This is a genomic window from uncultured Pseudomonas sp. (assembly GCF_913777995.1).
Classification (GTDB): domain Bacteria; phylum Pseudomonadota; class Gammaproteobacteria; order Pseudomonadales; family Pseudomonadaceae; genus Aquipseudomonas.
On the sequence record NZ_CAJYVE010000025.1, the window covers coordinates 1 to 57,410 of the forward strand.

At 64.4% G+C, this 57,410-nt stretch carries 53 protein-coding genes, 3 tRNA genes and 1 pseudogene (1 of these 57 running past the window's edge); 8 read left to right on the forward strand and 49 right to left on the reverse strand.

Features of this window, described 5'->3' with window-relative positions; genetic code table 11:
• Positions 1–548 (forward strand): annotated as a pseudogene (locus QZ497_RS11000) (threonine ammonia-lyase, biosynthetic); the annotation flags it as partial.
• Positions 549–658: 110 nt separating this feature from the next.
• On the forward strand, positions 659–1,702 hold the full coding sequence (locus QZ497_RS11005) for a DNA topoisomerase IB (protein ID WP_295474349.1): 1,044 nt from the start codon (positions 659–661) through the stop codon (positions 1,700–1,702).
• A 15-nt stretch (positions 1,703–1,717) separates the two neighbouring features.
• Here the strand turns inward: QZ497_RS11005 and QZ497_RS11010 are convergent, their stop codons facing one another.
• The 32 genes from QZ497_RS11010 to QZ497_RS11165 all read right to left on the reverse strand — a co-directional run bounded on the left by QZ497_RS11010 (position 1,718) and on the right by QZ497_RS11165 (position 29,706).
• Complete coding sequence (locus QZ497_RS11010) at positions 1,718–2,569, reverse strand: DUF2242 domain-containing protein (protein WP_295474352.1); 852 nt, start codon at positions 2,567–2,569, stop codon at positions 1,718–1,720.
• Positions 2,570–2,796: 227 nt separating this feature from the next.
• Positions 2,797–2,873 (reverse strand) — tRNA-Asp (locus tag QZ497_RS11015).
• Positions 2,874–2,980: 107 nt separating this feature from the next.
• Positions 2,981–3,057: transfer RNA gene (locus tag QZ497_RS11020), tRNA-Asp, on the reverse strand.
• Positions 3,058–3,100: 43 nt separating this feature from the next.
• Positions 3,101–3,176 (reverse strand) — tRNA-Val (locus tag QZ497_RS11025).
• Between the two features lie 193 nt (positions 3,177–3,369).
• The gene (locus tag QZ497_RS11030) at positions 3,370–4,134 is read right to left on the reverse strand and encodes an SDR family oxidoreductase (RefSeq protein WP_295474658.1); all 765 of its coding nucleotides are present in this window, start codon (positions 4,132–4,134) and stop codon (positions 3,370–3,372) included.
• An 11-nt stretch (positions 4,135–4,145) separates the two neighbouring features.
• Entirely contained in the window at positions 4,146–5,357 is a 1,212-nt protein-coding gene (locus tag QZ497_RS11035) for an O-succinylhomoserine sulfhydrylase (protein ID WP_295474355.1), read from the reverse strand.
• 20 nt (positions 5,358–5,377) lie between these two features.
• Complete coding sequence (purF, locus tag QZ497_RS11040) at positions 5,378–6,886, reverse strand: amidophosphoribosyltransferase (RefSeq protein WP_295474358.1); 1,509 nt, start codon at positions 6,884–6,886, stop codon at positions 5,378–5,380.
• A gap of 12 nt (positions 6,887–6,898) precedes the next feature.
• Positions 6,899–7,486, reverse strand: coding sequence for a CvpA family protein (locus QZ497_RS11045; RefSeq protein ID WP_295474361.1), 588 nt, complete (start codon positions 7,484–7,486; stop codon positions 6,899–6,901).
• Positions 7,487–7,624: 138 nt separating this feature from the next.
• On the reverse strand, positions 7,625–8,344 hold the full coding sequence (locus QZ497_RS11050) for an SPOR domain-containing protein (RefSeq protein ID WP_295474364.1): 720 nt from the start codon (positions 8,342–8,344) through the stop codon (positions 7,625–7,627).
• A 17-nt stretch (positions 8,345–8,361) separates the two neighbouring features.
• A complete protein-coding gene (gene folC / locus QZ497_RS11055; protein WP_295474367.1) occupies positions 8,362–9,642 on the reverse strand; it encodes a bifunctional tetrahydrofolate synthase/dihydrofolate synthase in 1,281 nt (426 codons plus the stop codon).
• Positions 9,639–10,556: an acetyl-CoA carboxylase, carboxyltransferase subunit beta gene (accD, locus tag QZ497_RS11060; protein ID WP_295474370.1), complete on the reverse strand. Its 918-nt coding sequence runs from the start codon at positions 10,554–10,556 to the stop codon at positions 9,639–9,641. Before accD ends, folC begins: the two co-directional genes overlap by 4 nt.
• Before the next feature lie 251 nt (positions 10,557–10,807).
• Positions 10,808–11,428 carry a phosphoribosylanthranilate isomerase gene (locus QZ497_RS11065; protein ID WP_295474373.1) on the reverse strand — a complete coding sequence of 207 codons (621 nt, stop codon included), beginning with the start codon at positions 11,426–11,428 and terminating at the stop codon, positions 10,808–10,810.
• A gap of 59 nt (positions 11,429–11,487) precedes the next feature.
• Positions 11,488–12,339 (reverse strand): tRNA pseudouridine(38-40) synthase TruA, encoded by an 852-nt coding sequence (truA, locus tag QZ497_RS11070; protein ID WP_295474376.1) that lies wholly within the window; start codon positions 12,337–12,339, stop codon positions 11,488–11,490.
• Between the two features lie 123 nt (positions 12,340–12,462).
• A complete protein-coding gene (locus QZ497_RS11075) occupies positions 12,463–15,354 on the reverse strand; it encodes a FimV/HubP family polar landmark protein (protein ID WP_295474379.1) in 2,892 nt (963 codons plus the stop codon).
• Between the two features lie 88 nt (positions 15,355–15,442).
• Positions 15,443–16,453: an aspartate-semialdehyde dehydrogenase gene (locus QZ497_RS11080; protein ID WP_295474382.1), complete on the reverse strand. Its 1,011-nt coding sequence runs from the start codon at positions 16,451–16,453 to the stop codon at positions 15,443–15,445.
• Between the two features lie 86 nt (positions 16,454–16,539).
• Positions 16,540–17,100, reverse strand: coding sequence for a DUF1285 domain-containing protein (locus tag QZ497_RS11085; RefSeq protein WP_295474385.1), 561 nt, complete (start codon positions 17,098–17,100; stop codon positions 16,540–16,542).
• 9 nt (positions 17,101–17,109) lie between these two features.
• Entirely contained in the window at positions 17,110–17,712 is a 603-nt protein-coding gene (locus QZ497_RS11090; RefSeq protein ID WP_295474388.1) for a DUF4823 domain-containing protein, read from the reverse strand.
• A 109-nt stretch (positions 17,713–17,821) separates the two neighbouring features.
• Positions 17,822–18,484, reverse strand: coding sequence for a TetR/AcrR family transcriptional regulator (locus QZ497_RS11095; RefSeq protein ID WP_295474391.1), 663 nt, complete (start codon positions 18,482–18,484; stop codon positions 17,822–17,824).
• A 164-nt stretch (positions 18,485–18,648) separates the two neighbouring features.
• On the reverse strand, positions 18,649–19,302 hold the full coding sequence (locus tag QZ497_RS11100; protein ID WP_295474394.1) for a LysE family transporter: 654 nt from the start codon (positions 19,300–19,302) through the stop codon (positions 18,649–18,651).
• 289 nt (positions 19,303–19,591) lie between these two features.
• Entirely contained in the window at positions 19,592–20,386 is a 795-nt protein-coding gene (locus QZ497_RS11105; RefSeq protein ID WP_295474397.1) for a TatD family hydrolase, read from the reverse strand.
• A gap of 14 nt (positions 20,387–20,400) precedes the next feature.
• Positions 20,401–20,757, reverse strand: coding sequence for a PilZ domain-containing protein (locus tag QZ497_RS11110; protein ID WP_295474400.1), 357 nt, complete (start codon positions 20,755–20,757; stop codon positions 20,401–20,403).
• 33 nt (positions 20,758–20,790) lie between these two features.
• Positions 20,791–21,777 (reverse strand): DNA polymerase III subunit delta', encoded by a 987-nt coding sequence (locus tag QZ497_RS11115; RefSeq protein WP_295474402.1) that lies wholly within the window; start codon positions 21,775–21,777, stop codon positions 20,791–20,793.
• Entirely contained in the window at positions 21,770–22,402 is a 633-nt protein-coding gene (gene tmk / locus QZ497_RS11120; protein WP_295474405.1) for a dTMP kinase, read from the reverse strand. The genes QZ497_RS11115 and tmk overlap by 8 nt, the downstream gene beginning before the upstream one ends.
• Positions 22,403–22,418: 16 nt before the next feature.
• Positions 22,419–23,537, reverse strand: coding sequence for an endolytic transglycosylase MltG (mltG, locus tag QZ497_RS11125; protein WP_295474408.1), 1,119 nt, complete (start codon positions 23,535–23,537; stop codon positions 22,419–22,421).
• A gap of 3 nt (positions 23,538–23,540) precedes the next feature.
• Positions 23,541–24,356 carry an aminodeoxychorismate lyase gene (pabC, locus tag QZ497_RS11130; protein ID WP_295474411.1) on the reverse strand — a complete coding sequence of 272 codons (816 nt, stop codon included), beginning with the start codon at positions 24,354–24,356 and terminating at the stop codon, positions 23,541–23,543.
• Positions 24,356–25,600 (reverse strand): beta-ketoacyl-ACP synthase II, encoded by a 1,245-nt coding sequence (gene fabF / locus QZ497_RS11135; RefSeq protein WP_295474414.1) that lies wholly within the window; start codon positions 25,598–25,600, stop codon positions 24,356–24,358. Before fabF ends, pabC begins: the two co-directional genes overlap by 1 nt.
• Before the next feature lie 111 nt (positions 25,601–25,711).
• The gene (gene acpP, locus QZ497_RS11140) at positions 25,712–25,948 is read right to left on the reverse strand and encodes an acyl carrier protein (RefSeq protein WP_295474417.1); all 237 of its coding nucleotides are present in this window, start codon (positions 25,946–25,948) and stop codon (positions 25,712–25,714) included.
• A gap of 199 nt (positions 25,949–26,147) precedes the next feature.
• Positions 26,148–26,888, reverse strand: coding sequence for a 3-oxoacyl-ACP reductase FabG (fabG, locus tag QZ497_RS11145; RefSeq protein ID WP_295474420.1), 741 nt, complete (start codon positions 26,886–26,888; stop codon positions 26,148–26,150).
• Positions 26,889–26,905: 17 nt separating this feature from the next.
• Positions 26,906–27,850, reverse strand: coding sequence for an ACP S-malonyltransferase (fabD, locus tag QZ497_RS11150; RefSeq protein WP_295474423.1), 945 nt, complete (start codon positions 27,848–27,850; stop codon positions 26,906–26,908).
• A gap of 106 nt (positions 27,851–27,956) precedes the next feature.
• Positions 27,957–28,982 carry a phosphate acyltransferase PlsX gene (gene plsX, locus QZ497_RS11155; protein ID WP_295474426.1) on the reverse strand — a complete coding sequence of 342 codons (1,026 nt, stop codon included), beginning with the start codon at positions 28,980–28,982 and terminating at the stop codon, positions 27,957–27,959.
• Between the two features lie 4 nt (positions 28,983–28,986).
• Positions 28,987–29,169: a 50S ribosomal protein L32 gene (gene rpmF, locus QZ497_RS11160; protein WP_009406838.1), complete on the reverse strand. Its 183-nt coding sequence runs from the start codon at positions 29,167–29,169 to the stop codon at positions 28,987–28,989.
• A gap of 9 nt (positions 29,170–29,178) precedes the next feature.
• Positions 29,179–29,706 carry a YceD family protein gene (locus tag QZ497_RS11165; protein WP_295474432.1) on the reverse strand — a complete coding sequence of 176 codons (528 nt, stop codon included), beginning with the start codon at positions 29,704–29,706 and terminating at the stop codon, positions 29,179–29,181.
• 106 nt (positions 29,707–29,812) lie between these two features.
• Between QZ497_RS11165 and QZ497_RS11170 the strand changes: the two genes are divergently transcribed.
• Positions 29,813–30,391: a nucleoside triphosphate pyrophosphatase gene (locus QZ497_RS11170; protein WP_295474435.1), complete on the forward strand. Its 579-nt coding sequence runs from the start codon at positions 29,813–29,815 to the stop codon at positions 30,389–30,391.
• A gap of 50 nt (positions 30,392–30,441) precedes the next feature.
• Here QZ497_RS11170 and QZ497_RS11175 read toward each other — a convergent pair whose 3' ends face one another.
• From QZ497_RS11175 to rluC, 3 genes are read right to left on the reverse strand one after another with little or no spacing between them, the layout of a single operon-like run.
• Positions 30,442–31,431 carry a S49 family peptidase gene (locus QZ497_RS11175; RefSeq protein ID WP_295474438.1) on the reverse strand — a complete coding sequence of 330 codons (990 nt, stop codon included), beginning with the start codon at positions 31,429–31,431 and terminating at the stop codon, positions 30,442–30,444.
• 27 nt (positions 31,432–31,458) lie between these two features.
• On the reverse strand, positions 31,459–32,115 hold the full coding sequence (locus tag QZ497_RS11180; RefSeq protein ID WP_295474441.1) for an HAD-IA family hydrolase: 657 nt from the start codon (positions 32,113–32,115) through the stop codon (positions 31,459–31,461).
• Positions 32,105–33,061, reverse strand: coding sequence for a 23S rRNA pseudouridine(955/2504/2580) synthase RluC (rluC, locus tag QZ497_RS11185; protein ID WP_295474444.1), 957 nt, complete (start codon positions 33,059–33,061; stop codon positions 32,105–32,107). Before rluC ends, QZ497_RS11180 begins: the two co-directional genes overlap by 11 nt.
• Before the next feature lie 726 nt (positions 33,062–33,787).
• Between rluC and rne the strand changes: the two genes are divergently transcribed.
• Positions 33,788–37,192: a ribonuclease E gene (rne, locus tag QZ497_RS11190; RefSeq protein WP_295474447.1), complete on the forward strand. Its 3,405-nt coding sequence runs from the start codon at positions 33,788–33,790 to the stop codon at positions 37,190–37,192.
• A 94-nt stretch (positions 37,193–37,286) separates the two neighbouring features.
• Here the strand turns inward: rne and murB are convergent, their stop codons facing one another.
• From murB to QZ497_RS11240, 10 genes are all read right to left on the reverse strand, one after another.
• The gene (gene murB, locus QZ497_RS11195; RefSeq protein ID WP_295474450.1) at positions 37,287–38,306 is read right to left on the reverse strand and encodes a UDP-N-acetylmuramate dehydrogenase; all 1,020 of its coding nucleotides are present in this window, start codon (positions 38,304–38,306) and stop codon (positions 37,287–37,289) included.
• Positions 38,306–39,070: a 3-deoxy-manno-octulosonate cytidylyltransferase gene (gene kdsB / locus QZ497_RS11200; protein WP_295474453.1), complete on the reverse strand. Its 765-nt coding sequence runs from the start codon at positions 39,068–39,070 to the stop codon at positions 38,306–38,308. The genes murB and kdsB overlap by 1 nt, the downstream gene beginning before the upstream one ends.
• Positions 39,067–39,252, reverse strand: a complete 186-nt coding sequence (locus QZ497_RS11205) for a Trm112 family protein (RefSeq protein ID WP_295474456.1) — start codon at positions 39,250–39,252, stop codon at positions 39,067–39,069. The genes kdsB and QZ497_RS11205 overlap by 4 nt, the downstream gene beginning before the upstream one ends.
• Positions 39,253–39,263: 11 nt before the next feature.
• Positions 39,264–40,259, reverse strand: coding sequence for a tetraacyldisaccharide 4'-kinase (lpxK, locus tag QZ497_RS11210; RefSeq protein ID WP_295474460.1), 996 nt, complete (start codon positions 40,257–40,259; stop codon positions 39,264–39,266).
• A complete protein-coding gene (locus QZ497_RS11215; RefSeq protein WP_295474463.1) occupies positions 40,259–40,690 on the reverse strand; it encodes a biopolymer transporter ExbD in 432 nt (143 codons plus the stop codon). The genes lpxK and QZ497_RS11215 overlap by 1 nt, the downstream gene beginning before the upstream one ends.
• On the reverse strand, positions 40,687–41,361 hold the full coding sequence (locus QZ497_RS11220; RefSeq protein ID WP_295474466.1) for a MotA/TolQ/ExbB proton channel family protein: 675 nt from the start codon (positions 41,359–41,361) through the stop codon (positions 40,687–40,689). Before QZ497_RS11220 ends, QZ497_RS11215 begins: the two co-directional genes overlap by 4 nt.
• A 71-nt stretch (positions 41,362–41,432) precedes the next feature.
• Positions 41,433–43,640 carry a DNA internalization-related competence protein ComEC/Rec2 gene (locus tag QZ497_RS11225; RefSeq protein WP_295474469.1) on the reverse strand — a complete coding sequence of 736 codons (2,208 nt, stop codon included), beginning with the start codon at positions 43,638–43,640 and terminating at the stop codon, positions 41,433–41,435.
• Positions 43,641–43,780: 140 nt separating this feature from the next.
• Positions 43,781–44,569, reverse strand: coding sequence for an ABC transporter permease (locus QZ497_RS11230; RefSeq protein WP_295474472.1), 789 nt, complete (start codon positions 44,567–44,569; stop codon positions 43,781–43,783).
• Complete coding sequence (locus QZ497_RS11235; protein WP_295474474.1) at positions 44,566–45,498, reverse strand: ABC transporter ATP-binding protein; 933 nt, start codon at positions 45,496–45,498, stop codon at positions 44,566–44,568. Before QZ497_RS11235 ends, QZ497_RS11230 begins: the two co-directional genes overlap by 4 nt.
• Positions 45,499–45,661: 163 nt before the next feature.
• Positions 45,662–46,285 (reverse strand): glutathione S-transferase, encoded by a 624-nt coding sequence (locus QZ497_RS11240; protein ID WP_295474477.1) that lies wholly within the window; start codon positions 46,283–46,285, stop codon positions 45,662–45,664.
• 142 nt (positions 46,286–46,427) lie between these two features.
• On the opposite strand from QZ497_RS11240, the gene QZ497_RS11245 reads away from it, so the two are divergent.
• Complete coding sequence (locus QZ497_RS11245; RefSeq protein ID WP_295474480.1) at positions 46,428–48,875, forward strand: acyl-CoA dehydrogenase; 2,448 nt, start codon at positions 46,428–46,430, stop codon at positions 48,873–48,875.
• A gap of 73 nt (positions 48,876–48,948) precedes the next feature.
• Entirely contained in the window at positions 48,949–49,359 is a 411-nt protein-coding gene (locus QZ497_RS11250) for a PA2817 family protein (RefSeq protein ID WP_295474483.1), read from the forward strand.
• A 294-nt stretch (positions 49,360–49,653) separates the two neighbouring features.
• Here the strand turns inward: QZ497_RS11250 and QZ497_RS11255 are convergent, their stop codons facing one another.
• The 3 genes from QZ497_RS11255 to recQ form a co-directional block, all read right to left on the reverse strand.
• On the reverse strand, positions 49,654–52,020 hold the full coding sequence (locus QZ497_RS11255; protein ID WP_295474486.1) for a FimV/HubP family polar landmark protein: 2,367 nt from the start codon (positions 52,018–52,020) through the stop codon (positions 49,654–49,656).
• Positions 52,021–52,101: 81 nt separating this feature from the next.
• Entirely contained in the window at positions 52,102–52,539 is a 438-nt protein-coding gene (locus QZ497_RS11260; RefSeq protein ID WP_295474489.1) for a MarR family transcriptional regulator, read from the reverse strand.
• An 81-nt stretch (positions 52,540–52,620) separates the two neighbouring features.
• Positions 52,621–54,750: a DNA helicase RecQ gene (gene recQ / locus QZ497_RS11265; protein WP_295474492.1), complete on the reverse strand. Its 2,130-nt coding sequence runs from the start codon at positions 54,748–54,750 to the stop codon at positions 52,621–52,623.
• A gap of 203 nt (positions 54,751–54,953) precedes the next feature.
• Between recQ and QZ497_RS11270 the strand changes: the two genes are divergently transcribed.
• Positions 54,954–55,541: a YecA family protein gene (locus tag QZ497_RS11270; protein WP_295474495.1), complete on the forward strand. Its 588-nt coding sequence runs from the start codon at positions 54,954–54,956 to the stop codon at positions 55,539–55,541.
• A gap of 1 nt (position 55,542) precedes the next feature.
• Positions 55,543–55,947 carry a YbaN family protein gene (locus QZ497_RS11275; protein WP_295474497.1) on the forward strand — a complete coding sequence of 135 codons (405 nt, stop codon included), beginning with the start codon at positions 55,543–55,545 and terminating at the stop codon, positions 55,945–55,947.
• 13 nt (positions 55,948–55,960) lie between these two features.
• Here QZ497_RS11275 and QZ497_RS11280 read toward each other — a convergent pair whose 3' ends face one another.
• Positions 55,961–57,410, reverse strand: the 3' portion of a protein-coding gene (locus QZ497_RS11280) for a L,D-transpeptidase family protein (RefSeq protein ID WP_295474499.1). It continues 170 nt past the right edge of the window; only the last 1,450 of its 1,620 coding nucleotides appear in the window; the start codon falls outside the window, past its right edge; the stop codon is at positions 55,961–55,963.

The window sequence follows — 57,410 nt, forward strand, 5'->3', positions numbered from 1 at the left end:
TGGGCGAAGGCCGCGAGGCGATCATCGCGGTGACCATCCCCGAGCGGCCCGGCAGCTTCAAGGCCTTCTGCGAAGCGGTGGGCAAGCGGCAGATCACCGAGTTCAACTACCGCTACCACACCGACCGTGAGGCGCACATATTCGTCGGCGTGCAGACCCACCCCGAGCGCGACCCGCGCAGCGCGCTGATCGCCAGCCTCACCGAGCAGGGCTTCCCGGTCGTGGACCTGACCGACAACGAGCTGGCCAAGCTGCACATCCGGCACATGGTCGGCGGCCATTCGGAACGGGTCAGCGACGAAGTGGTGCTGCGCTTCGAGTTCCCCGAGCGGCCGGGCGCGCTGTTCAACTTTCTCAACAAACTGGGGGGTCGCTGGACCATTTCGATGTTCCACTACCGCAACCATGGCGCTGCCGACGGGCGCGTGGTGGCCGGGCTGGTGGTGCCGGAGGACGAACACGACCTGGTCAAGGACACCCTGGCAGAGATCGGCTACCCCTACTGGGACGAGACCAACAACCCCGCGTATCGGTTTTTCCTCGGTTGAGAGGCCTCTGGGCAACCCCACGCGAGGTTGCTCAGGCCGGGTTGCAGATTTATCGCACCTGTAAAAGCGGCGACGGTCAATGAAGGTACATCCACACGGACGTTACGCTCATGCCAGATGCCATCGCCGCCGAACAGCTACCTCCCGACCTGCACTATGTCGACGACAGCGAACCGGGCCTGAGCCGCAAACGGCTGCGCGGCAAGTTCGCCTATTTCGACCGTAACGACCAGCGCATTCGCGACCCGGCCGAGATCCAGCGCATCAACGCCCTGGCCATACCGCCGGCCTATACCGATGTGTGGATCTGCGCCGACCCGCAGGGCCACCTGCAGGCCACCGGTCGCGACGCGCGCGGGCGCAAGCAATACCGCTACCACCCGCGCTGGCGTGAGATCCGTGACGAGAACAAGTACGCGCGCATGATCGCCTTCGGCGGCGCACTGCCCAAGGTGCGCAAGCAACTGGAAGCGCAGATGAGCCAGCCCGGCATGGGCCGCGACAAGGTCATCGCCGCCGTGGTCAGCCTGCTGGACGCCACACTGATTCGCATCGGCAATTCACGTTACGCCCGCGACAACCGCTCCTTCGGCCTGACCACCCTGCGCAACAAGCACGTGGACATCAAGGGCAGCGAGATCCTTTTCCAGTTTCGCGGCAAGAGCGGCGTCGAGCACCAGATCAGCATCAAGGACCGGCGCATGGCGAAGATCATCAAGCGCTGCATGGAGTTGCCAGGGCAGAACCTGTTCCAGTACCTGGATGACGACGGCCAGCGCCATGGCATCAGCTCTAGCGACGTCAACGCCTACCTGCACTCCCTGACCGGCGCAGACTTCACCGCCAAGGACTATCGAACCTGGGCTGGCAGCGTGCTGGCCCTGGCGACCCTGCGCAAGCTGCAGTGGGAGCCGGAGGCCGACGCCAAGAAGCATATCGTGGAGATGGTCAAGAATGTGGCCCGCCAGTTGGGCAACACGCCGACGGTGTGCCGCAAGTGTTACATCCACCCGGCGGTCCTGGAGGGCTTTCTGCTGGGCGAGCTGGCCAAGCTGCCACGCGCCAGGAAGCGCAAGGGCCTGAGCGCCGAGGAAGTCGCCCTGGCAGCCTTCCTGCAGCAACTGCATGCGCAGAGCGCCAGGACTGCACCCTGAGCAAGCGGGCTGGACTTATTGGGCGGGTGGGGACGGCTCGACCGCTGGTGTCGGCTCGGCCGGGGCCTGTTGGGCTGCTGGCTCGGGGGCTGGTTGCGTTACAGCAGGCTGGCTCTCGGTGCTCTCGACCTTGAAACCGTCAGACTCGACAGGCGCTGCCACAGGTTGGCTGCCGTTGTCCGTAGCGGCGGCCGGAGCCGGTGCGGCAACTGGGGCGGGCGCTTCGACCGCGGGATGCGTCGGTGCTGCCGGAGCTGCAGCGGCAGGAGCCACGGGGGTGGTGGCTTCTGGAACGCCCAAGTCGGCCTTGGGCTTCTCGACGATATGCGCGGCCTGCTTCACTTCCGCTGGCAGGAAGCTTTCGACCAGGGCAAAGAAGCGCTCGTAGAATTTGTCTGAAGCCACGGTCTCGCTGGCGACCTTGACCATCGAGTCGTCGGTGGAGCCGATGGGCATCGACACCGAACCGAGCACACCCACGCCAAGACTGGCGGAGGTGTTGGATTTCTTCAGCGCGTAACGGTCCTGCAAGGCGTTGGCGAACATGCTGGAGGTGCCGGGCTTGACGTCGTCGGCACAGACCACGTTGAAACTGATCTCGATGTGGGTGTCACCGGTCTGCTGGAAGCTCTTGCGACCGCTGATCATCTTCGGGTCGTTGCTGGTGATGATGTAGCCCTGGCTGAGCAACGCCCGGCGTGCCGCCTCGCAGGAGGCGGTGTCGCTGGCCGGGTAGGTGCGCGAGAAGGTCCCTGCATCGTCGAAATGCTCATGATCATAGATCGCCTGCTTGGGCGAGGAACAGCCTGCGGCCATCAGCAGGACGGCGGCCCAGCAGGCGGTGCGAACATTCAGAACATTGAACATCGGTAATCCCGGAGAAAAATGCGCGACGGAAAAAGGCGATAAGTCTGCAACAAGGTCGGCGGAGGATCAACGCAGACTTGGTATCGGCTTGTTGACACAACGCCGACCGCTCGCTGGCTACCCGGGCAAAGGCGCCAAGACCATCGGCAAGCGCAGAAAGCAAAAAAGCGACCCTAAGGTCGCTTTCTTGTTTGTTCCAGAGAGTTCATGGGCTCTGGAACCGAATATGGCGCAGCGGACGGGACTCGAACCCGCGACCCCCGGCGTGACAGGCCGGTATTCTAACCGACTGAACTACCGCTGCGTATCGCTTGTAAACCTGACTGAAACAAACTTCGAGTAAGTTGCTTCAGTAACACGGTTGAAGAGCCTTGGCTTTTCAACCCCAGACCAGAAACACTGATCTGAAAGTGGCGCAGCGGACGGGACTCGAACCCGCGACCCCCGGCGTGACAGGCCGGTATTCTAACCGACTGAACTACCGCTGCGCATATTTGAAAACTGAGTTCAACAGCCTTTCAAACTCAACGATGGTGGGTGATGACGGGATCGAACCGCCGACCCTCTGCTTGTAAGGCAGATGCTCTCCCGGCTGAGCTAATCACCCTTTGCTTCGCTGAGGCCGCGAACTTTACGCACCCCCCTTACCTAAGTCAACACCTTGAGTGAAATATTTTTCAAATCAGGGAGATACGGGTTTATTCAGGCTTTTTTGGCACCTCTGAAAACGCGCCTGACGGCGGCGCTCAAATCGCCTGCGCCGAGTAGCAGCACTTACAAAACGAGATGTAGCGAACGGGTTATTGCGCGTAAATCATCTTGCGCGTCATGCCGCCATCGACGACGAACTCCTGTCCGGTCACGAAGCCGGCATTACGTGACAACAGCCAGCTGACCATCGCTGCCACGTCCTCGACCGTCCCTACCCTGCCCGCCGGGTGTTGGGCATGGTCGGTTTCCGAGAGCGGTTCGGCACGTCGCACAGAAGGGTCACGGGCATCGATCCAGCCAGGGCTGACTGCATTGACGCGGATTTGCGGGCCCAGGCTCACCGCCAGCGCATGGGTCAGCGCCAGCAACCCGCCCTTGCTCGCCGCGTAGGCCTCGGTGTCGGCCTCGGACTGATGGGCCCGCGTGGAGGCCAGGTTGACGATGCTGCCACCATGGGCGCGCAGGTAAGGTGCACAGTGCTTGGCCAGCAGCATCGGCCCGGTCAGGTTGACCGCCAGCACCCGGTTCCAGCGCTCCACGCCCAGGCTTTCCAGGGTGCCATTATGCGGATCGGCAACCCCGGCGTTGCACACCAGAGCATCCAGGCGACCGAACTGGCGCAGCAACTGGGCCACACCGCCGACCACCTGATCCTCGCTGGCCACGTCCATGGCGATGAACAAGGCGTTCTCGCCCAGGCTTTCAGCGACCGTGGCACCTCGAATGCGGTCCACATCCGCCAGCACCACCTGCCAACCTTCGCTGATCAGCCAGGCGGCGATGCCCAGGCCGATGCCGCGGGCGGCACCGGTGACCAGCGCCACCCGGCCATTGCTCGGCCCGGTGACCTGCATGGCCCAATCGGTCACAGCGCTGCCAGGCCGCGAGCCAGGTCGTTCTGCAGGTCGGTGACGTCTTCCAGGCCCACCGCGAGGCGGATCAGGCTATCACTGATGCCCGCCGAAGCGCGCTCCTGGGGCGTCAGACGACCGTGCGAGGTGGTCGCCGGATGGGTGATGGTGGTCTTGCTGTCACCCAGGTTGGCGGTGATCGACACCAGGCGCGTGGCGTCGATGAAGCGCCAGGCGCCCTCCTTGCCCCCCTTGACCTCAAAGCTCACCACCGCGCCGAAGCCCTTCTGCTGACGTTGAGCCAGCTCGTGCTGCGGGTGGCTCTTCAGGCCGGCGTAATGAACCTTCTCCACGCCATCCTGCTGCTCCAGCCACTCGGCCAGGGCCTGGGCATTGGCACAATGCGCGCGCATGCGCAGGTTGAGGGTTTCCAGGCCCTTGAGGAACACCCAGGCGTTGAACGGGCTCAGGGTTGGACCGGCCGTGCGCAGGAAGCCGACCACTTCTTTCATCAGCTCGGCGCGGCCAGCGACTACACCACCCATGCAGCGCCCCTGGCCGTCGATGAACTTGGTGGCCGAATGCACCACGACATCGGCACCCAGCTTCAGCGGCTGCTGCAGTGCAGGCGTGCAGAAGCAGTTATCGACCACCAGCATGGCGCCCTTGGCATGCGCGATTTCCGCCAGCGCGGCGATATCGACCAGCTCGGCCAGCGGGTTGGATGGTGACTCGACGAACAGCAGGCGGGTATTGGGCTTGATTGCCGCATCCCAACCGGCCAGTTCGGCCAGCGGCACGTAGTCGACCTCGACGCCAAAGCGCTTGAGGTACTTCTCGAACAGGCTGATGGTCGAACCGAACACACTGCGCGACACCAGCACATGGTCGCCGGCGCTGCACAGACTCATGACCACCGAGAGGATGGCCGACATGCCAGTGGAGGTTGCGACTGCCTGCTCGGCGCCTTCAAGCGCGGCGATGCGCTCTTCGAAGGTGCGCACGGTCGGGTTGGTGTAGCGCGAGTAGACGTTACCCGGCACATCGCCGGCGAAGCGCGCGGCGGCATCGGCCGCCGTGCGGAACACGTAGCTGGAAGTGAAGAACAGCGGATCGCTGTGCTCGCTTTCCGGTGTGCGGTGCTGGCCCGCGCGAACGGCCAGGGTGTCGAACCCCACGCCGTCCAGGTCACTGTCCAGCCGGCCTGAATCCCATTGCTCAGACATGCACGTTTTCCTTGTCCGAATCAGTTGTTGTACAGATCGATGATCGCGCTGACGGCCTGGTTCTTGACCTTCGCCGCGTCGTTACGAGCGTCCTCGATCCGGTTCAGGTAGTGCTCGTCGACATCACCGGTGACGTACTTGCCGTCGAAGACCGAGCAATCGAAGTTGTCGATCTTGATCTTCTTGCTGCCGCTGACCGCTTCGATGAGATCGTTGAGGTCCTGGTAGACCAGCCAGTCGGCACCGATCAGATCGGCCACTTCCTGGGTGGTGCGGTTGTGCGCGATGAGTTCGTGAGCACTCGGCATGTCGATGCCGTAGACGTTCGGGTAGCGCACGGCCGGGGCGGCCGAGCAGAAATAGACATTCTTGGCGCCGGCTTCGCGGGCCATCTGGATGATCTGCTTGCAGGTGGTGCCGCGCACGATGGAGTCGTCGACCAGCATCACGTTCTTGCCGCGGAATTCCAGCTCGATGGCGTTGAGTTTCTGGCGTACGGATTTCTTGCGCGCCGCCTGGCCGGGCATGATGAAGGTACGGCCGATGTAGCGGTTCTTCACGAAGCCTTCGCGGAACTTGACGCCCAAGTGGTTCGCCAGCTCCAGGGCGGCGGTGCGGCTGGTGTCCGGAATTGGGATGACCACGTCGATGTCATGGTCGGGGCGCTCGCGGCGGATCTTCTCGGCCAGACGCTCGCCCATGCGCAGGCGCGCCTTGTACACCGAGATGCCGTCGATGATCGAGTCGGGGCGGGCCAGGTAGACGTGTTCGAAAATGCACGGTGCATAGCGCGGGTTCGGCGCGCACTGGCGGGTGAACAGGCGGCCATCTTCGGTGATGTACACCGCTTCGCCCGGCGCCAGGTCACGGATCAGGGTGAAGCCCAGCACGTCCAGCGCGACGCTCTCGGAGGCGATCATGTACTCCACGCCTTCGTCGGTGTGGCGCTGGCCGAAGACGATCGGACGGATCGCGTCCGGGTCACGGAAGCCGACGATGCCATAACCGGTGACCATCGCCACCACGGCATAGCCGCCACGGCAGCGTTTGTGCACGTCGGCCACCGCCGCGAAGATGTCCTCTTCGGTCGGCTGCAGCTTGCCACGCACGGCCAGCTCGTGGGCGAACACGTTGAGCAGCACTTCCGAATCGGAATTGGTGTTCACGTGGCGCAGGTCGGACTCGTAGATTTCCTTGGCCAACTGCTCGACGTTGGTCAGGTTGCCGTTGTGTGCCAGGGTGATGCCATAGGGCGAGTTGACATAGAACGGCTGGGCTTCGGCCGAAGTGGAGCTGCCCGCCGTGGGATAACGCACATGACCGATGCCCATGTGCCCGACCAGCCGCTGCATATGGCGCTGCTGGAACACATCGCGCACCAACCCGTTGTCCTTGCGCAGGAACAACCGGCCATCATGGCTGGTCACGATACCGGCAGCATCCTGGCCGCGGTGCTGGAGGACGGTGAGCGCGTCATACAGCGCCTGGTTGACGTTCGACTTACCGACGATTCCGACGATGCCACACATGCGACACAACCCCTACTTAGTGGAACTGGATTTACCGAGCACGTCCTGCGCCATCTGCGGCGACAGTACCTGCTCCTTGAACGGTAGTTCAGCGGGAACGCTGATACCGCTGGCGAACCACTGGCTGGACATCCCGAGAATCAGGTTTTTCGACCAGTCAGCGACCATGAGAAATTGCGGCAGCAGGCGTGAGTCCTGCCACCATTGATCCTGTTGCACCGGCCCCAGGCTCAACAGCCCGACCGCGACGACGACTAGCAAGGCACCACGCGCGGCACCGAAGACCATGCCGAGAAACCGGTCAGTGCCCGACAGCCCGGTGACCCGAATCAGTTCACCGATGAGAAAATTGACCATGGCGCCGACCAGCAGGGTGGCCACGAACAGAATGATGCAACTGGCGATGATCCGCGCCGAGGGCGTGGCGATGTAATCGGCCAGGTAATAGGACAGTCCGGCACCGAACATCCAGGCGACCACACCTGCGACGATCCAGATCACCAGCGACAGGGCTTCCTTGACGAAGCCGCGCTTGATGCTGATCAGAGCGGAGATGGCGATGACCGCGAGGATCGCCCAGTCAACCGGAGTAAGTGCCACGTTGCAGCCTGCAGACGGATAAGGCGGCGCATTTTAACAGAGCGGCCGCCGGTCGGTAAGCTGCGATTATCGGCAGGTTGAAATTTCTTGAAACCTGCGCGCCAGACGGTTGTCTGGCGCGCAGGCCGTGGCGCGGGATCAGCCCCGCTCGGGCTGGAAGCGCACCACGATACCCTTGAGCTTCTGCTGCTTGTCGAGCTGGTCACGCAGCCGATCGGCTTCAGCACGCTCGATCAGCGGCCCGACGAATACGCGGTTCACACCCTCGGAGGTGCGAATGTAGGCATTGTAGCCCTGGGCACGCAGCGTCTTCTGCAGGTTGTCGGCATTGGCGCGGTTGGACATGCTGGCCAGTTGCACGGACCAGCTCACCGAAAGCCCGTTGGCATCGACACCGGCCGGCGTTGCCGCCTTGGCTTGCGTAGAGGACTGGGTGGGCGCCTGGTTGCTGGCAGCATTGGCCGGCGGGGTCGGCGCAGGCTTTGCCGCTGGTTTCGCGGCAGGCGCTGGCGTTGCAGCCGTTGCAGCCGCTGCCGGCTTGGTGACGGGCGCGGGCGTCGCAGCGGCGTTGCTGGTCGCAGGTTGGGCAGGCGCAGGCGGTATGGCCTGGGTCGGCGCAGGTCCGATGGGCTGTGTCGGCGGGGTCGACTCGGTCTGCGGCAGCGGCTGCTGCTCGGGCACGGCAACCGGTTCGATCTGCACCGGCTGCATGGCCGGTGCCTCGGGCGCTGCCGGCGCGTCGACCCGTACGCTACGAGTCTCGTCCTGGCGGGTAAACAGCATGGGCAGGAAGATCACCGCAATCGCGATCAGCACCAGGGCCCCTACCATCCGCTGTTTGTAAGCCTTGTCCAGCATCGCAGCCACCTCAATCCTCAATCAGCGTGCCGATCCAGCCATTCCAGAGCCTCGGCCACACAATAGAAAGACCCGAACACCAGGATCTCATCGTCGTCCGTCGCCCGCTCGCACTGCGCCTGCAGCGCCTGAACGACGTCCTGATAGGACGTCACGCTGGCAGCAAGGTTCTGCAACGCGGCGTGCAACTCGCCAACCGGACGGGTACGCGGCGTTGGCAAAGGCGCTACCGCCCAGTGCGCCAGCACTGGCACCAACTCGGCCGTCACGCCAGCCAGGTCCTTGTCTGCCAACAAGCCGAAGACCGCCAGGCGCCGCCCCGCCAAGGGCCGCTGGGCGAGACGCCGGGCCAGGAAAGCGGCGGCGTGCGGATTATGCCCCACATCCAACAGCAGCTTGAGGGTTTTGCCCTGCCAGCGCAGCACCCGCCGGTCCAGACGCCCGACGATACGGGTACCGTTCAGCGCCTCGGCCAGCACCTCGGGCTGCCAGGGCAGGTCCAGCCAGGCATAGGCTTGCAGCGCCAGCGCGGCGTTTTCCATGGGCAGGTCGAGCAACGGCAGATCGCGCAGCGCCAACGGCTGGCCTGTGCGGTCATGCCCCTGCCAATGCCAGGCCGTCGCCTCGATCTGCAGGTCGAAGTCCCGACCACGCAGCGACAGTGGGCAGCCGAGTTCGGCAGCCTGTTCGAGCAATGGCGCCGGCGGGTCGAGATCGCCACACAGTGCTGGCTTGCCAGCACGGAAGATCCCGGCCTTTTCGAAGGCCACCGATTCGCGGGTATCGCCCAGCCAGTCGGCGTGGTCCAGGCCGATGCTGGTGACCAGGGCCAGGTCTGCGTCTACCAGGTTGACCGCATCCAGACGGCCACCCAGACCGACTTCAAGCACCACAGCATCCAGCCCGGCACGCTGGAACAGCCAGAACGCCGCCAGGGTGCCCATCTCGAAATAGGTCAGGGTGATATCGCCACGCGCCGCCTCGACGGCGGCGAAGGCTTCGCAGAGTTCGGCATCGCTGGCCTGTACGCCCTGTACCTGGACGCGCTCGTTGTAGCGCACCAGGTGCGGCGAACTATAGACCCCGACCTTGAGCCCCTGGGCCTGCAGCAGCGCGTCCAGGAAGGCACAGGTCGAGCCCTTGCCGTTGGTGCCGGTCACGGTAATGACCCGCGCCGCCGGGCGGCTCAGGCCCAACTGCCGGGCGACTTGCCGCGAGCGGTCGAGCCCCATATCGATGGCCGACGGATGCAACTGCTCCAGATAGGCGAGCCAGTCGCCCAGCGACCTGGCGGTCATACGGCGGCCGGCGCAGGGACCTCTACCGCCTCGAAGACCGGCTTGACGGTCTTGGGCGTCGGCAGATTCATCATCTGCGCCAGCAGGCGGCCCAGACGTTCGCGCATTTCGCTGCGCGGGATGATCATGTCGATGGCGCCGTGCTCGACGAGGAATTCACTGCGCTGGAAGCCTTCAGGCAGTTTTTCGCGCACGGTCTGCTCGATCACGCGAGGACCGGCAAAGCCGACCAGCGCCTTGGGTTCGGCGACGATCACGTCACCCAGCATCGCCAGACTGGCCGATACACCACCGTAGACCGGGTCGGTCAGTACCGAAATGAACGGAATGCCTTCTTCACGCAGGCGTGCAAGCACTGCGGAGGTCTTGGCCATCTGCATCAGGGAGATCAGCGCTTCCTGCATGCGCGCACCACCGGAAGCCGAGAAGCAGATCATCGGGCAACGGTGCTCCAGCGCGTAGTTGGCAGCGCGCACGAAACGCTCGCCGACGATGGCGCCCATCGACCCTCCCATGAAGGAAAACTCGAAGGCCGAAGCCACCACCGGCATACCCAGCAGGGTACCGCTCATGGAGATCAGCGCGTCTTTCTCGCCGATCTGCTTCTGCGCCGCCACCAGGCGGTCCTTGTACTTCTTGCTGTCGCGGAACTTGAGGCGGTCGACCGGCTCCAGCTCGGCGCCCAGCTCGTTACGGCCTTCGGCATCGAGGAAGATGTTCAGGCGGCTACGCGCACCAATGCGCATGTGATGGTCGCACTTGGGGCAGACGTCCAGGGTCTTTTCCAGTTCAGGGCGATACAGCACTGCTTCGCAGGATGGGCACTTGTGCCACAGACCCTCAGGGACCGAGCTTTTCTTGACCTCGGAACGCATGATCGAAGGGATCAGTTTGTCTACCAACCAGTTGCTCATGCTTTCTTTCTCCAGTACCGGTGCGGCTCCCGTGCCTGGCGCCACAGCGCCGGGCACATGCCCTCAGCTAATTTCGTAAATGGTGGCTGGCCGTGCAGCCTGCGGTCGGCGCCTGGCCAGACCTGCACGGGCTCAACCGTACTCTGCAAAATCCCGCCAGGCGCATCGAAGCCTGGCCCGTTCAATTCAAACCGCGAACACAATATGCCGGGAACAGGCTAATGGACGGCGGCAGTTTCCCAGCCGTCACATCAGGCCCCGCGCACGGCGTCGACGAACGCACGCACCTTGTCGTGGTCCTTGATGCCCTTGCTACGCTCTACCCCGCCGCTGACATCCACGGCATAGGGCCTGACCCGGGCGATGGCCTGCGCCACGTTGTCCGGGTCGAGGCCGCCGGCCAGGATCACCGGCTTGGGCAGATCCGCAGGAATCAGCGACCAGTCGAAACGCTCGCCAGTGCCCCCCGGTACGCCCGGCACATAGGCATCCAGCAGGATGCCACGGGCCCGTGCGTAGGCTCGGCAGGCCGCCATCAGGTCATCGCCTGGCTTGACCCGCAGCGCCTTGATGTAGGGCCGGTGGTAGCCTTCGCAAGCCTGCGGCGATTCATTGCCGTGAAACTGCAGCAAATCCAGCGGCAGTGCCTCGAGGGTTTCGTGCAGCTCGCAGGGGCTGGCATCGACGAACAGCCCGACCGTCGTAACGAAAGGCGGCAAGGCGGCCATGATCACCTTGGCCTGCGCCACGCTGACAGCCCGCGGACTGGGCGCATAGAACACGAAGCCTATCGCGTCGGCACCCGCCTCGACGGCGGCCAATGCATCTTCAATGCGGGTAATCCCGCAGATTTTGCTGCGAACGGCAGACATGTCGCCGAACCTCCGTCATGGCGGAAAGCCCCGGATGTTAACAAAAGCTTTTCCGGACGTCAGCCGAGGCCGGCGAAACCCGTGAGGAAATGTGGCCCCACGTAGCGCTGCGGCAGGGCGAACTCCTCCGGATACTCGACCTGCACCAGATACAGGCCATAAGGATGGGCCGTGACCCCGCCGTTACGCCGCTGGCGACTTTCCAGCACCTCGGCGGCCCACTCCACCGGGCGCTCTCCCGCACCGATGGTCATCAGCACGCCGGCAATGTTGCGCACCATGTGATGCAGGAAGGCATTGGCCCGCACGTCGAGGACGATCATCTGGCCGTGGCGAGTGACGCGCAGGTGGTGCATCTGCTTGATTGGCGACTTGGCCTGGCACTGCCCAGCGCGAAAGGCGCTGAAGTCATGAGTACCCAGCAGCGCCTGCGCAGCCTCGGCCATGCGCTCGGCGTCCAGCGGGCGATGGTTCCAGGTCACTTCCTGGCCCATGTGCGCCGGGCGGATCTGGTCGTTGTAGATGACGTAGCGGTAGCGCCGGGCGACCGCCTTGAAGCGCGCGTGGAAGTGCGCTGGCATGGCACGCGCCCAGGTAACACTGACATCGTGCGGCAGGCTGGCGTTGGCACCCATGACCCAGGCTTTCTCCGAACGCTCCACCGGCGTGTCGAAATGCACCACCTGCCCACAGGCATGCACACCGGCGTCGGTACGCCCGGCACACATCAAGCCGATGGGAGAGGCCGCGACCTTGCCAAGGGCATTTTCCAGGGTTTCCTGAACGGTGAGCACACCACCGGCCTGGCGCTGCCAGCCGTTGTAGCGCGAGCCTTTGTACTCGACGCCCAGTGCAATACGGTGAAAGCCCTCGGCAGCCATTTCGGCAGCCGGGTTGTCTATGTTGGCCAAGGTGTTACAGCCCATTGGGTTGCGAAAAAGGGCGGCCATTATACGGGGCGCGCGGCAGGACGCCAGCGGCGGGAGACCCCTGGCGGTCGCGTGATGCCGACCACCAGACGGGCAGGACAGGAATCAGGCCAGGCGCGCGAGCATTTCGCGAGCTTCGCTCTTCTGGGCGTCGTCGCCTTCGCTGACCACCTCACCGAGGATGTCACGCGCGCCGTCGGCATCGCCCATGTCGATGTAGGCCCGCGCCAGGTCCAACTTGGTCGCGGCTTCATCGGTACCGGACAGGTAGTCGAATTCCAGGTCATCATCCAGCGTCGCCGCATCTTCGGCAGTGAAGCTTGGCTCCTCGAGCGGCGGGCTTTCCAACTCCTGGGACAGACGATCGAGTTCGGCGTTGACATCGTCGATCTCGGAAGCGAAGGCCTGGGTGGCCGAGTCGGTCTCGATCTCGTCGGCCAGCGACAGGTCGAAATCTTCCGGCAGCTCCAGGTCGTGCTCCGCCACCGGCGGCTCGGACGCGCCCAGGTCCAGCGGGTCTTCACCCAGACTCAGGAGCAGATCGTCCTCGGAATTCAGTTGCGGATCATCCTCGGCCAGGCCCAGATCGAAGTCTTCGAGGCTCTGCGGCTCGTCGACCGCAACGGACACAGGCTCAGACAGCACTTCATCCAGGTCGACCGGCTCGGCCAGCGCCGGCTCCGACAGCGAAGGCTCCGACAGCCCCGGCTCGGAGCGCTCGGACTCGGTATCGAGCAGCAGATCGTCCAGATTATCGAGGGTGACCACCTCATCGCTGGCCGGCGCCTCAAAGTCATCCAGGCTCAGGTCGAAGTCATCTTCCGGCGCTTCGGCGACCAGCGGCTGTTCAGCCTCGACCGAAGCGGCTTCAGGCTCGTCTGTCGCCGGTTCGTCGTCGGCGAGCAACTGCTCAAGGTACTTTTCATCCAGTTCGGCGGCCATGGCCGCGGCCGAGGTGGCCGCCACTGCCGCCGCGGCGGCTGCCACGGGTGCTACGGATTCCGACTTGTTCTCGGGCGTTTCAACGACCGGTGCTGCTGCGACAGCAGCGGCCTTGACGGGCTCAGGCGCAGGCGCCGGAGCGACGACAGGTTCCACCACCCTGGCAGGGCCGATCATGGTCGGGTATTTGTCTTTTAGCTGCTCGACCTCAGCTTGATGCTTTCCCGCAGCCACCAACTTGCGCTCGTGGGCCGCGAATGCCTTGTTATTGCCCTGCTCGGCGTAGATTTCCATCAACTTCAGGCGGATGTCGTCACGCGCCGGATCTTCCTTGACCGACTCTTCGAGCAGTTCGACAGCCTGGTTCATGCGGCCGTAGGCGATGTGGATCTCGGCTTGTACCAACGGATCGGTCGGTCGCTCGCGGGAGGCGTTGGCCGCCGCGGCGGCGACGGCTGCAGGTGCCATGGTGTAGCTCGGCGAGCCGCTGTCCAGACCGCCGAAGCTGTCGGCCGGTGCATTGAGGTCCATGTCGGAAACGAACTGCGACTCTTCGGCCAGAGCCCGGGCCATGCGCTTGTGTTTTTCTTCCTCAGCCTTGGCGGCACGCCGACGCGCCAGGAACAGCAGAAGCAGCGCCAGCACCAGCAAGGTGGAGCCACCGATCAGCCCCAGCATTACCGGGTTGGCAAGAATGGCCTTGAACGGGTCGCTCTGCTCCGGCGCCGGCACCGGCTCGACGGCCAACGGCTGTTCGGCCGGCGGCGTGGCGGGCTGGGCGGCACCAGCCTGCAGGGCATCTTCGGGGGCGACTTCGCCAGCCGGCTTGATCGGTGCACCACTGGCATCCACGGCGGTGGCCGGAAGCGGGGCAGTGCCTGCCGGGGCGGCAGGCGCGGCGCCGGCAGCACCTGCGGCACCCGCAGCGCCGGCGGCCTGCATCTTCGCCAACTGGTCGTTTTTCAGCTCCATCAGGCGCTGCAGCTTGTCCAGCTGGCTCTGCAGGTCGTTCAGGCGGCTCTTGAGTTCGGCATTGTCACGCCGTGAGGTATCCAGCGCTTCCTGGGTGACCGCCAGCTTGTTGGCCAGGTCGTTGTCGCTGGCAGCGCCGGGGCGACCGGTCGACTTGCCGGCCGACACCAGGCTGAGGTTATCGCCGGTAGTCACTTGTGCCGGCGCGGCACCGGCCTGGGCACGACGCGTGGCATCGACCTGACGCACACCGGCGGCACCACGCCGCCCTTCACGCCAGGACTGGTATTGGCGGGCGACTTCGGCAATGGCCTGGCTCTGCGGCAGTGCCGTGGCCTGTTGCGGGGTCGGCAGGCGCAGTACCTCGCCTTTCTTCAGACGGTTGATATTGCCGCCGACGAAGGCGCCGGGATTCAAGGCCTGGATCGCCAGCATGGTTTGCTGCACGGAACCGCCGTTGCGGACCTTTTCGGCGATTTCCCAAAGGGTGTCGTTATTGACGGTGACGTACTGGGCAGGCTTGTCTGCTGCCGGCGGTGGCAGCGCAGGCTGGGCGGGCGCGGCGGCCGGCGGGTTGCTTCCAGGTGCCTGCACGGTGGTGGGCGGCGCCACCGAAGGCAGCTGTGCCGGTGCGGCAGCGGGCGCCTGGGCGGGCGCGGCCGCTGCGGCGGCTTCCGGGGAGTGACGCGGCGGGTCGAGCAACACGCTGTATTCGCGCTGGGCACGTCCGTTGGGCGACAGGACCTGGACCAGGAACTTCACGTAAGGGTCCTGCACCGGCTTGCTGGAAGTGACGCGCAGCACGCTCTTGCCATCCGGGTTGACCACGGGAGTGAAGGTCAGATCGCTGAGCAGGGCCTGGCGAGTCACGCCGGCCTGTGCGGAATCGGCGGTCGTACCCAGGCTGGGCACGATCTGCGAGGCATTGATGCCACGCGCATCGGTCAGTTCGATTTCGGCCAGCAGAGGCTGGTTCAGGGTCGACTTGACCGACAACTCGCCGAGCCCCAGCGCATGGGCCATTCCCGATGACAACGCCGAAGCCGCAGCCATCGCTACTACCAGTTTACGAACCTGAACCATAGCCCATCCCTTGTTTGAAGACTCTCCGAACCCGGAGTAAGGCGTGTTGCCGCTAGAATCATTTTGACAAATCGTTGCCAAGTATCTTTTACACATGGCCTTTTATCAACAATTCCGCCACCTGCACTGCATTCAGCGCGGCACCTTTGCGCACGTTGTCCGCCGTCAGCCAGAGGCTGAGCTGGTGAGGATCGTCGATACCGCCGCGCACACGCCCCACGTAAACCACGTCCTGACCCACCGCGTCACCGACCGGAGTCGGGTAGTCGCCCTCTTCCACCAGCTCCAGGCCGGTCGCGGCTTCCAGGCAATCGCGAACCTGCTGCAGGTCAATGGCTTCAGCACTCTGCAGCGAAACAGTGAAACTGTCGCCGAAGAACACCGGCACTTGGATGCAACTGGCCGAGACCTTGAGTAAAGGCAGCCCGAGCAATTCGCGCAACTCGCGCACCAGACGCCGCTCCACGGCAGCATGTCCCTCTTGGTCCGGTGTGCCGACCTGAGCCAGCAGGTTGAAGGCCACCTGACGATCGTAGAAACGCGGCTCGAGCGGGCGCATGTTGAGCAGTTCGGCGGTCTGCCGCGCCAGTTCGCTGACACCCTCACGGCCCAGGGTGGACACCGCCATGCAGCCAGTGACATCGACCCGTTGCAGGGTCAGCAGCTCGCGCAGCGGCGCCAGCGCCAGCGCTACCGCCGTGGCACTCGGCCCGGGGGTGGACAACAGCAGCGGACCGTTTGCGCCAGCCAGCCCTTGCGCGTCGATTTCCGGCACCACCAGCGGCGCCTCTTGCTGGTCGAAGGTGCCGGTCAGGTCGATCACCGAGCAACCCGCCTTGACGGCGCGCAATGCGAAGCTGCGGCTCACCGCCGGGCCAGCAGCGAAGAACGCCAGGCCCACTTTGGAAAAATCGAACGCATCGACCTCTCGTACACGCAGGTTCCGGCCCTTGAACGCTACCGAACTGCCAGCAGACTCGGCACTGGCCAGCAGGTGCAATTCAGTGAGGGGAAAATCGCGCTCTTCGAGAATCTGGACAAGGGTTTCGCCGACCGTGCCAGTGGCTCCGATCACGGCAATAGCAAAGGGCTGGCTCATGGGTAGACCTCAGGCGGGAAAACGGGGGGAGCGGCACTTTACCCGCGCCATGAACGCCAGGCAATCGACAGCGCGATGCGCCTGGCTCAAGACTCCAGGCCGATGGGGAAGAATTCGCCAGCGCTCCACACACCCAGCCAGCGCTGCCCATCGAGTTCGCGCGGCACGGCCAGATCGACCAGCTGATAGAACACATTGCGATGAATCAGCGCATCCAGATTGCTGCGCACCCGCACGTAGGGAGAAGGCTCGCCAGTATGCGGGTCGCTGTGTACGCGTAGCGGGTGCTCGGGCCCCAGGTCGAATTCGTCGTCGACTTGGGTAGTCAGGCGCAGCACCTGGCTTTCGCCCGCGCCCTGCACCTGCATGGAGATTGCCACGAACGGCGCGTCGTCGACGCGGATGCCGACCTTCTCGACCGGCGTGACCAGGAACCAGTCATCCCCGTCGCGGCGCAGGATATTGGAAAACAGTTTCACCATGGCCTTGCGCCCGATCGGGGTGCCCAGGTAGTACCAGGTCCCGTCGCGGGCGATGCGCATGTCGATATCACCGCAGAATGCCGGGTTCCACAGGTGCACCGGCGCCGGCCCCCGGCCTTTGGGAAGCTGTGCCAGCAGCTCGGAAGTCTTGTCGGCGTCACTCATCCTCGACCCTTAGCGTGAAAAACCCATCAGGCTGCGAGCATATTGCTCCATGGGCGGGCCAAGCAAATCTTCGGGACGGGTGTCGTACAGCGTCAGCAAACCGCCACGACTGCGAATCCGCGCACTGTCGATCAGGTAGCGGGTACTGGTCTCGATCAGCATCATCTGAATGACACCGCTGTCGATGCCGAAGCGGTCCAGCGCCTCTTCGTCAGCCCACTGGTCCCAGGTGCCGATCCGGTCGTCGGCGCGGGCAAAACGGGTGTACAGCAGGTAATGGGCGCCGGCGCTGCGCGCCTCGGTGAGCGCTTCGTCGAGGCCCACCGGAGCACGGGCACGGCGGACCAGCGGAAAGAACTCGACGAAGTTGTTGAACGCCTCTTCAGCCACCACGTTCGGACGCGGGTAGGCCTTGCCGGGCGGCACGAACGCACCTTGGGCGATATAGATGAACGAGTCGGGCTGCAGGCGGAAGTTGGCGGTGCGTCGGGTTTCACTGTGGTCCAGCAGACCCGCATCGCTGAACTGCTCGCGCACGCCCTCCCCCATGTCGCTGACTTTCATGCAGCCACTCAGCGCGACGAACGCCAGTAGCATAACCAGGCTACGCATCATTACCCTCTTCCTCCCGTGAGCCGGTGACGAAAAACCGGCGAATGGCCGTCGGATGCAGCTTCCGCGCCATTTTTCACAAGAATGGCTTCAGACGACGGCGAAAGCCTTACTCGGCAGCCGGGTCGCGCCTGGATTCGCCGGAAACATCGCTGTCGCGCTTGCGCTTGTTGCCCATGCGCACACCGATGTCCATGAGGAAGTGGAAGAAGCCTTCCTGGTCTTCCAGCACGTTGCTCCAGAACGGCGAGTGATATAGCGCCACAGCGCCATGCACCAAGGCCCAGGCCGCGCAGTAATGGAAATAAGGCGGCACGTCTTCGAGCTTGCCTTCGTTGATACGCCCCTTGATCAGCAGGGTCAGGTGTTCGAAATTCGACGCGCGGATACGGTGCAGCTCTTCGACCATCTCCGGCACCTGGCTGCCCTTGACCACCTTTTCTTCCAGGCGGTCGAACAGCCGGTAGCGCTGTGGGTCGCGCATGCGAAATTCGAAGTAGGCGCGCGACAGGGCCTCCTTGTCCTTGTCGACATCGGCCGAGTGCAGCAGCTCGTTCAGGTCGCGCTCGTAATCGAGCATCAGCCGCAGATAGATCTCGGCCTTGGACTTGAAGTGTTTGTAGATGGTCCCTTTGCCGATGCCAACGGCATCCGCGATCATCTCGACAGTGACGCTGTCTTCACCCTGTTCCAGGAACAGTTTCAGCGCAGTATCGAGAATTTCCTGTTCACGACGGCGAAATTCACGGACCTTTCGAGGTTCTTTTTGCATGGTGAGAGGATCTGCAAGGGCCTGGATCGAAGCGACACATTATGCCTAACTGATACAAAAATGCACGAAACATCCTTTTCCAGTCATTTGGCGACGCCAGCCCTGGCTTCGCCCACGCCCGGCAAGGCTAGCGCCCGCCGCCGGCGCAGGCAACCCACACGCGATCAGTGCTCGAAAGACGGCGTCGGCGCCAGGATGAACTCCTGGTAGCCGCTGACCACCACGTAGAGGGCGAAGTAGGCAAAGATCGCAGCCGAAGCGACATAGGACCACTTCAGCATCCGCTCACCCAGCAGGCGACCACCCTGGTGGGCCACGGCGCACAGGCCGACGGACCAGACCAGCCCGGCAACGAAAAAGCCGCTCAGGAAGGCCGAGGCGCCAGCCAGGTCGGCGCCCTGTCGAGCGATGATCGCGCCACCGACTGCCGCGAACCACAGAATCGCGGTCGGCGATGACATCGCCAGGAATACCCCGCGCAGGAACAGGCTGCGATTGCTGTCGGCGCTTCGTTGCTCCTGAACCTGCAAGGCCGGCGTGGCCGACAGGGCACTGAGAATCATCTTGATGCAGAACCAGGTGAGCACCGCAGTACCCCCCAGCCACAGTACATAGCGCACCGTCTCGTACTGCAGCAGCACCGCCATGCCGGTCATGGCCAACAGCGCATAGGCCAGGTCGCCGAAGCAGGTGCCGACACCCAGCCACAAGCCCTTGGAAAAACCGCGCTGCATGGCCAGGGTCATCATCGCGATGTTGGCCAGACCGATGTCCAGGCATAACGAAAGGCTCAATAGAAAGCCGTTGGAAAACTCCATGCCACACCCTCTTGACGACCTGCAGGATCGCGAAGCGCTCGTAGCCGCCCAGACGGGCATGCTTTCATCGAGCACTGACTGTTCGTTTTAGTATTCCAAAACTGTTTAAAAAATAACCAACAGCGACTGGACGACTGACCATCCTCGGCAATACTTGAAGTGTTGGCACGCACTCCCCCCAAGTGCTGCGCCAATAAGGGCAGTCATGGATGGCGCGCCTTTGTTTTTACTCCTAATGGTCTTGGCCCGGATTCACCCCCCAGAACCCGGGTTTCTTTTTGCCCGCGATTCAGGCCTGGGGCAGGCCTACGTGGGCCAGCGGGAACAGCCGGGCGAAATTGGCCGTGGTCTGCTCGGCGAAGCGTTCGTACGATTCGCCGCGCAGCATGGCGAGGAACTCGGCGACCTCCCGCACGTACTGCGGCAGGTTGGGCTTGCCACGGTAAGGTATCGGCGCCAGATACGGCGAGTCGGTCTCTACCAACAGGCGGTCGGCCGGCACCTGGCGCGCAACGTCGCGCAGCGCATCGGCGTTGCGGAAAGTCACGATGCCCGACAGGGAAATATAGAAACCCAGGTCCAGGGCGGCCTTGGCCATCTCCCAGTCTTCGGTGAAACAGTGCAGCACACCCGCCTGTGGCAAGGCCGCCTCGCGCAGCAGCGCCAGGGTGTCGGCCCGCGCCGCACGGGTGTGCACGATGACCGGCTTGCCCGTCACGCCAGCGGCCTGCAGGTGCAGACGGAACGACGCCTGCTGCAATTCGGCGGCCTCGGGCTCGTAGTGATAATCCAGACCGGTCTCGCCAATCGCCACCACGCGGGGGTGATCCAGCTCGCGCAGCAGCCAGTCCAGGGCTGGCTCTTCGCCCGGCTTGAGGTCCAGCGGGTGGATACCCACCGAGCAATCGACATCATCGTAGCGCTCGGCCAGGCCTTTTACGGCTGCGGCGTTGTCGGCACTTACGCCGATGCACAGGAAATGGCCGACACCGCGCTCGCGCGCGGCCTGCAGTGCAGCATCCAGAGAACCCTGGTGCTGGGCCAGGTCGAGACGATCAAGGTGGCAATGGGAATCTACAAGCATGGGAAAACGCACAATCACATCGTATGGGTGGGACGGTCGGCCTTCAGGGCGCCAGCCAGGTGGGTTTCGATCAGGTTGCGGGCGGTGTTGTCACCGTCATTGAACTGCACGCCGACGCCTGCGGTACGGTTGCCCTGGGCGCCTTTGGGGGTGATCCAGATGACTCGCCCGGCCACCGGCACCTTCTCCGGCTCATCCATCAGGTTGAGCAGCATGAACACTTCATCGCCCAGCTTGTAGCTCTTGCCGGTGGGAATGAACAGGCCGCCATGCTTGATGAACGGCATGTAGGCGGCATAGAGCACCGACTTGTCCTTGATGGTCAGAGATAGAATGCCGTTACGCGGGCCGGGGTTGATCGGCAGGCTCATTGCAGCTCCTCGGAATGAAGTTCACGGCTGAGTCTACGCCTGTCCGGGCAGCGCTGCCCACTGCACCAGCAAGGCTTCGAGCAACAGCACACGGTTGAGGTTGGCCTTGGCCATGACCTTCTGACGCTGGGTCAGCACCCAGTCCTGAATGGCCAGCACCTTGTCGCGCGATGACTTCTGCGCCAGGTACTGCACCACCTTGTGCATGTCGGCCAGGCCCAGGCCACTTTCGTCCTCGGTGAGCTGATAACGCAGAATCAGGTGCGCCCAGTCACAAAACCAGTCGAACAACAGCAACAACGGAATGTCCTTCCAGCCCTCGGCGAGCTGGGTGGGCGATTGCTGCTGCTTGAGCAGCTTCTTCACACCCTCGACCACCATTGCCCGCTGCTCACTGACGCCCTGCCCGTGCAGCTTGACCGCCAGCAGCGGCGAGCCGGCCGCCAGCACCAGCAGGTCACGGCGGGCGGCTTCGTCGCAATCGGGCAGCGCGGCCTGCAACCACTCCAGGCTCATGGCTTCGCCGGGCAGGGGGCAGGCCTGCTGCACGCAACGGCTCTTGATGGTCGGCAACAGACGGCTGGGCTGGTGGCTGACCAACAGCAGCACGGTGTTGCCCGAGGGCTCTTCGAGGCTCTTCAGCAGGGCGTTGGCAGCATTGATGTTCATGGCCTCCACCGGCTCGATCAACACCACCTTGCGCCCGCCCATCTGCGCGGTCTGCACCACGAAATTGACCAGGTCGCGGACCTGGTCGACCTTGATCGGCTTGTCGTCTTCCTCGGGTTCGAGGATGAAGTTGTCCGGGTGGCTGCCAGCGGCCAGCAACTGGCAGGCCTTGCACTGCCCGCAGGCGCCCGCTGCCCCCGGCTGCTGGCATAACAGGTGAGCCATGAGGCGCTCGGCCAGGGCACGCTTGCCGATACCCGCCGGCCCATGCAACAGGTAGGCATGCGCATGCCGGGCACGTCCGGCCAACTGCTGCCAGAGCGCTGCCTGCCACGGATAGGCTTCAGCCACGAACGCGCTCCAGCATCTCGGGCAGCAAGGCGCGCAGGGCCGTCTGCACCTGTTCCAGCGACTGGGCAGCGTCGACCAGGCGATAGCGCGCCGGCTCAGCGTGCGCGCGCGCCAGGTAGGTGTTGCGTACCGCTTCGAAGAAACCGCGACCCTCCTGCTCGAAGCGGTCCAATCGACCGCGAGCTGCAGCGCGCGACAGGCCGACCTCGACCGGCAGGTCGAACACCAGGGTCAGGTCAGGACGCAGCGCGCCCTGCACGAAGTCTTCGAGAATGGCGATGCGCTCGGGAGACAGACCACGGCCACCGCCCTGATAGGCATAGGTGGCATCGGTAAAGCGGTCGCACAGCACCACCGCACCACGCGCCAGGGCCGGGCGGATGACCTCGGCCAGGTGCTGGGCACGGGCCGCAAAAACCAGTAGCAGCTCAGCGTCGGCACTCATGCTTTCTTCACTGGGCGCCAGCAGGATCTCGCGGATCCGCTCGGCCAGCGGCGTACCACCGGGCTCGCGGGTCAGCAGCACATCAACGCCCTGCTCGCGCAGCTGCGCGGCCAGGTAGTCGCGGTTGGTACTCTTGCCGGCGCCTTCCGGGCCTTCCAGGGTAATAAACAGGCCAGTCACGGGCATTCCTTGAAATTCATTGCTCGGCCGGCTCTTCGCCAGGCGCAACGGGCGCCTCGGCGGGCTCGGACAGGGTGGAAGACGATGCAGCTGGCGGCGCCTGTGGCGCCGGGCTGGAACGATAGTCGGCGCGACGTTTGAGCTGGTATTCGCGCACCGCCGCATTGTGTTCATCCAGATCGACGGAAAACACATGGCTGCCGTCGCCCTTGGCGACGAAATACAGGCTGTTGCCCTCTACCGGATGCAATGCGGCATGAATCGCCTCGCGACCGGCCATGGCGATCGGGGTCGGCGGCAGGCCAGCAATCACGTAGGTGTTGTAAGGCGTGGCTTCCTTGAGGTGGGCACGGGTGATCTTGCCGTTGTAGCGCTCACCCATGCCGTAGATCACCGTGGGGTCGGTCTGCAGCAGCATGCCGCGCTGCAGGCGCCGCACGAACACCCCGGCGATCTGCCCGCGCTCTTGCGGCACACCGGTTTCCTTCTCCACCAGCGAGGCCATGATCAGCGCCTGATAAGGGTCCTTGTAAGGCAGGTCTGGCGCACGATCACGCCATTCGTCTTCGAGCACGTCATCCAGGCGCTTGTAGGCCTGCTTGAGCAGCTCGGCATCGGTCATGCCGCGCACGTAGCGATAAGTGTCGGGGAAAAAACGCCCCTCGGGAAAGACGTCGGGGTAGCCCAGGCGCGCCATCAGCTCGCTGTCGCTGAGGCCTGCCAGAGTCTGCTCCAGCTTGGGCTGGCGTTCCAGTGCGGCGCGCACCTGACGGAAATTCCAGCCTTCGACCAGGGTCAGGCTGTACTGCACCACTTCCTTGCGCTTCCAGACCCCGAACAGGTCCTGCATGGTCATGCCCGGCGTCATGCGGTACTCGCCGCTGTGCAGCGGCTGGCCAGCCAGGTTGAAGCGCCAGTAAAGGCGCAGCAGGAAGGCGTCCTGAATCACCCCGTCGGCTTCCAGGCGGTTGAGCACGCCCGACGGCGTCGAGCCGGTGGGTACGTCGAGCAGACGCTCTTCGGTCACCTTGAGCGGCTGGTGCAGGGCCTGATTCTGCTTCCACAGCGCAAGACCTGCGCCCAGGACGGTCACGACCACTGCGACTTGCAGCAATACCAATAATTTTCGAATCACGAATCAGCCACCCAGTAGTGAGTGCGCAACAGCCTGCAGTGTACGGGTGAGCGGCCCTACCGGCCAGTTCAGGCCGGCATAGCCGCGAACGGGCCAGACACCATATACGCTGTTGCATACGAAGAGTTCGTCCGCCTGCTGCAGGTCAGACATCGACAGGTCGCGGATTTCGACCACGATCCCCAGGGTTCGTGCCTGATCGAGCAGTTCGGCACGCATCACCCCGGCCACGCCACAGCGCGCCAGGTCGGCGCTGAGCAGTTTGCCATCTCGCACCAGAAACAGGTTGCTGTACACCCCTTCGATGGGCCGCCCCGACATGTCGCGCATCAGCCCTTCGGCAAACCCGGGGTCCTGCCATTCGGCACGAGCCATGACCTGCTCCAGGCGGTTGAGGTGCTTGATACCCGCCAGCAGCGGTTGCTCGGCCAGGCGGGTCTGGCATTCGAAAAGCTGAATACCCTCCCGGGCGTGGCCGGGCGGATAGGACGCCGCTGGCGACATCTGGAGAATGCGCCTGGGCATGGCGCCGGCCAGCGGTGCATAGCCGCGCTGGCTGTCGCCGCGGGTGATGATCAGCTTCATGACGCCGTCGCCTGCCTGTGCGGCAAAGCGGGTCATCTCGTCGCGAATCAGCGCCAGGTCCAGATCGATGGCCAGGCGTTCGCAGGAGGATTGCAAGCGCTGCAGGTGCCGCTCGAACAGCAACGGCACGCCGGCCTTTACGGCGAGGGTTTCGAATACCCCGTCGCCATAGGCCAGGCCCCGGTTACCCAGGGCCAGGCTGTCAGCAGCCAGGCCGTCGACCCACGCGGGCATCACTCGCTGAACCGACGGAACACCAGGGAGCCGTTGGTGCCGCCAAATCCGAAGGAGTTGGACAGCACGACATCGATCGGCATCTGCCGGGCTTCGTGCGGCACGAAGTCCAGGTCGCAGCCTTCGCCAGGCTCGTCGAGGTTGATGGTCGGCGGTGCAACCTGGTCGAGCAGGGCCAGCACGCTGAAAATCGCCTCGACCGCACCGGCGGCACCCAGCAGGTGACCGGTCATCGACTTGGTAGAGCTGACCGCCAGCTTCAGCGCATGATCGCCGAACACGCTCTTGATCGCCTGGGCTTCGGCCAGGTCACCGGCCGGGGTCGAGGTGCCATGGGCGTTGATGTACTGCACCTGCTGTGGGTCGATGCGTGCGTCACGCAGCGCATTGACGATGCAGCGCGCAGCACCGGCACCGTTGTCCGGCGGCGAAGTCATGTGGAAGGCGTCGCCGCTCATACCGAAGCCCACCAGTTCGGCGAGGATGGTCGCACCACGCGCCTTGGCGTGTTCGAGTTCTTCCAGAACCATGGCGCCGGAGCCGTCGGACAGCACGAAGCCATCACGGTCCTTGTCCCACGGACGGCTGGCGCGAGCCGGCTCATCATTGCGGGTCGACAAGGCGCGCGCTGCGCCGAAACCGCCCATGCCCAGCCCGCAGGCGGCCATCTCGGCGCCACCGGCGATCATCACGTCGGCCTCGCCATAGGCGATGTTGCGCGCGGCCATGCCGATGCAGTGGGTACCGGTGGTGCAGGCGGTGGAAATGGCGTAGTTAGGCCCCTGTGCACCCAGGTGGATGGACAGGAAACCGGAAATCATGTTGATGATCGAGCCTGGCACGAAGAACGGCGAAATCCGCCCCGGCCCCTGCTCGTGCAGCAGACGGCTGCTGGCCTCGATGTTGGTCAGGCCACCAATGCCCGACCCCATGGCGACACCTACACGCTCACGATTGGCGTCGGTGACTTCCAGTCCGGCATTGCGCACCGCCTGGAAACTGGCCGCCAGGCCGTATTGAATGAACAGGTCGAGCCGCCGCGCCTCCTTGGGCGCCAGGTACGGGCTGACATCGAACCCTTTGATGGAACCACCGAAACGAGTGGTGAAAGCCGACAGGTCGGTGTGCTCGATCAGACCGATGCCACTCTGCCCTGCCAGAATGCCTTGCCAACTGCTGGGCACATCATTGCCCAGTGGCGATATCATTCCCATCCCGGTGACCACGACGCGTCTACGCGACACAGGACTCTCCTTCTCTCTCGTTGGCGAAACATCTTCATCTTTTTAAAGAAAAAACCGCACGCCGGTAAGCAGTGCGGTTTTCCCATGACAGCAATCAGCGATTACGAAAAATCAGGCCTGGTGGCTGTTCACGTAGTCGATGGCAGCCTGAACGGTGGTGATCTTCTCGGCTTCTTCGTCAGGGATTTCGGTCTCGAATTCCTCTTCCAGAGCCATCACCAGCTCAACGGTGTCCAGGGAGTCAGCGCCCAGGTCTTCAACAAAAGAAGATTCAGGTTTTACTTCTTCTTCTTTGACGCCAAGTTGCTCGGCAACGATTTTCTTGACGCGTTCTTCGATGGTGCTCATACCTAGTTTTAACTCCTAGTGGAAATGTTCAGGCATCTGGCCGGTGGGTAAGTGTATAGAAGAGGTTTTGCGCTTTTCAAGCTCAAAGCTCCCCTCCGGCTCCCCAGCGACCACAGGCCTATGAAAAGATTGCAGCTTTATAACGGATTTTAGTCAGCCCGTATGACATTTTTCTGAAACGAACCGACAAAAAGCCGTTTTACATGTACATACCGCCGTTGACCGGAATGGTGGCCCCGGTCACGTAACCTGCACCTTCGGACGCCAGGAAAGCCACCACATTGGCGATTTCCTGTGCCTGGCCCAGACGCCCCAGGGGAATCTGGGTCAGCAGGGCTTCGCGCTGGGTTTCAGGCAGCTCGCGAGTCATATCGGTGTCGATGAAGCCTGGCGCCACCGCATTCACGGTCACTGCACGCGAACCCAGCTCACGCGCCAGGGCACGACTGAAACCTTCCAGCCCTGCCTTCGCGGAAGCGTAGTTTACTTGACCGACGTTGCCCATGGCACCGACAACCGAACCGATATTGATGATCCGGCCCCAACGCGCCTTGGTCATGCCGCGCAGTACACCCTTGGACAGGCGGTACAGGCTGTTGAGGTTGGTGTCGATGACGTCGTTCCACTCGTCGTCTTTCATGCGCATCATCAGGTTATCCCGGGTGATGCCGGCATTGTTGACCAGGATCAACGGGGCGCCGACGCGCTCGGCGATGGTCGCCAGCACGGCGTCCACGGACTCGGCTTTGCAAACGTCCAGCGCCAGGCCAAAGCCCTCGACGCCGTTTTCCTTGAGGGTCGCGGTGATGCGCTCTGCACCGGCCTCAGACGTGGCGGTGCCAACGACTACGGCACCGTTGCGGCCCAGCTCCAGGGCGATGGCCTGGCCGATACCACGGCTGGCACCGGTCACCAGTGCAACTTTACCTTGCAGACTCATGCAGGTTTCTCCTTTGTTCAGGCCAGTGCCGCACGGATGGCGGCAAAGGCGTCAGGGTCAGGGGTATCCAGGTTATAGGTCACCACGCCATCGGCGCAGCGCTTGTTCAGACCGGCAAGCACCTTGCCGGGACCACATTCCACCAGTTGGGTCGCACCCAGGCCGGCCAGGCACTGAATGGACTCCACCCAACGAACAGGCTTGTACAGCTGCTCGAGCAGATCACGCTTGAGGGTCGCCAGATCGCTTACGGCGGCGGCACTGACATTCTGCACCAGGGCGATCTGCGGCTCTTGCCAGTCGATGGCCTCGACCGATGCAGCGAAGCGCTCGGCAGCCGGGCGCATCAGCTCGCAGTGCGACGGCACGCTGACCGGCAGCGGCAGGGCACGCTTGGCGCCACGCGCCTTGCACAGTTCGATGGCTCGCGCCACCGCATCGGCGGCACCGGCGATGACCACCTGGCCCGGCGAGTTGAAATTCACCGCGCTGACCACCTGACCCTGAGCCGCTTCGGCGCAGGCGGCACGCACGTCGTCGTCACTCAGGCCGAGAATCGCTGCCATGCCACCCTGCCCGGCCGGCACGGCTTCCTGCATCAGCTGACCACGACGCTCGACCAGCTTGACGGCGTCTTCCAGTGCCAGGCTGCCAGCGGCCACCAGGGCGCTGTACTCACCCAGGCTGTGGCCGGCGACATAGGCCGGCACCGCACCGCCTTCGGCGAGCCACACATGCCACAACGCGATGGATGCAGTGAGGATCGCCGGTTGGGTCTTGTCGGTCTGGTTGAGCTGTTCGGCAGGCCCCTGCTGGGTCAAGGCCCACAGGTCGTAACCCAGGGCGTCGGACGCCTGCTCGAAGGTATCGAGGATCAACGGATGCTGCACCGCTTGATCGGCGAGCATGCCGAGCGATTGCGATCCTTGACCCGGGAAGACGAATGCGAGGGATGCAGACATGTTACAGGCCCCTGATTGGTTTTCTTGAAATGCGCCTCCGGCCTTGCCGGCGGCAGTGATTCGATTGCTTATGACTGACGTTTGGATGACGCTCTGGCAGGCAGCGTCACATTTTAGACGGTCCCGGCAATAACGCCTCCAGTCGCCCGCGCAAGCGTTGCGGCAGGTTTTCCCGCACCTGGGTCACGGTACGCTGGATCGCACTCTGCAAGCCGTCGACGCCCGCCGCCCCGTGACTCTTCACCACGATGCCCTGCAGGCCCAGCAGGCTGGCGCCATTGTGCCTTGCCGGTGCCAGCTCGCCGCGCAGGCGGCGCAGCACCGGCAAGGCCAGCAGCCCGGCGGCACGCCCCAGCAGGCCCTGGGTGAACAGGGTTTCGATACGCTCGGTAATCATGGTCGCCAGGCCCTCGCTGGACTTGAGCAGCACGTTACCGACGAAACCGTCGCACACCACCACGTCCGCTTCGCCCCGATACAGGCCGTCACCTTCGACGAAACCAATGTAGTTGAGCCCCTGGGCCTGCTGCAGCAGCGCTGCCGCCTGCCTGACCTGCTGATTGCCCTTGATGTCCTCGGTACCGACATTGAGCAGCGCGACCCGGGGCCGGTCCACCCCCGCCGCCTCGGCAGTCACCGCCCCCATCACCGCGAACTGATAGAGATTCTCCGCCGTACAATCGACGTTCGCCCCAAGGTCCAGCAGATGGCAATGTCCGGCTCGGGTCGGAATGGCGGCCACCATGGCCGGGCGGTCGATGCCCGGCAGGGTCTTGAGCACGAAGCGCGACAGGGCCATCAGCGCCCCCGTGTTGCCGGCACTGACGCAGGCCTGTGCCTGACCGTCAGCCACCAGGCCGAGCGCCACGCGCATCGAGGAGTCGGGCTTGCCACGCAGCGCCTGGGAGGGCTTTTCGTCCATCGTGACGACCTCGCTGGCATGCACGACGTGCAGGCGCGCGCGATCCACGCCAGGATGACGGGATATCAGGTCTTCGATCAGGGGAGCTTGGCCGACAAGGGCCAGGTGAAGCGAGGGGGTAGAAGCGAGACAGGCAAGACTAGCCTGGACAATGCTGCGGGGACCGAAGTCCCCGCCCATTGCGTCGATCGCGATGATCGGAGCGGACAAGAAATTACTCGTCAGCGCCCTTGTCGATCACTTTGCGGCCACGGTATACGCCTTCTGGCGAAACGTGGTGGCGCAGGTGAACTTCGCCAGTGGTTTTTTCCACGGACAGAGCGTTCGCTTCGAGAGCGTCGTGCGAACGACGCATGTCACGAGCAGAGCGGGATTTTTTGTTCTGTTGAACAGCCATAGTTAACTCCTAAACGTTTGGGTCACGCTTTAATTGCGCCAATACACTGAACGGGTTGGACCGTGCTACCTCGTCCACGCTCGGTTCGGGCTCATCGAGACCCGCCGGTTGCTGGCATTCTTCAGGATGATGAGCAGGCACAATCGGCAAGGCGAGCAGCAGCTCATCCTCGATCAATGCCAGCAGATCCAAAGGATCCTCGCCCAGTTCCAACACGTCATAGCCTTTCGGCAACGATTGGGTGTTCGCACCCTCCTTCACCACCACGTAAGTACATTCACTGTGGATCGGCAGGGTAACCTGCTCGAGACAACGCTGGCAGACCATCTTCACGGTAACGTCGAGGTGGCTGTGGAAAACCACGGCCCGGCGCTCGTCCCGTTCGAAGGCGAACCTGGCCTGCACCACACCGGCGTCATCGGCCAGCGGGTCACAGAGTCTCTGCAAGCCGGCCAGCTGCACTTCACCCTCTAGGGTCGTGCCGCGATCAGCCAGTTTGCGCGGGTCAATATGAGATGGAATCGGGTCATTCAACATAGGCGCAGCATTCTAGGGATGCCCCCTTGGCATGTCAAAGGAAATTCGGGCCTGTTCGCCTGCGTGCACGCTCATTAGAATCATCGCTCAGCCCAAGGAGATCCGCATGCCTTCCCTGCTTCTCGCCTCCAGCTCGCCCTACCGCCGCGAACTGCTCGCCCGCCTGCGCCTGCCATTCACCTGCAGCTCGCCCGACATCGACGAAAGCCGCCAGCCGGGCGAAGACGCTACGGCTCTGGTACAGCGTCTGGCACGGCAGAAGGCCCAGGCCCTGGCGGACCGCCACCCCGACCACCTGATCATCGGCTCGGATCAGGTCGCCGTGCTGGACGGCGAAATACTCGGCAAACCCCACGATTTCGAGCGCGCCCTGGCGCAGCTGTCTGCTGCCAGCGGCAAGAGCGTGAGCTTCCTCACGGGCCTGGCACTGCTCAATACCCGCACCGGCCAGTGTCAGGTCGACTGCGTGCCCTTTACCGTGCACATGCGGCAATTGGACGCTGCCACCCTTGAACGCTACCTGCGCGCCGAACAACCCTACGACTGCGCTGGCAGCTTCAAGGCCGAAGGCCTGGGCGTCAGCCTGTTTCGCAGCACGGAAGGCAGCGATGCCACCAGCCTGGTCGGCCTGCCACTCATCCGCCTTGTGGACATGCTAATAAAGGAAGGCGTGAGCATTCCCTGAGCATGAAAAAACCCGACGAAAGGTCGGGTTTTTCTACAGCGCTACAGCCCTTAACGCAAAGCAGGTCCGCTGAAGCCTGCCCACATCGCCAGGCGCTCGGCCATGCTGGCTCCCAGCTTCTTGGAGAAGCGGTCGAACGGCGACTCCTGCACGGTGAAATCGACGATATCCTTGGCGCCGATCACTTCGCGGGCGACATAGCTGGAGCTGCCCAGGGCATCTACCAGACCTAGGCCGACGGCCTGCTCGCCAGTCCAGACCAGCCCCGAGAACAGCTCGGGATGCTCCTTGTCCTTGAGACGCTCGCCACGCCCCTGCTTGACGCTGGCGATGAATTGCCGATGCGTGGTGTCCAGCACACCCTGCCAGAAGCGGGTTTCATCTTCCTTGGGCGGCTGGAAGGGATCGAGGAACGCCTTGTGCTCACCCGACGTGTAGGTACGACGATCGACGCCCAGCTTCTCCATGGCACCGACGAAGCCGAAGCCGGCTGCCGTCACACCGATGGAGCCGACCAGGCTGGCCTTGTCGGCGTAGATCTGATCGGCTGCGCTGGCGATGTAGTAGGCACCGGAGGCACCGAGGTCGGTGATCACTGCGTACACCTTGATCGCCGGCTTTTCGGCACGCAGGCGGCGAATTTCATCGTACACATAGCCCGACTGCACCGGACTGCCGCCAGGACTGTTGATGCGCAGGATCACACCCTTGGTCTTGCTGTCTTCGAAGGCCGCACGCAGCGCACCCACGATATTGTCAGCACTGGCCGACTCCTTGTCGGCGATCATGCCCTGCACGTCGATCAACGCCGTATGCTCGGTGCCGCGCGCGGCCTTGGTCTCCGAGAGCAGCGGCGTGAACAGCAGCAGCGCGCCGAACAGGTAGGCAAAGGTCAGGAACTTGAAGAAAATCCCCCAGCGCCGCGACCGGCGCTGTTCCTGGATACCGGCCTGCAGAGTCTTTTCCAGCAGCTTCCAACTCTTGGCATCTTCCGCCGCCCCACCACTCTGCGAGTCTGGCGCCTTCCATTGATCAGACATTTCTCACTCACCTCGACTGCAAGACGTTCAGGGCCTGCCCAACCAGACACCCAACTCGGAAAAGTGTTCGATGGCCAGTTGCGGACCGAACTCACGCAATGAATCCAGCGACTGCGCACCATAGCCCACCGCCACGCTGTGCATACCCGCATTGCGCGCCATCAGCAGGTCGAAGGACGAATCACCGATCATCAGCGAGCGCTCGGCCGGCACATCGCAATGCGCCATGATTTCATGCAGCATCAGCGGGTCCGGCTTGCTGGCGGTTTCATCGGCAGCACGCGTGATGTCGAAGAACTCCCGCCAGCCGTGCGCCTCGAGCACCCGATCCAGGCCACGCCGGGCCTTGCCAGTGGCCACCGCCAGGCGATAGCCCTGCTCGCGGAACGCATGGATCGACTCCAACACGCCCTCGAACAGCGGCGAGGCCACTTCATCCATGGCCATGTAGCTGTCGACATAGCGCTGACGGAACGCCAGCAGCGCATCGGGGGTGAAGTGCGGGTACAGGGTACGAATGGCTTCGGGCAGGCCCAGACCGATGATGCCCTTGATGGCCTCGTCGTCACGCACCGGCACATCGCCATTGATGGCCGCTTCGCGCATGGCCTGGACGATGCGACCAATGGAGTCGGCCAGCGTGCCGTCCCAGTCGAAGATCAGCAGATCGTAATTACGGCGCACTCAGACGCTCCACGGTCTTGGCCCACATCTCGTCGACAGGGGCCTGCAGTTCGAGTTTGCCGCCATCGGGCAGCGGCACGGTCAACATGTAGGCGTGCAGGAACAGGCGCTTGCCGCCCAGCTCGCGGATCTCGCGGGAAAAATCTTCATCGCCGTACTTGGGATCGCCAGCGATCGAATGCCCCGCATGCAGGGTATGCACACGGATCTGGTGGGTGCGCCCGGTTACCGGCCGCGCCTCGACCATCGTGGCGAAGTCACCGAAGCGGCGCAGCACCTTGAACAGCGTCAGCGCCTCCTTACCTTCGTCGTTGACCTCGACCATGCGCTCGCCGGAACGCAGGTTGCTCTTGAGCAGCGGCGCGCGCACTTGCTTGCAGGATGTCGCCCAATGGCCGCGCACCAGCGCCATGTAGCGCTTGTCGACACCGTCGCCGCGCAGGGCTTCGTGCAGATGGCGCAGCATGCTGCGCTTCTTGGCGATCATCAGCAGACCAGACGTGTCGCGGTCCAGGCGATGCACCAGCTCCAGCTCCTTGGCGTCGGGGCGCAGCTGACGGAAGGCTTCGATCACGCCAAAGTTCAGGCCACTGCCACCATGCACGGCAATACCGGCCGGTTTGTTGAGCACGATGAGTGCCTTGTCCTCGTGAACGATGGCCGCTTCCAGGCGCTGCAGCAGGCCCTGGGCGACCGGCACCGGCTCGTCGCGCTCGGGCACGCGCACCGGCGGAATGCGCACGATGTCGCCCGCCTGCAGTTTGTACTCCGGCTTGGCGCGCCCCTTGTTCACTCGCACTTCGCCCTTGCGCAGGATGCGGTAGACCAGGGTCTTGGGTACGCCCTTGAGGTACGTGATCAGGAAGTTATCGATGCGTTGACCGGCATATTCCGGGGCAACCTCGACCAGCTGAACGCCGGGGGTTGGGGGGGTGTTAGTCGTCATGCGGCGAATCATAACAATTTTTTATGGATTTGAAGCACTTAATGATTGCTGCTATAGTCGCGAACGCCGCCAAAAGCGGACGGGCAGCGCATAAACGGTTGACAACCGGCCCTGACCCACGCAATTCACCGGGCGGGAGGCCGCCCTGCAAGGCTTTCGGTGACAACGAAGGCATCAGGAAACGTAACAAGCGCGGGTGACATGAGGCCTGAAATACGCCGGATCGCAGAGTCGAGACTCGCCTTCCAGAGCGCAGAACCCACGGCCAGTTCACAAGGTGCAGTCGCTTCCAGGTGTTTCGAGCGCAAGTCCTGCGAACCACGCCTCGAGCCATGATGCGTGCGCTTCCATGGGAAGCGCGCGGTAAATGCCAACCCGCTGCGGATTCTGCGCGCGGCAGCACCCGAATTATCAGGGATACGTGTAGGGTGGAGACGCACGACCATCGGACTGTGTAGCAACAATGCTGTTCCAGACGCCTTATCGCGTCCGCTGCCGATGACCGATTCCTCCTCCTGACAAAGCTTTTGCTGACTGGGTGCCCTTGGTCACCACAGCAAGCAGGAAACGTCGTCGCGACCCTCCAGCCCCGTTGGCCGGAGATGCTCGCTGGACACTGGTGCGCCCCTGGCGCTCCTGACGTGCTCTGACACCGACCGTGAGAAGTCGTGTGTGCCGAACGCCGTTTCCGGCAGCCCCGGAAACCGACGGTACTACATGAAAAGAATGCTGATTAACGCGACTCAACCCGAAGAGTTGCGTGTTGCACTGGTAGACGGCCAGCGCCTCTACGACCTGGACATCGAGTCCGGCGCCCGCGAGCAGAAGAAGGCCAACATCTACAAGGGCCGGATCACTCGCATCGAGCCGAGCCTGGAAGCCGCCTTCGTCGACTTCGGCTCCGAGCGTCACGGCTTCCTGCCTCTCAAGGAAATCTCCCGTGAATACTTCAAGAAGCCCCCCGAAGGCCGGGTCAACATCAAGGACGTCCTGAGCGAAGGCCAGGAAGTGATCGTCCAGGTGGAGAAGGAAGAGCGCGGCAACAAGGGCGCCGCCCTGACCACCTTCATCAGCCTCGCCGGTCGCTACCTGGTGCTGATGCCCAACAACCCGCGCGCCGGCGGCATCTCTCGCCGTATCGAAGGCGAAGAGCGCAACGAGCTGCGTGAAGCCCTCAATGGTCTGATCGCACCGGCCGACATGGGCCTGATCGTGCGCACCGCTGGCCTGGGCCGTAGCAGCGAAGAGATGCAGTGGGACCTCGACTACCTGCTGCAGTTGTGGACCGCCATCAAGGAAGCGTCCCAGGATCGCGCCGCGCCATTCCTGATCTACCAGGAAAGCAACGTCATCATCCGCGCCATCCGTGACTACCTGCGCCAGGACATCGGCGAAGTGCTGATCGACAGCGTCGAGGCCCAGGAAGAAGCCCTGACCTTCATCCGCCAGGTGATGCCGCAGTACGCCAGCAAGATCAAGCTGTACGAAGACAGCGTCCCGCTGTTCAACCGCTTCCAGATCGAAAGCCAGATCGAAACCGCCTTCCAGCGCGTCGTCGAACTGCCTTCCGGTGGTTCGATCGTCATCGACCCCACCGAGGCCCTGGTGTCCATCGACATCAACTCGGCGCGCGCCACCAAAGGCAGCGACATCGAAGAAACCGCCCTGCAGACCAACCTCGAAGCTGCCGAAGAGATCGCCCGTCAGCTGCGCCTGCGTGACATTGGCGGCCTGATCGTCATCGACTTCATCGACATGACCCCGGCCAAGAACCAGCGCGCCGTGGAAGAGAAAGTCCGCGAATGCCTGGAAGCCGACCGCGCCCGCGTGCAGGTTGGCCGCATCTCGCGCTTCGGCCTGCTGGAAATGTCGCGTCAGCGCCTGCGCCCTTCCCTGGGCGAGAGCAGTGGCATCGTCTGCCCACGCTGCAACGGCACCGGCATCATCCGTGACGTCGAATCCCTGTCGCTGGCCATCCTGCGCCTGATCGAGGAAGAAGCCCTCAAGGACCGCACTGCGGAAGTCCGTGCCCAGGTGCCGATCCCGGTCGCCGCCTTCCTGCTCAACGAGAAGCGCAACTCGATCACCAAGATCGAACTGCGTACCCGTGCGCGTATCGTCATCCTGCCGAACGACCACCTGGAAACGCCGCACTTCGAAGTGCAGCGCCTGCGTGACGACAACCCGGATGCCAACTCGCACAAATCCAGCTACGAAATCGCCGCAGCTGCCGCCGAAATCGAGGAAATGGCACCACAGGCCAGCGCGACCCGGACCCTGGTACGCCAGGAAGCGGCCGTGAAGACCGCCCCGGCCCGTGCCAACGCACCGGTCCCCGTGGAAGAAGCCGCCCCGGCCCCGGTCGCCCAGCCCGTTGCCGCACACGAGCCAAGCCTGTTCAAGGGCCTGGTGAAGTCGCTGGTCAGCCTGTTCGCCTCCAGCAAGCCGGAACCCGTCGCTCCGGCCGCCGCTGCCACCGAGAAGCCCGCCACCAGCGAGCGCCCGGCGCGCAACGAAGAACGCCGCAACGGTCGCCAGCAGAGCCGTGGCCGCAGCAACCGCCGCGACGAAGACCGCAAGCCACGCGAAGAGCGCGGCGAGCGTACTCCGCGCGAGGAACGTGCACCGCGCGAAGAACGTGCCCCACGTGAAGAACGTGCACCGCGCGAAGAGCGCGCCCCACGTGAGGAACGTGCACCGCGCGAAGAGCGCGCCCCACGCGAAGACCGCGCACCGCGCGAAGCCCGTGACGACTCCGCACCACGCGAAGAACGCCAGCCACGTGCACCGCGCGAGCGCAAGCCACGCGAAGAGCGCGTGCGCGAGCTGCGTGAGCCGCTGGACGCCGCACCAAGCGAAGCGCCATCGCTCGACAAGCCTGACACCCGCGAAGAGCGCGCACCACGTGAAGAACGTGTAGCTCGCGAAGAGCGCACCCCTCGCGAGGAACGCGCACCACGCGAAGAGCGTCAACCACGTCCACCACGTGAAGAGCGCCAGCCACGCGCCGAGCAGGCCGCTGCCGACGCTGACGAGGAAATCCTCAACGGCGAAGAGCAGGCCCATGACGATCAGCAGGAAGGAACCGACGGCGAACGTCCACGCCGCCGCTCCCGTGGCCAGCGCCGTCGCAGCAACCGTCGCGAGCGTCAGCGTGATGCCAACGGCGTGGAACTGGCCGAAGGCAGCGAAGAGACCACTGAAGGTCAAGGCGAAGCCGTCGCGGCCGGCCTGGTAGTCACCGCTGCCGTAGCCGGCGGTGTGATCAGCGCCAACGCAGAAGCCGACGCCAACCGTCAGGCAGAAGCGGCGGCCGAACAGGCCGACGCCGCTCCAGCAGCGACCCTCGAAGCGCCGGCTGCCAGCGAAGCTGCACCGCAGGAAGTTTCGTTCGAAGCCCCTGCTGCAGCCGTTGAAGCCCCTGCCGTGGAGGCTCCAGCGGTAGAGAGCAGCGAGCCCGCCGTGGTAGCGGCCGCGCCTGCAGTCGAACTGGCCAGCGAAGCGCCTGCTGCCGAGGTAGTGGCTGCCGACGACAAGCCGGCTGCCGCCTTTGTCCCGACTCCAGAGCCCGTGGCCGAACCGGCTGCAGAGCCGGTGAGCCAGCCGCAGATCGAGGCAGCTCCCGCCAGCGAGTCCGCCGAACTGAACGCACCTGTTGCGGCCAGCCCGGTCGAGGAAGCGCCAACGGCCAAGGAAGAGCCTGTAGCCTATGCCGCACCGGCCGCCGAGCCAACCCCGGTTGCCGCCCCGGTCGTGGAAGAAAAGCCAAGCCTGCCGGTCAGCAGCTCGGGCCGCGCGCCAAACGACCCACGTGAAGTGCGTCGCCGCAAGCGCGAGGAAGAAGAGCGTCGTCGCCAGCAGGCTGAGGCCGCTGCCGCAGCACCGGCCCAACAGCCGGTCGTTGAGGCGCCGGTCGTCGAAGCCCCAGCGGTCGAAGTGCCTGCTGCCGTCGAAGCACAGGTAGAAGCCCCTGTGGCCGAAACTGCGGCACCTGAGGCAGCCGAAGCTCGGAGCCCGGCAGACGCCGTGGCTGAAGCCCCGGCCGCCGAAGCAGCCGAAGCCAAGGCCGACGAGGCAGCAAGCGAAAGCAAGGCCGAGGAACACAGCCGCGAAAGCAAACCGCTGGCCTGATCCACCGCCATGAAAAAACCCCGCCTGCGCAAGCAAGCGGGGTTTTTTATTGCCTGTTGCAGCGAGCTGCTCACGCCGCTCGCCAGCACAGCGCTCAGTAGCGGTTCGGCTCCATCTCCAGAACAACTCCGAAACGTTCGAGGATATCGGCCTGGATGCGTTGAGCCAGGTTCAGCAGCTCCAGGCCACTGGCCTGCCCATGATTGACCAGCACCAGCGCCTGCAATCGATGCACCCCGGCATCGCCCTCACGAAAGCCTTTCCAGCCGGCCTGCTCGATCAGCCAGCCTGCCGCCAGCTTCACCTGCCCGTCGGCCTGAGCATAAGCCACCATCTGCGGGTAGCGTTGCTTGAGCAGTTGCGCCTGCTCGGCAGGAATCACCGGATTCTTGAAAAAGCTGCCGGCATTGGCCAGCTTGGCCGGGTCGGGCAGTTTTTCACTGCGGATCGAACAGATCGCCCGGCTCACGTCCATCGGGGTCGGTTGCTCGATGCCCTGCTCGCTCAGGCGCTGGCGCACCGGACCATATTCCAGGTGCAGCCTTGCCTCGCGCTGCAGCTGGAAACGCACCCGCAGAATGATCCATCGCCCCGGCTGCTGCTTGAACAGGCTGTCGCGGTAGCCAAAGGCACAATCGGTCAGGAAGAATTCGCGCAGCGCGCCGCTCTCACGATCCAGGGCGACCAGGCTGTGGAACACGTCCTTGATCTCGACCCCATAGGCACCGATGTTCTGCATGGGCGCAGCCCCCACCGTACCGGGAATCAGACTGAGGTTTTCCAGGCCTGCCAAGCCCTGCTCCAGACAGTGCAGCACGAACGGATGCCAGGGCTCACCAGCCTCGGCCTCGACCACCACCTGCCCGTCCTGCTCCTCGACAACCCGGATGCCACGACTGGCCATGCGCAACACCAGGCAGTTCAGGTCGGCAGTCAGCAGCAGGTTGCTGCCACCACCGACGACCAGCACCGGCATCGCCCGCGCATGCGCCAGGCCAAGCGCCTGGCGCACATCGTCGTCGCTGTGCGCTTCGGCGAACAGGCTGGCGCGCACATCCACAGCGAAGGTATTGAAGGGTTTCAGCGAAACCGCCGGGCGCACGTCCAGGCTCATTACCCCTCCAGCAGGCGCTTGACGCGCTCCAGATCTTCCGGAGTGTCGACGCCGGCGGGCGGCGCTTCCAGGGCATCGGCCACATGAATGCGTACGCCGTGCCACAGAGCCCGAAGCTGCTCCAGGGACTCGGTATTCTCCAGCCAGCACGGTCCCCAGGCGACGAAATCGTGCAGGAAACCAGCGCGGTAGGCGTAGATGCCGATATGGCGGCGATACGGAACGTTCGCCGGCAGCACGTCACGACTGGCGGCCAGGGCATCCCGCGCCCAAGGCAGAGGTGCACGACTGAAGGTCAGTGCCAGACCGTTGATGTCGGTCGCGACCTTGACCACGTTGGGATTGAACAACGACGCCACGTCCTCGATAGGTTCGGCGAGGGTGGCGATGGCCGCCTCGGGATGAGCGGCGAGGTTGGCCGCCACCTGATCGATGATCGCCGGGGGGATCAACGGCTCATCGCCCTGCACGTTGACCACGATGGCGTCGGCGGCCAAACCCAGCTGGGTCGCCACCTCGGCGAGGCGGTCGGTGCCGGAATTGTGGTCGTCACGGGTCATTAGCACCTCGGCACCGAAGGCCTGGCAGGCTTCGACGATACGCGCATCGTCGGTCGCCACCACCACGCGCCCAGCCTGGCTCTTGCAGGCCTGCTCCCAGACATGCTGGACCATGGGCTTGCCGGCGATGCTCTTGAGCGGCTTGCCGGGAAAGCGGCTGGAGCCGAAACGCGCCGGAATCACGACGGTGAAGGCAGCGCTCATTTATCCAGGCGCTCCTCGGTGGACAAGGTGCGGGCTTCGCTTTCCAGCATCACCGGAATGCCATCGCGAATCGGGTAGGCCAGGCCGGCGCCCTTGCTGATCAGCTCCGACTTGTCGTCGCTGAGCTTGAGGGGGCCCTTGCAGATCGGGCACGCGAGGATGTCGAGCAGTTTGGTATCCATGTGGGGTCCCATCAGTGTTTAAGATGCGCCAGCCAGTCATCGAACCGGCTGACGAAGGCCTCGGAAGGTTGCGCATCCACCGCCAGATACCACCAGTCGTCGGCCGCGAAGCCACGGCATTTCACCGCGTCCTTCTCGGTCATGACCAATGGCAGCGCCGGCGTGAAGCTCAGCGCCTGGGCATCGAACACGGCGTGGTCGGCGAAGGCATGCGCCACAGGCCGCCAGTTTAGCCCCTCGAGGGTATTGAAGAAACGCTGCGGATTACCGATGCCGGCCACCGCATGCACGGCCTGGCCGGGCGGAAAATGTTCGACGCCCACCCGCTGGCCACTGCGCAGGTTGACCAGCGCGGAGGGCCTGAGGGTGAAGGCGAAGCCATCGTCCTTGTCGGCCAGGGCGCCGTTGTAGAGCACGGCATCGACCGCCTGCAGGCGTTCGGCCGGTTCACGCAGCGGCCCGGCGGGCAGGCAACGGCGGTTGCCCAGGCCACGGGCGGCGTCGATCAGTACCAGCTCGAAATCACGCGCCAGCCGATAGTGCTGCAGGCCGTCGTCGGAAAGAATCAGGTCCAATGGCTCGCTGTCCAGCAAGGCGCGCACGGCGCGGCTGCGGTCAGGGTCGATCATCAGCGGCACGCCGCTGCGTTGCACGATCAGCAGCGGCTCGTCGCCCGCCTCGGTGGCGCTCTGCTCGGCGCGCACCCGCCAGGGCAGGCTCGGTGGCTTGGCGCCATAGCCACGGCTGACCACCCCGACCCGCAGGCCCTGACGGCGGCAATGCTCGATCAGCCAGAGGATCATCGGGGTCTTGCCGGTGCCACCTACGGTGATGTTACCCACCACCACGACCGGCACCGGCGCACGATAGATGCTGCCTTCACCGGCCAGAAAGCGCGCACGCTTGCGCTCGACCACCCGACGGTACAGGCACTCCAGCGGACGCAGCAAGGTCAGTGCCGGATGCCCCTGGTACCACGCGGCAAGCAAACGGTCGGTGAGTGCCATCAATTAGCCTGGGTCGCTTCGACCGTGGTCATGCGCAAGTGACTGAAACCCAGCTTGCCCGCAGCGTCCATGGCGGTGATCACCGCCTGATGCGGGGTCTTGCCGTCGGCACTGATCGACAGCGGCAGGCTGCTGTCGCCACCCGACTCGCGCTGCAACGCTTCGACCAGGCCATCCAGGTCGTTGCGCGGCAGCAGCTGGTTGTTCACCGAGAACACGCCATCGGCGTTGATGGCGATGTCCAGTTGCTTGCGCGCGGCATCATCGTTGGACGCCCCGGTGACTGACTGCGGCAGGTCGACGCGCAGCTGGGTTTCACGGGTGAAGGTGGTGGTGAGGATGAAGAACAGCAGCAGGATGAACACCACATCGATCAGGGCAACCAGGTTGATGTCGATGGTGTCGCGCGGCTTGCGGCGGCGAAACTTCACTTGCGCTTGCCCCCGGTCTTGGCCAGCGACTTGAGGTCAACCGGCGCATCGACCAGATCCACCTCACGATCGCCCTGCACCACTTCCACCAGGCGGATGGCCTGCTGTTCCATGCCTACCACCAGCTCGTCGACACGACTCTGCAGGTAGCGATGGAAGAAGATTGCCGGGATCGCCACCATCAGCCCCGATGCGGTACAGATCAGCGCCTTGGAGATCCCTCCGGCGAGCACCACGGCATTGCCTGTGTTACCGGCGGCGTTGAACGACGAGAAGATATCGATCATGCCCAGCACCGTACCCAGCAGGCCGAGCAGCGGCGCCATCGCGCCGATCGAGCCCAGCGCCGCCAGGTAGCGCTCCAGCTCGTGGATGACCCGCGCGGCAGCCTCTTCGATGCTTTCCTTCATGATTTCCCGGCCATGCTTGGAATTGGCCAGGCCGGCGGCGAGGATTTCACCCAAGGGCGAGTCGGCACGCAGCTGCTTGAGTTTGTCGCTGTCGAGTTTGTTTTCCTTGATCCACTGCCAGACCTGCCCGAGCAGGTGTGGCGGCGTGATCCTGCTGGCGCGCAAGGTCCACAGTCGCTCGATGATGATGCCGGCCGCGGCGATCGAGCTCAGAATGATTGGAAGCATCATCCAGCCGCCAGATTTGACCAGTTCCCACACAGTGCCGACTCCCTCTGAAAATGTCGGGCCACTCTACCATAGGGTCGTGCCGGTTGTTCGACCCCGACCGCTCAATCTCGCCAGAAGCGACGCTCAGCACGCGCACCAAGGGCTTCGCCGAAAGCCCCCAGGCGCAGGCTCACGGCGCCCTGCTCGCCGGTGTCATGCACGGTGATCCCCAGGCTTCGGTAACGGGCCAGTACAAGCGGGTGAGGATGCCCGAAACTGTTGTGCCGGCCGCGCGAAACCAGCGTCGCCTCAGGCATCACCCGGCGCAGCAGAGCCGCCGAAGAAGAAGTGCGGCTGCCATGATGAGGCGCCTGGAACCAGCGCGCGCGCAGCTCGAAGCCGGAATCCAGCAGCGCGCGCTCCGCTGCACCTTCGATGTCGCCGGTCAAGAGCAGGCGTTCGCCGTTGGCCTCCACGCTCAGCACGCAGGATGCATCGTTGCTATGCCGGGCAGCATCCCAGCGCCAGGTCGCGAAGCGTACCCCATCCCATTCCCAACGCTGCCCCACAACGCAGGCCTCGGCGCCTGGCAGCTCACCGGGCTCGCCCGCCAGCATCCGATCCACCGGCAAGGCGCGCTGCACGGCCGGCGCGCCACCGGCATGGTCGGCATGCGCATGGCTGACCAACAGCAGATCCAGGCGCGTGACACCGGCCTTGCGCAACACGGGCACCACCACGCGCTCGCCAATATCGAAATCCCCGGCGGCCGGGCCGGCGTCATACAGCAGGCGGTGATGCCGGGTACGGATCAGCACGGCCTGCCCCTGCCCCACGTCGAGCATCTGCACCTCGGCCTGTCCGGCGGGCAGCCGCTGTTGCGGCGCGAATGCACACATCAGCACCAGCGGCCATCCCAAGGGTCGGCACGGCACTCCGGCCGGTAGCAGCAGGCACAGCACACCGGCCAGGCACAGCCACCAGGCCCACATTGGCAGGCTCGGCGGCACCCAGGCCGGCCATTGCGCAGCGAACTCGGCCAAGACCCAGAACAGCAGGTGCAAGGCGCCACCCGCCAGCCACAGCAATGCCTCCCCGAGCAAGGGCACCGGCAGCAACAGGGTGCCGAGCAACGCCAGGGGCAATACCACCAGACTCACCCAGGGCACTGCCAGCAGGTTGGCCGCCGGACCACTGAGACTGACCGGCAGCCCCAGCGCCAGCAGCACCGGAAGCAGGCCGATTGCAATCAGCCATTGCGCACGGGTCCAGGCGCGCCACCAGGACCAGCCGCCGACTCGTCCGCCAAACGCCATGAGCAGTACACCGACCGCGCCGAACGACAACCAGAACCCAGGTTGCAGGCTGGCCAGCGGCTCCAGCAGCAACACGCCGTTGAGCGCCAACAGCCAGGGCCAGGTCGGCCCCAGGTGACGAAAGCGCAGGCGCCACCACAGCAGCAGGCCAACCATGATGCAAGCGCGCCGCACCGGCACGTCGAAGCCGGCCAGCCAGCCGTAACCCAGCGCCGCCGCAAAGGCCAGCGCGCACGCCCAGGGCAGCCAGGGCCAGCCCGACGGCCACAGGCCCCAGCGGGCCAGCGCCGCAATCAGCAGATAGAGCGCCCCGGCCAGCAGCCCGACATGCTGCCCGGAAATCACCAGCAGGTGCACCGTGCCGGTGTCCTGCAACACCTGCCAGTCGTCCCGCGACAAGCCCGAGCCGTCGCCCAGCACCAGCGCCGCCAGGGCGCCTTCCCGACCCTGGCCGTCCACAGCCAGCAGGCGTTGCCGCAGTGCCTCGCGCCAGGCGCCAGCGGCCGGGGCCAGGCGCTGTCCATCGACCACCGTGCCGGTGGCACCGATGCGCTGCGCCAACAGCCAGGCAGGGTAATCGAAGGTGCCGGGGTTGAGCAGCCCGTCCGGGCGCCGTAGCTTGACTGCCAGGCGCCAGCGCTCGCCACTGCGTACCTGTGGCCCGCCGCGCCAGCTCACCCGGATGCGCTGCGGCAAGCCGACACGGCGCGACTGCGCATCCTCAAGTTCGAAGCGCACCACTTCACCACGGCTGTCCGGCAGCCCGCTCACCCGGCCCTGCAGCCACAGTGTCCGGCCATCCAGGCTCGGTGCCAGGCGATCATCCAGGGCTGCCTGTGCCGAAACACAGGCCCAGGTGAAACCCAGCAACCAGAGCGCCAGCGGGTAAGTGCGATACGGCAGCAGCATCAGCGCCAGCAGTGGCATCAACAGCAACAGCCAGCCCGGCGGCAGTGCCGGCAGAAAACGCAGGCTCAGCAGCCCCAGCGCCAGCGCGACCATCCCCGTGCGCATGAGCAGTCTCCTTCCCTTGCGAAAAGGGCGAGAAGATCGATGCCGTAGCACGAGGCTTCAAGCGAGCTTTGTTACCGGTTTTGAACGGCCACGAGGACCAGGAATGAGGTGGGCCGCCGAGACTTGGCGGCCCGAGAGGCTCAGTGGCGCATGCCGCGGCCGCTGACCAGCAGGCGCACGCAGGCTATGTAGAGCACCACGGTGGCGCAGGCCATGAACGCCAGGGCGATGCTGATGCGGATATCCGACACGCCGAGGATGCCGTAGCGAAAGGCGTTGACCATATGCAGCACCGGGTTGGCCAGCGACACGGTCTGCCAGAATGGCGGCAGCAGGGTGATGGAGTAGAACACGCCACCCAGGTAGGTCAGCGGGGTCAGCACGAAGGTCGGGATGATCGAGATGTCATCGAAGTTGCGGGCGAACACCGCGTTGACGAAGCCCAGCAGCGAGAAGATGGTCGCGGTCAGCAGTACCACCACCACGGTCACGCCCAGGTGATGCACCTGCAGATCGGTGAAGAACATCGACAGCAGCGTGACGATCAGGCCGACCATCAGGCCACGCAGCACACCGCCCAGCACATAGCCGATGAGAATGATGTGCGGCGACACCGGCGAGACCATCAGTTCTTCGATGGAGTGCTGGAACTTGGCACCGAAAAAGCTAGACACCACGTTGCCGTAGGAGTTGGTGATGATCGACATCATGATCAGCCCCGGCACGATGTACTGCATGTAGCTGAAGCCGCCCATGTCGCCGATCTGTCGACCGATCAGGTTACCGAAGATCACGAAGTACAGGACCATGGTGATCGCCGGCGGCAGCAGGGTCTGCGGCCAGATGCGCATGAAGCGCCGCACTTCGCGGTAGACGATGGTGTTCAGCGCCACCAGGTTGGGGCGCAGTTCGCCCATAGGCTTGCTCATTGGGCCACCTTCGCCAGATTCTTTTCCACCAGAGACACGAACAGCTCTTCCAGACGGTTGGCCTTGTTGCGCAGGCTCAGCACTTCAATGCCCTGCTGGGCCAGCTGGCTGAACAGCGCGGTGATGCCAACGTTCTTGTCGACCTGCACTTCCAGGGTGTGCGCATCGATCAGCCGGCCGGGGAAACCTGGCAACTGGGGCGCTTGGGTGTACGACTGCTTGAGGTCGAGAACGAAGGTTTCCACGGTCAGGGTATTGAGCAGTTGCTTCATGCCCATGTTCTGCACGATCTCACCATGGTCGATGATGCCGATGTTGCGGCACAGCTGCTCGGCCTCCTCCAGGTAGTGGGTGGTGAGAATGATGGTGATGCCTTTCTGGTTCAGCTCGGTGAGGAAGCTCCACATCGAGCGGCGCAGTTCGATGTCCACCCCGGCGGTGGGTTCGTCGAGGATCAGCAGGCGCGGCTCGTGGATCAGCGCACGAGCGATCATCAGCCGGCGCTTCATGCCGCCGGACAGCGACCGCGACGGCACGTCGCGCTTGTCCCACAGGCCCAGCTGGGTCAGGTACTTCTCGGCGCGTTCCTTGGCGATGCGCGCCGGAATGCCGTAGTAGCCCGCCTGGGTGACGACGATGTCGAAGGTCTTCTCGAACTGGTTGAAGTTGAACTCCTGCGGCACCACGCCGATGGAACGCTTGAGCGCAGCCGGCTCACGGTCCAGGTCATGACCGAAGATGTTCACCGTACCGCTGGTCTTGTTCACCAGGGTAGAGAGAATGCCGATGGTCGTGGATTTGCCGGCGCCATTGGGGCCGAGCAAGGCGAAGAAGTCGCCTTCGGCAACGTCCAGGTCGATACCCTTGAGGGCCTGGAAGCCGTTGCCGTAGGTCTTGGTGAGCTGTCGGATGGACAGGGCAGAACTCATAGCGGAAAAAGCACCCATCAGGAAGGTTCTAGGAATTGATCAGGCTGGCGCACGCGGTGGTGCGCCAGTGGACTGCGGCCATGGTGCTAGGACAGACCACCCAAGTACAGACACATTCATTAATAATAATTATCGAAATGGCGCGACGTGGGTGGCGAGCGCTTCAGGTCAGTTCGGTCATCACGGCCTTGCGGAACGCCGGGCGGGCCTTGAGGCGCTCGTACCAGGCCTGCAGATGCGGCAGTGGCGCGCGCTCGATGGGCATCTCGAACCAGGCATAGGCGAAGCAGCCCAGCGGGACGTCACCCATGCCGAACTCCGCGCCCGACAGGTAAGGCTGCTCGGCCAGCGCCGCATCAGGAAGGGCCAGCAGCCCATTGAGCACCTCGATGCCCTGGCCGATGGCCTCGGGGTCACGCTTTTCCGGTGGTGTGCGCAGCAAGCCCCAGAACACCGGGCGAAACGGACCGGCCAAGGTCGAGGTGGTCCAATCCATCCATTTGTCCCCTTGGGCGCGCAGCACAGGGTCGGCGGGATACAGCGGTGTGTCGGGCGCGTAGCGGGCTGCCAGGTAGCGCACGATGGCATTGGATTCCCAGAGCACCAGCTCGCCGTCTTCGATCATTGGCACCCGGCCGTTGGGATTCTTGGCCCGATACTCCGGCTCGTCCACCACACCGAAGGCGCCGCCAGCGTCTTCGGTCAGGTACGGCACGCCCACCTCTTCGGCCATCCACAAGGCCTTGCGTACGTTGCTGGAATTCTTGCGGCCCCAGATCTTGAGCATTTCCCTTTCCTCCCTGTGATGACCACCGTTGGTCGGGCGACAGTCTAACCTGTAACCGTCGCAACTTACTCATGCGCTCAGGGTCACTAACCCTGATACCTGGCCGGCGCACCGGCCGCCCGTCGCCCATGGAGGATTGCATATGCTGTTGTTGTGGATTGCAGGACTGATAGTCGGCGTCGCCTGGCTGGCGCACCGGCGCTTCACCCCCATGGGCACGCTGGGCATCGTCGCCCTGCATCTGCTGGCCATGGGGCTGTGGAGCACGGCGCCCGGCTGGCTGCTGACGATCTTCTGGCTGCTGTGGCTGGCCGTGCTGCTGCCCCTGGCCCTGCCCGACCTGCGCCGCAAGCATTTCAGCGCACCGATGTTCAGCTGGCTGAAGAAGGTGCTGCCGCCGATGTCGGCCACCGAGCGCGATGCCATCGACGCCGGCACCGTGTGGTGGGACGGCGAGCTGTTCAGTGGCCGCCCCGACTGGAACACCCTGCTGGCCTACCCGCCCGCACAACTGAGCGAAGAGGAACAGGCGTTTATCGACGGGCCCACCGAAGAACTCTGCGCCATGGTCAGCGACTGGCAGATCGGCCAGCAGATGGATCTGCCCGTGCAAGCCTGGGAGCACATCAAGACCCACGGTTTCTTTGCCCTGATCATTCCCAAGGAATACGGCGGCAAGGGCTTTTCGGCCTATGCCCACTCGCAGGTGGCAATGAAGCTGGCCACACGCAGTGGCGACCTGGCGTCCACCGTGATGGTGCCCAACTCCCTGGGCCCTGCCGAGCTGCTGCTGCATTACGGCACCGACGAGCAGCGCAACCACTACCTGCCACGCCTGGCCAGCGGCGAAGACATTCCCTGCTTCGCCCTCACCGGCCCGTTGGCCGGCTCCGACGCCGGCGCCATGCCCGACACCGGGATCATCTGCAAAGGCCAGTGGCAAGGTGAAGAAGTCATCGGCCTGCGTCTGAACTGGGAAAAGCGCTACATCACCCTGGGGCCGGTGGCCACCCTGCTCGGCCTGGCCTTCAAGGCCTACGACCCGGACCATCTGCTGGGCGAAGACACCGACCTGGGCATCAGCCTGGCGCTGATCCCCACCGACACACCCGGCGTGAACATCGGCCGTCGCCACCTGCCACTGGGCGCCGCCTTCATGAATGGCCCGAACTCCGGCAAAGACGTGTTCGTGCCACTGGACTTCCTGATCGGCGGCCAGGCCATGCTCGGCAAGGGCTGGATGATGCTGATGAACTGCCTGTCGGTAGGCCGCTCCATCTCGCTGCCGGCGGTGGGCACCGGCGCCGCCAAGTTCACCAGCCTGGTCACCGGCCAGTACGCCCAGGTGCGCGAACAGTTCAACGTTCCGCTGTCGGCCTTCGAAGGTATCCAGGAAGCCCTGGCGCGCATCGGCGGCAATGCCTGGCTGATGGACAGCGCACGGATTCTCACCGCCAATGCCGTGGACCTGGGCGAAAAGCCTTCGGTGCTCTCGGCGATCCTCAAGTACCACCTGACCGAGCGCGGCCGCGAGTGCATCGCCCACGCCATGGACGTTCATGGCGGCAAGGGCATCGTCATGGGCCCCAACAACTACCTGGCGCGCAGTTGGCAGACCGCACCGATCTTCATCACCGTCGAGGGCGCCAACATCCTCTCGCGCAACCTGATGATCTTCGGCCAGGGCGCGATCCGTTGCCATCCATTCGTACTCAAGGAAATGGCCCTGGCCGCCCGCGAGGACCACGACCGCGCGCTGTACGAGTTCGACGACCTGCTGATGCGCCACATCGGTTTTGCCGTCGGCAATGCCGCCAGCACCCTGGTCCTCAACCTTGGCCTGGGCCGCATGGACAAGCATCCGGGCGACAGCCTCAGCCAGGGCTATTTCCGCGCCCTGGACCGCCAGGCAGCAGCGTTCGCCCTGCTGGCCGACCTGAGCATGATGATGCTGGGCGGCGAGCTGAAGCGCCGCGAGCGCTTGTCTGCACGTCTGGGTGATGTGCTCAGCTACCTGTACCTGGGTTCCGCAGCGCTCAAGCGCTACCACGACCTGGGCTCGCCGGGTTACCTGCGTCCGCTGCTGCGCTGGGCCATGGAAGAAAGCCTGGGCCAGGCCGAACGTGCGCTGGACGAACTGCTGCGCAACTTCCCCAACAAGCTCATGGGCGCGCTGTTGCGCGTCGTGGTGTTCCCCCTGGGGCGCCGGCACAAGGGACCTTCGGATGCGCTGGATGCCGAGATCGCCCAACTGCTCGGTCGCGCCAAGGGCGATGCGGCGCTGGAGCAGCTGCTCGCCGGCTGCTTCCGCCCTCAGGATGCCGAAGACCCGGTAGGCGCCCTGCAGCATGCCTATGATCAGCTGCAGGCCAGCCATCCTGTGCGACGCAAACTGCAACAGGCGCACAAGAATGGCCAGTTGCAGGTAGAGGCCGGCGAGTCGGCCAGCGATGCCGCGTTGCGCGTCGGCGTGCTGCAACCCGCCGAGCTGCAGGCCCTGGAGCAGGCTGAACAGGCACGCCGCAAGGTCATCGACGTCGACGACTTCGACAAGGAGCAACTGAGCCTGGCACCGGGCAAGACCCGCTAGTCCAAGGCAACACCCACAACAGGCGCGCAGGGCTTTATACTCTCGCGCCTTTTTCGCTTATGAGGACTTCACCATGGCCGATGCCATTCTCGACCATCACCTGGGTCTGCTGACCCACCTGCGCAGCATCCTGGTCGCGCTGGGCGAGGCCGAACAGGTGGACGAGGCCAACCATGCGCTGTTCATGGAGCGCTTCGACGAGCTGATCGAGCAATTGCCCAAAGACCCGCTGGAAAGTCAGTACCTGGGCCAGGACATCCTCTGCCAGGTGATCCAGCGTTATCCGCAGATCGCCCATCTGGTCCCACGCGACCTGCTGTGGTTCTTCGGCGGTGACTGCCTGCACTTCATGCCGGACGAAGAAATCGACCTGTACCAGGCGCTGGAAGAGCGCCGCTACGAAGCCGAGCAGAACGACGAGCCCTTCGACTGGGTTCAGGAGAAACAGCTGCTGGCACTGAGCACCCAGGGTCCGGCCAACTGACGAGCCGGGCGCGGTGAGGCCGCTTGACGGCCACAGGCCAGTGCATAAGCGGCTTCAGCCGCGAAAAGGCACTGACGCGTCACGCAGCCTGATCGCGGCTAAGGCCAATACCGTTCGGTTAAGCGTCAGGTGGCCCGGTGGGAGCGGCTTTAGCCGCGAAAGCGCCAGGAAACTCACTGCATCTGTTGTGAACAGGCGGCCGCTTCGCGGCTGAAGCCGCTCCTGCCCGGCCTAACTGACCAGTATTGCGGCTAAGGCCGCTATTGCTCGCTGGGCGCAATCCGGGGTCAGTGATCAATCCAGGCTCGACAGCAGGTCCTCGGCCATTTTCCGATGCGCCTCGTCGGCACCGTCCAATACCTCCTGCAACAGCAGCCGGGCACCGTCGATATCGCCCTCGTCGATCATCAACTGCGCCTGGTTGATCTGCGTCAGCGGCTCTTCATCCAGCTCCAGCAGGTCGAATTCCATGCCTTCATCGTCAGCGAAGCTGTCGAGGAACGCTTCGTCCAGCGCCTCGTTATCGACCACCGGCTCAGCCAGTTCGATGGCCTCGACCTGCATGTCCGGCACCTCGCCAAGATCCCCCAGACCGTCGAGCAGGTCCACCCCGGAAACGGAGAATGCCGTGTCGAGGCCGGAAGGTTCGACCGGCTCGATCAGTTCGATGGACTCTTCTGCCCCGTCGTCCGGCAGTGACAAGTCGCTGAGGAACTGTTCGTCCTGCAGCTCGAAGACCTCAGGCAGTTCGGTCAGGTTGGAGGCGAAATTCGGGTCGGCGGCGGCTGCGGGCGGGACCTCGGCCTTGCTGACGGGCACAGGCTTGTCGAACGGGTCGACCAGGTCCCAGTCCGCATCCAGCGATAGCTCGTCGAGATTGAGCTGAAAGGCGTCTTCATGTTCGGGATTGAGCGCAGCGGCAGCGGTTTCATCCAGTTGCGCGGGTTCGGCGGGAACGCTTGCCGGGCTGGGCTCAGGCTCGCTTGCAGTCGCGCCAGCCAACCCGGCACCGGCCACGATGCCCGCTGCAGCGGCCACCGCGGGGGCAGCGCCGGAGTGTGCGGCCTTTTCCAGTTGCGGATGACGGGCCCGGATCGCCTGAATACGCTCGGCGCTCATACCCTGGCCCAGCGCGGCGCTCTCCTCGGCCGCGAAGCCCTGGGCATCACCCTGGTCGGCCAGCAGTTCGAGAATGCGCTCGCGGATGTCTTCACGCTCCGGCTGCTTGTGCGAGGCATCGCGCAAGATGGCCAGTGCCTCGTTGAAGCGCCCGTATGCGATATAGATGCTGACACCGTCCAGCGCGTCGGGCGCAGTGCCCGCCGGGCGTTGCGCCGCAGGGGCCTTGCTCAAGGTGGTTGCGCTGGCTGGCGTCGGAACCGGCGACGAGGCCGCTGGCGCCGCCGCCACCGGGGACACCACGGCGGGCACTTCATACACTGGAAGGGTGATCGGCTGCGCCGGCTTGAGCAGCGGTTCCTCGCGTTCAGCGGGTTCGACCTCGGCCTGCTGGCGACGCTGGCGCATGCGCAGCACCAGCAGCACTGCCAGCAGCACGACGGCGGCGGCAATCAGCAAGGGCAGGCTGAACCAGGAACTCTCCTCGCTGGACGCCACTGGCGTCGGCGCCGCAGCCGCCACAGGCGCTGCCGTCGGCGTCAGTGCCGGTGCCGGTGCCGGTGCGGTCGTCGCCGCGGGCACTGGAGGCTTGCCAGCATCGCGCAGTTCGGTGAGTTGAGCGCGCAGCTCGGTCACGGCCTTGTCGCGCTCGAACAATTGCTCCTGCAGGCTGCGATTGAGCGTCTTGAGATCGTCGAGTTGCTGCGTCTCGATGGCGGCGGCCGCCAGTTGCACGGCCTTTTGCGCCTCGGCCTCGGCTGCCGCCGCTGCCTCGCCGACGGCGGGTTCGGGTGGCTGTACGGCCGGTGGCTGCGCAGCATCGGGAAGCAGCAGGTTCTGACCGGCACGCAGCGCACTGCCCGGCCCCTTGGGAAAGGCCAGCGGGTTGAGCGCCTGAATGGCCTCGGCCACCTGCGCCGCCGAGCCTCTTTCCCCCGGTCCCTGGACGCGCCGGGCGATACTGGCCAGGGTGTCGCCTGCCACCACGGTGTAGTGCTTGCCCTGCACCGCCATCGGCGGCGCCACCGGCATGCGCGACTCCACGGCGGCGGCCTGTTGCTGGCGCTGGGTGCGACCACGGGTCGCCGCCTGCCCTTCTGGCGAGGTCGCGGGGTCGAGCAGCACGGTGTATTCGTGGAGCAGATCGCCGTTGGGGCGCGACACCTGCACCAGGAAGCTCAGATAGGGCTCGACCACCGGTTTGTTCGACACCACTTCGATATAGCCGGTATTGCCGCGAATCACCGGGGTAAAGCGCAGGTCGTTGAGAAAGAAGGCGCGTTCCACACCAGCCTTGGCAAAGGCCTCCGGCGAAGCCAGCTTGACGATGATGTCTTCCGGGTCCAGCCCGGCGGTTTCGACCAGCTCGATCTGCGCGTCCAGCGGCTGGTTGAGCGCCGAATTCAGGCGGATATCGCCCAGGCCAAGGGCCAAGGCCAGCCCCGACCAGCCCAGCGAGCCGATCCCGATGGCGCTGGCAAGCGCCGTGAACCGCACACCGGCCCTGAATCTGCTGCCGGCGACCCGAACTCTTTTCAGCATGCGACCCCTTAAGGAAACCGTTCCTGGCTTTCCACACCCGGTAATGAAACGACAGTATGCGTGAGAACCTGGGGCCATGCCTCAGGTTCTTTCCAGGTTCGCCAGTATGCGTGCGTGCACCCGCATGGCCACTTGCAGTTCCGCCTCGTCGATCCCGGCGAGCAGCTCGGCGCGCAGGGTGCTGGCAATGGCTTCGATCTGCTGGATCAAGGGTTCGGCGCTTTCGCAGAGCACGATTTTCTTGGCCCGACGGTCTTCCAGTACCGCCTGGCGGCGCACCAGCCCCTGGCTCTCCAGGCTGTCGAGCAAGCGCGCGAGGGTCGGCCCTTCAACACCAAGGCTCTGCGCCAGTTCGCGCTGGGTGGGCGCCTCGGTCGTGAAGCGGGCCAGGTGCAGCAGCACCAGCCAGCGCGCCTGGGACAATCCCAGGCCGGCCAGGCGGCGATCCAGTTCGGCACGCCAGCCCCGGGTCAGTTGACCCAGTTGCATCCCGAAGCGGTGTTCATCAGTCAATGACATAACAAGCTCTTGTTTGAAACGGTTCTTGATAGCAGCGACACAGCAAGCTGATGGCGACGATGCAAGGTGCGTGACGCCGCCTCACATCTCGAATTCCGACTGCAAGGCAGCCCTTACGCAATAAAGCACGCCCTCGGGCACCCGGCCACTGAACTGTGCGGCAATGTCGCTGACGGCGGGCAGTTCACCCTCGCCATCGAGGAAAGCGTCCTGAATCTCGCCGAGCAGATCTTCAGGCAGGTCCAGCGCCTGGTCCACCGACAACTGCTGCTGGCCGATGGCCTCAGCCAGCAGGCTGTAGACGTTCTTTTCCGAACAGCGCAGCTGCGCCGCGATCTGTGCGGGCGTCATGCCGGCCCGTGCCAGGCTGATCAGCTCATGACGCACGTCAGTCACTGCCTTGGGCCCCTCGGCCTCGCCGGCGAGCACTTCGAGGAACGCCTCGCCATAGCGCTCCAGCTTGCGCGCGCCGACCCCGCTGACACGGGCCATTTCCGCCATGGAGCGCGGCTGGCTGCGCAGCATCTCCAGCAGCGTCGAGTCGGGAAAGATGACATAGGGCGGCACACCATGCTCTTCGGCCAGACGCCGACGCAGCACGCGCAGCGCTTCCCACTGTTCGCGTTCCTCGCCGCGCACCAGTTGGCTGGCCGGGCTGCCGCCGCTGCTGCGGGCACTGGCCTGCGGCTTGAGGTCCCGACGCAGCTCCAGGCTTACTTCGCCGCGCAGCAGTGGTCGGCAGGCGTCGGTCAGGCGCAGGCCGCCGTAGCCTTCCAGGTCGATGTCGGCCAGGCCGCGTGCCACCAGTTGGCGGAACAGTGAGCGCCACTCACCTTCCGAGCGCCCCTTGCCGACGCCGAACACCGAAAGGTGCTGATGGCCGAAGTTCTGTACCTTTTCGTTGGACTTGCCCAGCAGCACATCCACCAGATGCCCGACGCCGTAGCGCTGGCCGGTGCGGTAGATGGTCGACAGCGCCTGACGCGCCGCCTCGGTGGCGTCCCAGGTCTGTACGCCGTCGACGCAGTTGTCGCAATGCCCGCAGGGTTGCGGCAGCTCTTCATCGAAATAGGCCAGCAGCGCCTGGCGCCGGCAGCGGGTTTCCTCGCAGAGCGCCAGCATGGCATCGAGCTTGTGATGCTCCAGGCGCTTGTGCCGCTCATCGCCCTCGGAATTCTGCAGCATCTGCTTGAGCATCAGCACGTCCTGCAGACCGTAGGCCATCCAGGCATCGGCGGGCAGGCCATCGCGACCGGCACGACCGGTTTCCTGGTAGTAGGCCTCCAGCGACTTGGGCAGGTCGAGGTGCGCGACGAAGCGCACGTTGGGCTTGTCGATGCCCATGCCGAACGCAATGGTGGCGACCATGATCAAGCCTTCCTCATTGAGGAAGCGCCGCTGGTTGTCGGCACGTGTCTCAGCCGGCAGGCCAGCGTGATAAGGCAATGCCGGGTAACCGTTGTCGCTGAGGAAGGCGGCGACTTCCTCGACCTTCTTGCGCGACAGGCAGTAGACGATACCGGCATCGCCACGCCGCTCGGAGAGAAACGCCAGCAGCTGTTTGCGGGGCTGCTCCTTGGCGACGATGCGATAGAAGATGTTCGGCCGGTCGAAGCTGGACAGAAAGCGCTCGGCGTTCTGCAGGTGCAGGCGGGTAACGATTTCCTCGCGGGTCCGCTTGTCGGCGGTGGCGGTGAGGGCGATACGCGGCACGTCGGGGAACAGCTCGGCCAGTTGGCCCAGTTGCAGGTACTCGGGGCGGAAGTCGTGGCCCCACTGCGACACGCAATGCGCCTCGTCGATGGCGAACAGGGCGATCTTCAGGCTTTGCAGGAACGCCAGCATGCGCGGCTGCACCAGCCGCTCTGGGGCCAGGTAGAGCATCTTCAGCTGCCCCTGGCGCATGCGTGCGGCCAGTTCACGTTGCTGGTCGGCACTTAGCGTGGAATTCAGCGCCGCCGCTGAAACACCCAGTTCGTCGAGGGTCGCGACCTGGTCGTCCATCAGCGCGATGAGTGGGGAAACCACCACGCAGAGGCCGTCGCGCAGCAGACCGGGGACCTGGAAGCACAGCGACTTGCCGCCACCGGTCGGCATCAGTACCAGCGCATCACCACCGCTGGCCACACGCTCGATGATCGCACCCTGACTGCCCCGGAAATGGTCGTAGCCGAAGATGTCCTTGAGAATGCGTTGCGCCTGTTCGAGCATAAAAACCCCGGTTCGTACTGCCACAGCGGGCTGCGTGAGTGGAACCACGCAGCCGGAAAACGCGGCAGTATACCCGAGCCTCCCCGGTCGAGGGTCGTTCCCGACAGCAATGCGCCAATCGGCCTCGGCCATGCCGCGCGGCTGGCGTCTGGAACGCTCAGGGCCTAGAATTCAGCATCGTTTATTTCCAAGGTAGTCCGTCCATGTCCTTCGCTGAGCAACTTACCCGCCTGCAAGTCTTCCTCGATGCAGATGATCTGCATGAAGAAGCACTGGACTACGTGGCCGCCCATGGCTACCTGACCGCCTTGTCGATCTGCTCGGAGCCGGTACCCGAGCGCGAATGGATCGACGCCCTGTTCTCCGAGCCGCCACACTATTCCAGTGACGCGCAACGCGAAGAAATCGAAACCACCCTGGTCCTGCTGCAAGCGCACATCGCCCGCCAGCTGGCCTCTGACGAAGAGTTCGAGCTGCCATGCGACCTGGACCTGGGCGACGACCCGGACGACTCCGACCTGCGCGGCTGGTGCATCGGTTTCATGGAAGGCGTGTTCCTGCGTGAAAACGCCTGGTTCGAAAGCGCCGAGGAAGAAGTCAGCGAAATGCTCCTGCCGATCATGGTAGGTTCCGGCCTGTTCGACGAACAGCCTGAATTCGCCGACATCGCCCAGGACGCCAACCTGATGGACGACATGATCGTGCAGATTCCCGAAGCCCTCACCGCGCTGTTCCTGCTTTGCCAGGCTCCTGACGAGAAGCCGGCGATCCTCAAGCCCCGCCACCACTGAGTTGACCGCCCCTGCACCGCGCCCCCGCGCGCGCGGGTGGCTGCGCTACCTGTTGCTGGGCGTCGGCTGGCTGAGCGTGGCCTTGGGCATCATCGGCATCTTCCTGCCGGTGCTGCCCACGACTCCATTCCTGCTTTTGGCGGCGGCCTGCTTTGCACGCAGCTCGCCGCGCTTTTATGCCTGGCTGGTGGGACACCCGCGTCTCGGCCCGTGGATCCGCGATTATCTGGAGGGTCGGGGCATACCCCTCAAAGCCAAGGTCTATGCCATCGGCCTGATGTGGATCAGCATCGGCGTGTCCTGCTGGTTCATCCGCCTGCCCTGGGTACGGATCCTGCTGCCGGTCTGCGCGTTACTGGTAAGCCTGTGGATCGCCCGCCAGCCGACCCTGCCGCCCCGCCACTGAAACCAACGGCCACTCAGATGCGATTGGCCTGATTCAGCGCCTTGAGCAGGCGCGCGTCATGCCCGTAGATGTCCGGACGGAACTGCAATTGCCCATCGCCGCCCATCTGTACCGTCCAGTAGGCCATCACGATCGGAATTGGCCGGGGCAGGTTCACGCGCTTGGTTTCACCACTGCTCCACAGGCTGGCAACGCGTTCGCGCTCGGCTGGGGAGGCGTCGGCCAGCAGCTGGTCGACCAGCTCGCTGACCCGCTCGATGCGCACGCAGCCCGAGCTGAACAGCCGCGGCAGGTTGTCGAACAGGCGCTGGCTCGGGGTGTCGTGCAGGTACACCGAGAACGGATTGGGGAAGCGCACCACCACCCGCCCCAAGGCGCTGCCGGGACCCGCGTCCTGGCGTACCAGTACCCGACCCGGGCGTTGCCAGTCGACGCTGTGCGGGTCGACCTCATTGCCCTCGTAGTCGATCACGCGCATGCGGTTGGCCGCCAGGTAGCCGGCCGCGTCGCGGCTCAACTCGGGCAGCTTGTCTTCACGCAGGATGGTCGGCGGAATGGTCCAGGTCGGGTTCAGGGTCAGGTGGGTGATGTGCGAGCGCAACAGCGGCGTGGCGCGGCTGGGACGGCCCACCTGAGTGCGCGCCTGCCAGGCCACGCGATTGTCACGCAAGAAGAACACCTCGGCCCCGGCGATATCGATCAGCACGCTGGTGGGCTGGATCTCATGGGCCAGCCAACGCAGGCGCTCCAGGTTGATACGGATCTGGTCCATGCGTTCATCGGCCGTGCGGTTCAGCTCGGCCAGGGTGCCAGGGCCGACCACGCCATCGGGCTTGAGCAGGTGGTTGCGCTGGAACAGCTTGACCGCCTCGACCAACGCCGTGCCGTACACTGTCGACGGCAAGGGTGTAGGCGCCAGCACACCCTGGGACAGATCCCCCTGGACCTGCAGGCGCTGTTCGAGCAGGGCCACTCGCTCGTCCACCGCACCGGGGCGCAGCAACGGGCCGTCGGGAATCGCCAGCCATTGCGGCAACGGCTCGCGACGCAGCGCGGCATAGCGCTGGCGCAGGTCGCGATAGCGCGCCAGGCTGGGTCGCGCCTGCTCGAAAGCGCGCTCCGGCCGGGCCACCTCTGCCAGGGCCATGCCCAGCATGGCGTTGAAGTCCGCTGCCGGGGGCATGTCGTCCGGCTGCCACAGCGGCTCGACCCGGGCCTGCGCCAGACGCCCACCGTTGAGGTCATGCAGTGCCTGCAGGTAGGCCGTGGAGGCCAGCACGTCCTGGCAGGCCTGGGCGCGCTCGGCAGACTCCGGTTGAGCGACCAGATGACGCAGGGCATCGAGGTGATAGACACGCGGTTCGAGCCCGTCATCGGCCAACGCATCGAGTTGGCCGACCAGGGCCTGAAGGCTGCTACGGTTCCACAGCGGCTGGTAGCCGCCTGGCGCATACAAGGCGTCG

Excerpts from the sequence above, each read along its gene's own strand:
- QZ497_RS11005 (WP_295474349.1), top strand. The coding sequence starts at position 659 with ATGCCAGATGCCATCGCCGCCGAACAGCTACCTCCCGACCTGCACTAT.
- QZ497_RS11010 (WP_295474352.1), bottom strand. The coding sequence starts at position 2,569 with ATGTTCAATGTTCTGAATGTTCGCACCGCCTGCTGGGCCGCCGTCCTG.
- QZ497_RS11030 (WP_295474658.1), bottom strand. The coding sequence starts at position 4,134 with ATGCAGGTCACCGGGCCGAGCAATGGCCGGGTGGCGCTGGTCACCGGT.
- QZ497_RS11035 (WP_295474355.1), bottom strand. The coding sequence starts at position 5,357 with ATGTCTGAGCAATGGGATTCAGGCCGGCTGGACAGTGACCTGGACGGC.
- purF (WP_295474358.1), bottom strand. The coding sequence starts at position 6,886 with ATGTGTGGCATCGTCGGAATCGTCGGTAAGTCGAACGTCAACCAGGCG.
- QZ497_RS11050 (WP_295474364.1), bottom strand. The coding sequence starts at position 8,344 with ATGCTGGACAAGGCTTACAAACAGCGGATGGTAGGGGCCCTGGTGCTG.
- folC (WP_295474367.1), bottom strand. The coding sequence starts at position 9,642 with ATGACCGCCAGGTCGCTGGGCGACTGGCTCGCCTATCTGGAGCAGTTG.
- accD (WP_295474370.1), bottom strand. The coding sequence starts at position 10,556 with ATGAGCAACTGGTTGGTAGACAAACTGATCCCTTCGATCATGCGTTCC.
- QZ497_RS11065 (WP_295474373.1), bottom strand. The coding sequence starts at position 11,428 with ATGTCTGCCGTTCGCAGCAAAATCTGCGGGATTACCCGCATTGAAGAT.
- QZ497_RS11075 (WP_295474379.1), bottom strand. The coding sequence starts at position 15,354 with ATGGTTCAGGTTCGTAAACTGGTAGTAGCGATGGCTGCGGCTTCGGCG.
- QZ497_RS11080 (WP_295474382.1), bottom strand. The coding sequence starts at position 16,453 with ATGAGCCAGCCCTTTGCTATTGCCGTGATCGGAGCCACTGGCACGGTC.
- QZ497_RS11085 (WP_295474385.1), bottom strand. The coding sequence starts at position 17,100 with ATGAGTGACGCCGACAAGACTTCCGAGCTGCTGGCACAGCTTCCCAAA.
- QZ497_RS11090 (WP_295474388.1), bottom strand. The coding sequence starts at position 17,712 with ATGCGTAGCCTGGTTATGCTACTGGCGTTCGTCGCGCTGAGTGGCTGC.
- QZ497_RS11095 (WP_295474391.1), bottom strand. The coding sequence starts at position 18,484 with ATGCAAAAAGAACCTCGAAAGGTCCGTGAATTTCGCCGTCGTGAACAG.
- QZ497_RS11100 (WP_295474394.1), bottom strand. The coding sequence starts at position 19,302 with ATGGAGTTTTCCAACGGCTTTCTATTGAGCCTTTCGTTATGCCTGGAC.
- QZ497_RS11105 (WP_295474397.1), bottom strand. The coding sequence starts at position 20,386 with ATGCTTGTAGATTCCCATTGCCACCTTGATCGTCTCGACCTGGCCCAG.
- QZ497_RS11110 (WP_295474400.1), bottom strand. The coding sequence starts at position 20,757 with ATGAGCCTGCCGATCAACCCCGGCCCGCGTAACGGCATTCTATCTCTG.
- pabC (WP_295474411.1), bottom strand. The coding sequence starts at position 24,356 with ATGCCCGCGTGGGTCGACGGCCTGGCTGCTGACAGCCTGGCCCTGGGT.
- acpP (WP_295474417.1), bottom strand. The coding sequence starts at position 25,948 with ATGAGCACCATCGAAGAACGCGTCAAGAAAATCGTTGCCGAGCAACTT.
- fabG (WP_295474420.1), bottom strand. The coding sequence starts at position 26,888 with ATGAGTCTGCAAGGTAAAGTTGCACTGGTGACCGGTGCCAGCCGTGGT.
- fabD (WP_295474423.1), bottom strand. The coding sequence starts at position 27,850 with ATGTCTGCATCCCTCGCATTCGTCTTCCCGGGTCAAGGATCGCAATCG.
- rpmF (WP_009406838.1), bottom strand. The coding sequence starts at position 29,169 with ATGGCTGTTCAACAGAACAAAAAATCCCGCTCTGCTCGTGACATGCGT.
- QZ497_RS11165 (WP_295474432.1), bottom strand. The coding sequence starts at position 29,706 with ATGTTGAATGACCCGATTCCATCTCATATTGACCCGCGCAAACTGGCT.
- QZ497_RS11170 (WP_295474435.1), top strand. The coding sequence starts at position 29,813 with ATGCCTTCCCTGCTTCTCGCCTCCAGCTCGCCCTACCGCCGCGAACTG.
- QZ497_RS11175 (WP_295474438.1), bottom strand. The coding sequence starts at position 31,431 with ATGTCTGATCAATGGAAGGCGCCAGACTCGCAGAGTGGTGGGGCGGCG.
- rluC (WP_295474444.1), bottom strand. The coding sequence starts at position 33,061 with ATGACGACTAACACCCCCCCAACCCCCGGCGTTCAGCTGGTCGAGGTT.
- rne (WP_295474447.1), top strand. The coding sequence starts at position 33,788 with ATGCTGATTAACGCGACTCAACCCGAAGAGTTGCGTGTTGCACTGGTA.
- murB (WP_295474450.1), bottom strand. The coding sequence starts at position 38,306 with ATGAGCCTGGACGTGCGCCCGGCGGTTTCGCTGAAACCCTTCAATACC.
- kdsB (WP_295474453.1), bottom strand. The coding sequence starts at position 39,070 with ATGAGCGCTGCCTTCACCGTCGTGATTCCGGCGCGTTTCGGCTCCAGC.
- QZ497_RS11205 (WP_295474456.1), bottom strand. The coding sequence starts at position 39,252 with ATGGATACCAAACTGCTCGACATCCTCGCGTGCCCGATCTGCAAGGGC.
- lpxK (WP_295474460.1), bottom strand. The coding sequence starts at position 40,259 with ATGGCACTCACCGACCGTTTGCTTGCCGCGTGGTACCAGGGGCATCCG.
- QZ497_RS11225 (WP_295474469.1), bottom strand. The coding sequence starts at position 43,640 with ATGCGCACGGGGATGGTCGCGCTGGCGCTGGGGCTGCTGAGCCTGCGT.
- QZ497_RS11230 (WP_295474472.1), bottom strand. The coding sequence starts at position 44,569 with ATGAGCAAGCCTATGGGCGAACTGCGCCCCAACCTGGTGGCGCTGAAC.
- QZ497_RS11235 (WP_295474474.1), bottom strand. The coding sequence starts at position 45,498 with ATGAGTTCTGCCCTGTCCATCCGACAGCTCACCAAGACCTACGGCAAC.
- QZ497_RS11240 (WP_295474477.1), bottom strand. The coding sequence starts at position 46,285 with ATGCTCAAGATCTGGGGCCGCAAGAATTCCAGCAACGTACGCAAGGCC.
- QZ497_RS11245 (WP_295474480.1), top strand. The coding sequence starts at position 46,428 with ATGCTGTTGTTGTGGATTGCAGGACTGATAGTCGGCGTCGCCTGGCTG.
- QZ497_RS11250 (WP_295474483.1), top strand. The coding sequence starts at position 48,949 with ATGGCCGATGCCATTCTCGACCATCACCTGGGTCTGCTGACCCACCTG.
- QZ497_RS11255 (WP_295474486.1), bottom strand. The coding sequence starts at position 52,020 with ATGCTGAAAAGAGTTCGGGTCGCCGGCAGCAGATTCAGGGCCGGTGTG.
- QZ497_RS11260 (WP_295474489.1), bottom strand. The coding sequence starts at position 52,539 with ATGTCATTGACTGATGAACACCGCTTCGGGATGCAACTGGGTCAACTG.
- recQ (WP_295474492.1), bottom strand. The coding sequence starts at position 54,750 with ATGCTCGAACAGGCGCAACGCATTCTCAAGGACATCTTCGGCTACGAC.
- QZ497_RS11270 (WP_295474495.1), top strand. The coding sequence starts at position 54,954 with ATGTCCTTCGCTGAGCAACTTACCCGCCTGCAAGTCTTCCTCGATGCA.